The 57,671-nt window shown below is 74.8% G+C and carries 40 protein-coding genes and 1 pseudogene (1 of these 41 running past the window's edge); 15 read left to right on the top strand and 26 right to left on the bottom strand.

Annotated elements, in window-relative coordinates; translation table 11 throughout:
- The 4 genes from ABT092_RS13495 to ABT092_RS13480 form a co-directional block, all read left to right on the top strand.
- Positions 1 to 1,128 carry the 3' portion of a TQXA domain-containing protein gene (locus ABT092_RS13495; RefSeq protein ID WP_351243185.1) on the top strand. 411 nt of this gene lie to the left of the window's left edge, so only the last 1,128 of its 1,539 coding nucleotides appear in the window; its start codon lies off the left edge, out of view; its stop codon occupies positions 1,126 to 1,128.
- Between the two features lie 211 nt (positions 1,129 to 1,339).
- Entirely contained in the window at positions 1,340 to 3,004 is a 1,665-nt protein-coding gene (ettA, locus tag ABT092_RS13490) for an energy-dependent translational throttle protein EttA (RefSeq protein ID WP_351243183.1), read from the top strand.
- A gap of 6 nt (positions 3,005 to 3,010) precedes the next feature.
- Positions 3,011 to 3,457: an acyl-CoA thioesterase gene (locus ABT092_RS13485; protein ID WP_351243181.1), complete on the top strand. Its 447-nt coding sequence runs from the start codon at positions 3,011 to 3,013 to the stop codon at positions 3,455 to 3,457.
- On the top strand, positions 3,454 to 4,140 hold the full coding sequence (locus tag ABT092_RS13480; RefSeq protein WP_351243179.1) for a DUF8185 domain-containing protein: 687 nt from the start codon (positions 3,454 to 3,456) through the stop codon (positions 4,138 to 4,140). Before ABT092_RS13485 ends, ABT092_RS13480 begins: the two co-directional genes overlap by 4 nt.
- Before the next feature lie 28 nt (positions 4,141 to 4,168).
- Here the strand turns inward: ABT092_RS13480 and ABT092_RS13475 are convergent, their stop codons facing one another.
- From ABT092_RS13475 to ABT092_RS13460, 4 genes are all read right to left on the bottom strand, one after another.
- A complete protein-coding gene (locus ABT092_RS13475) occupies positions 4,169 to 5,155 on the bottom strand; it encodes an ABC transporter ATP-binding protein (protein ID WP_351243177.1) in 987 nt (328 codons plus the stop codon).
- A gap of 64 nt (positions 5,156 to 5,219) precedes the next feature.
- Positions 5,220 to 8,324 (bottom strand): FtsX-like permease family protein, encoded by a 3,105-nt coding sequence (locus ABT092_RS13470; RefSeq protein WP_351243175.1) that lies wholly within the window; start codon positions 8,322 to 8,324, stop codon positions 5,220 to 5,222.
- On the bottom strand, positions 8,321 to 11,692 hold the full coding sequence (locus ABT092_RS13465) for an FtsX-like permease family protein (protein WP_351243173.1): 3,372 nt from the start codon (positions 11,690 to 11,692) through the stop codon (positions 8,321 to 8,323). The genes ABT092_RS13470 and ABT092_RS13465 overlap by 4 nt, the downstream gene beginning before the upstream one ends.
- Before the next feature lie 258 nt (positions 11,693 to 11,950).
- The gene (locus tag ABT092_RS13460) at positions 11,951 to 12,364 is read right to left on the bottom strand and encodes a globin (RefSeq protein ID WP_351243171.1); all 414 of its coding nucleotides are present in this window, start codon (positions 12,362 to 12,364) and stop codon (positions 11,951 to 11,953) included.
- Positions 12,365 to 12,524: 160 nt separating this feature from the next.
- On the opposite strand from ABT092_RS13460, the gene ABT092_RS13455 reads away from it, so the two are divergent.
- Positions 12,525 to 13,526: a methyltransferase domain-containing protein gene (locus tag ABT092_RS13455; protein WP_351243169.1), complete on the top strand. Its 1,002-nt coding sequence runs from the start codon at positions 12,525 to 12,527 to the stop codon at positions 13,524 to 13,526.
- 71 nt (positions 13,527 to 13,597) lie between these two features.
- Here ABT092_RS13455 and ABT092_RS13450 read toward each other — a convergent pair whose 3' ends face one another.
- The 14 genes from ABT092_RS13450 to ABT092_RS13385 all read right to left on the bottom strand — a co-directional run bounded on the left by ABT092_RS13450 (position 13,598) and on the right by ABT092_RS13385 (position 33,023).
- A complete protein-coding gene (locus ABT092_RS13450) occupies positions 13,598 to 14,791 on the bottom strand; it encodes an FHA domain-containing protein (RefSeq protein WP_351243167.1) in 1,194 nt (397 codons plus the stop codon).
- Positions 14,792 to 14,911: 120 nt separating this feature from the next.
- A complete protein-coding gene (locus ABT092_RS13445) occupies positions 14,912 to 16,246 on the bottom strand; it encodes a vWA domain-containing protein (RefSeq protein ID WP_351243165.1) in 1,335 nt (444 codons plus the stop codon).
- 160 nt (positions 16,247 to 16,406) lie between these two features.
- A complete protein-coding gene (locus ABT092_RS13440; protein WP_351243163.1) occupies positions 16,407 to 17,945 on the bottom strand; it encodes a protein phosphatase 2C domain-containing protein in 1,539 nt (512 codons plus the stop codon).
- A 3-nt stretch (positions 17,946 to 17,948) separates the two neighbouring features.
- Complete coding sequence (locus tag ABT092_RS13435) at positions 17,949 to 20,495, bottom strand: serine/threonine-protein kinase (RefSeq protein WP_351243161.1); 2,547 nt, start codon at positions 20,493 to 20,495, stop codon at positions 17,949 to 17,951.
- The gene (locus tag ABT092_RS13430) at positions 20,492 to 21,817 is read right to left on the bottom strand and encodes a hypothetical protein (protein ID WP_351243159.1); all 1,326 of its coding nucleotides are present in this window, start codon (positions 21,815 to 21,817) and stop codon (positions 20,492 to 20,494) included. The genes ABT092_RS13435 and ABT092_RS13430 overlap by 4 nt, the downstream gene beginning before the upstream one ends.
- A 104-nt stretch (positions 21,818 to 21,921) precedes the next feature.
- Positions 21,922 to 22,890: a glutamate ABC transporter substrate-binding protein gene (locus ABT092_RS13425; RefSeq protein WP_351243157.1), complete on the bottom strand. Its 969-nt coding sequence runs from the start codon at positions 22,888 to 22,890 to the stop codon at positions 21,922 to 21,924.
- A gap of 14 nt (positions 22,891 to 22,904) precedes the next feature.
- On the bottom strand, positions 22,905 to 24,470 hold the full coding sequence (locus tag ABT092_RS13420) for a GlnX family signal transduction membrane protein (RefSeq protein ID WP_351243155.1): 1,566 nt from the start codon (positions 24,468 to 24,470) through the stop codon (positions 22,905 to 22,907).
- Positions 24,471 to 24,758: 288 nt separating this feature from the next.
- Positions 24,759 to 25,772: an N-acetylglucosamine kinase gene (locus ABT092_RS13415; protein ID WP_351243153.1), complete on the bottom strand. Its 1,014-nt coding sequence runs from the start codon at positions 25,770 to 25,772 to the stop codon at positions 24,759 to 24,761.
- A complete protein-coding gene (locus tag ABT092_RS13410) occupies positions 25,763 to 27,028 on the bottom strand; it encodes a 6-phospho-beta-glucosidase (RefSeq protein ID WP_351243151.1) in 1,266 nt (421 codons plus the stop codon). Before ABT092_RS13410 ends, ABT092_RS13415 begins: the two co-directional genes overlap by 10 nt.
- Before the next feature lie 8 nt (positions 27,029 to 27,036).
- Positions 27,037 to 27,960, bottom strand: a complete 924-nt coding sequence (locus tag ABT092_RS13405; RefSeq protein WP_351243149.1) for a carbohydrate ABC transporter permease — start codon at positions 27,958 to 27,960, stop codon at positions 27,037 to 27,039.
- Between the two features lie 2 nt (positions 27,961 to 27,962).
- Positions 27,963 to 28,907, bottom strand: a complete 945-nt coding sequence (locus tag ABT092_RS13400) for a carbohydrate ABC transporter permease (RefSeq protein WP_351243147.1) — start codon at positions 28,905 to 28,907, stop codon at positions 27,963 to 27,965.
- A gap of 2 nt (positions 28,908 to 28,909) precedes the next feature.
- Positions 28,910 to 30,250 carry an ABC transporter substrate-binding protein gene (locus ABT092_RS13395; RefSeq protein WP_351243298.1) on the bottom strand — a complete coding sequence of 447 codons (1,341 nt, stop codon included), beginning with the start codon at positions 30,248 to 30,250 and terminating at the stop codon, positions 28,910 to 28,912.
- Positions 30,251 to 30,436: 186 nt separating this feature from the next.
- The gene (locus ABT092_RS13390; protein ID WP_351243145.1) at positions 30,437 to 31,741 is read right to left on the bottom strand and encodes an ROK family transcriptional regulator; all 1,305 of its coding nucleotides are present in this window, start codon (positions 31,739 to 31,741) and stop codon (positions 30,437 to 30,439) included.
- Positions 31,742 to 31,955: 214 nt separating this feature from the next.
- Positions 31,956 to 33,023 carry a mechanosensitive ion channel family protein gene (locus ABT092_RS13385; RefSeq protein WP_351243143.1) on the bottom strand — a complete coding sequence of 356 codons (1,068 nt, stop codon included), beginning with the start codon at positions 33,021 to 33,023 and terminating at the stop codon, positions 31,956 to 31,958.
- Positions 33,024 to 33,398: 375 nt separating this feature from the next.
- Between ABT092_RS13385 and ABT092_RS13380 the strand changes: the two genes are divergently transcribed.
- Positions 33,399 to 33,935 carry an HNH endonuclease gene (locus tag ABT092_RS13380; protein WP_351243141.1) on the top strand — a complete coding sequence of 179 codons (537 nt, stop codon included), beginning with the start codon at positions 33,399 to 33,401 and terminating at the stop codon, positions 33,933 to 33,935.
- A 34-nt stretch (positions 33,936 to 33,969) separates the two neighbouring features.
- Here the strand turns inward: ABT092_RS13380 and ABT092_RS13375 are convergent, their stop codons facing one another.
- Positions 33,970 to 37,089, bottom strand: coding sequence for a glycoside hydrolase family 84 protein (locus ABT092_RS13375; RefSeq protein ID WP_351243139.1), 3,120 nt, complete (start codon positions 37,087 to 37,089; stop codon positions 33,970 to 33,972).
- A 352-nt stretch (positions 37,090 to 37,441) separates the two neighbouring features.
- Here ABT092_RS13375 and ABT092_RS13370 point away from each other — a divergent pair, with 352 nt between their 5' ends.
- From ABT092_RS13370 to ABT092_RS13360, 3 genes are all read left to right on the top strand, one after another.
- The gene (locus tag ABT092_RS13370; RefSeq protein WP_351243137.1) at positions 37,442 to 37,732 is read left to right on the top strand and encodes a hypothetical protein; all 291 of its coding nucleotides are present in this window, start codon (positions 37,442 to 37,444) and stop codon (positions 37,730 to 37,732) included.
- Entirely contained in the window at positions 37,733 to 39,838 is a 2,106-nt protein-coding gene (gene malQ / locus ABT092_RS13365) for a 4-alpha-glucanotransferase (RefSeq protein ID WP_351243135.1), read from the top strand.
- Between the two features lie 128 nt (positions 39,839 to 39,966).
- Entirely contained in the window at positions 39,967 to 40,152 is a 186-nt protein-coding gene (locus tag ABT092_RS13360; protein ID WP_351243296.1) for a hypothetical protein, read from the top strand.
- Between the two features lie 72 nt (positions 40,153 to 40,224).
- On the opposite strand, the gene ABT092_RS13355 is transcribed toward ABT092_RS13360, so the two are convergent.
- Positions 40,225 to 40,794, bottom strand: coding sequence for a MarR family winged helix-turn-helix transcriptional regulator (locus ABT092_RS13355; protein WP_351243133.1), 570 nt, complete (start codon positions 40,792 to 40,794; stop codon positions 40,225 to 40,227).
- A gap of 176 nt (positions 40,795 to 40,970) precedes the next feature.
- Here ABT092_RS13355 and ABT092_RS13350 point away from each other — a divergent pair, with 176 nt between their 5' ends.
- Positions 40,971 to 41,888 (top strand): EamA family transporter, encoded by a 918-nt coding sequence (locus ABT092_RS13350; RefSeq protein WP_351243131.1) that lies wholly within the window; start codon positions 40,971 to 40,973, stop codon positions 41,886 to 41,888.
- Positions 41,889 to 41,945: 57 nt separating this feature from the next.
- On the opposite strand, the gene pepN (ABT092_RS13345) is transcribed toward ABT092_RS13350, so the two are convergent.
- A complete protein-coding gene (gene pepN, locus ABT092_RS13345; protein ID WP_351243129.1) occupies positions 41,946 to 44,516 on the bottom strand; it encodes an aminopeptidase N in 2,571 nt (856 codons plus the stop codon).
- 227 nt (positions 44,517 to 44,743) lie between these two features.
- Between pepN (ABT092_RS13345) and ABT092_RS13340 the strand changes: the two genes are divergently transcribed.
- Both ABT092_RS13340 and ABT092_RS13335 read left to right on the top strand, forming a co-directional pair.
- The gene (locus ABT092_RS13340; protein WP_351243127.1) at positions 44,744 to 45,958 is read left to right on the top strand and encodes an MFS transporter; all 1,215 of its coding nucleotides are present in this window, start codon (positions 44,744 to 44,746) and stop codon (positions 45,956 to 45,958) included.
- 89 nt (positions 45,959 to 46,047) lie between these two features.
- Complete coding sequence (locus ABT092_RS13335; RefSeq protein WP_351243125.1) at positions 46,048 to 46,380, top strand: SCO4225 family membrane protein; 333 nt, start codon at positions 46,048 to 46,050, stop codon at positions 46,378 to 46,380.
- 57 nt (positions 46,381 to 46,437) lie between these two features.
- Here the strand turns inward: ABT092_RS13335 and ABT092_RS13330 are convergent, their stop codons facing one another.
- A complete protein-coding gene (locus tag ABT092_RS13330) occupies positions 46,438 to 47,475 on the bottom strand; it encodes an aspartate-semialdehyde dehydrogenase (RefSeq protein ID WP_351243122.1) in 1,038 nt (345 codons plus the stop codon).
- Between the two features lie 516 nt (positions 47,476 to 47,991).
- Here ABT092_RS13330 and ABT092_RS13325 point away from each other — a divergent pair.
- Entirely contained in the window at positions 47,992 to 48,498 is a 507-nt protein-coding gene (locus ABT092_RS13325) for an RNA polymerase sigma factor (RefSeq protein ID WP_351243120.1), read from the top strand.
- Positions 48,499 to 49,287 carry a hypothetical protein gene (locus tag ABT092_RS13320; protein ID WP_351243118.1) on the top strand — a complete coding sequence of 263 codons (789 nt, stop codon included), beginning with the start codon at positions 48,499 to 48,501 and terminating at the stop codon, positions 49,285 to 49,287.
- Between the two features lie 67 nt (positions 49,288 to 49,354).
- Here the strand turns inward: ABT092_RS13320 and ABT092_RS13315 are convergent, their stop codons facing one another.
- A complete protein-coding gene (locus ABT092_RS13315) occupies positions 49,355 to 52,684 on the bottom strand; it encodes a S8 family serine peptidase (protein WP_351243116.1) in 3,330 nt (1,109 codons plus the stop codon).
- 352 nt (positions 52,685 to 53,036) lie between these two features.
- Between ABT092_RS13315 and ABT092_RS13310 the strand changes: the two genes are divergently transcribed.
- Positions 53,037 to 53,480 (top strand): NUDIX hydrolase, encoded by a 444-nt coding sequence (locus ABT092_RS13310; RefSeq protein WP_351243114.1) that lies wholly within the window; start codon positions 53,037 to 53,039, stop codon positions 53,478 to 53,480.
- Positions 53,481 to 53,506: 26 nt separating this feature from the next.
- Here the strand turns inward: ABT092_RS13310 and ABT092_RS13305 are convergent, their stop codons facing one another.
- From ABT092_RS13305 to ABT092_RS13295, 3 genes and pseudogenes are all read right to left on the bottom strand, one after another.
- Positions 53,507 to 54,679: a hypothetical protein gene (locus tag ABT092_RS13305; RefSeq protein WP_351243112.1), complete on the bottom strand. Its 1,173-nt coding sequence runs from the start codon at positions 54,677 to 54,679 to the stop codon at positions 53,507 to 53,509.
- A 265-nt stretch (positions 54,680 to 54,944) separates the two neighbouring features.
- A complete protein-coding gene (pepN, locus tag ABT092_RS13300) occupies positions 54,945 to 57,536 on the bottom strand; it encodes an aminopeptidase N (RefSeq protein ID WP_351243110.1) in 2,592 nt (863 codons plus the stop codon).
- A 41-nt stretch (positions 57,537 to 57,577) separates the two neighbouring features.
- Positions 57,578 to 57,671 (bottom strand): annotated as a pseudogene (locus ABT092_RS13295) (lipoyl(octanoyl) transferase LipB); the annotation flags it as partial.

The following is a 57,671-nucleotide window of genomic DNA, read 5'->3' as shown; positions in this document are numbered from 1 at the left end:
GCGATCTGGCGCTACTCGGACGGCCCCGGCGCGCGGGTCCGTCCCCGGGACGGCGCGGATCGGGGGGACGCGGCAGCCGTCCCGCGGATCACCGCGACCGATCCGCAGGCCGAGCGGCTCGCGGACTACCTGGAGCGCACGGCACGGAGCCTGCCCGAACCCGTCGCGTCCCTGGCCCTCGACCGGACGACCTGGGCCACGCTGCTGACCGGGCCCGGGACGGAAGCCCCGCAGGGCCCGGCCGAGGAGTCCGGCACCGGACCGGCCGCGGAGGACCGCGCCACCGGGGCCAAGGAGCGCCCGGACGGGCCCGCCCGGGCGGCCGGGAGCGGAACGGAGCGCAAGGACGGCGGCCGGGTCGGCCCGGTCACGGTGCGCTCCGGCGGCGAGCGGGTGACGGTGACCCTCGATCCGGCCGCCCTCGCGAGCGGGGTGCGGATCGTCGACGCGCGGGGGGACCGGGTCACCGTCGCGGACGACGGCGACCGGCTCTACTTCGACCTGCCAGAAGGGGTGACGGCGGGAGCGGCGACCCTGGTGGTGCAGACCTCGACCACCGTGCCGGTCGGCCGGGCGTTCTCCTCGGGCAGCCGCAGCCAGACCCAGGTGCTCGCCGGCTCCAGCGAGTCGACGGTCTCCGCGACGGCCGAGGTGAACTGGGCGGGGAACGGCCCGATACCCGCCGTCTCCACCGAGAAGGACTGTGCGGACGGTTCCCTGTCGGTGACGGTGCGCAACGCCGGTGACGAGGAGTTCACCACGGAGCTGATGGGGAAGCGCACCGTGGTCGCCCCCGGACGCACCCGCACCGTGCCCATACCGCTCACCGAGGACCAGAGCTACGCCTTCTCCATCGCGGGCCCGGACGGCCACCAGCAGCGGATCAGCGGCATCCTCGACTGCCGCACCCGCAGCGGCGAAGTCACCGGGACCCGGGTCATGACGGCACCGAGCCCCGCCACCGCGGTGGATGCACCCGAGACGCGCACCCCCCGTTCCACGGACCTCGCCGCCACCGGCGGGTCGGCCGCCACCCCGGTGATCGCCGGGACGGCGATCACGCTCGTGGTCGGCGGCGGCGCCGTCATCCTCTTCCTGCGGACCCGGGACTCCCGGCCGCGGAGCTGACCCGGCACGGTCGGTGCCGGGTCGGCCCCGCCGGCTCGTCCCGCCCCGCCGGCTCGTCCCGCCGTGCCGGCGGACGGCGAGCGGGGATTTCGGTTGGTGCGGGCAGGTGCGGCAAGATGGGTACGTCTGCCCTCATGCGGCGGAGTCACATGCCGAGTCACATCGAGTCACATGTTGACACTTCAGGTATCAAGCTGTCGGACGGTTTCTCTTGGCTGAGTACATTTACACCATGCGCAAGGCGCGCAAGGCGCACGGCGACAAGGTGATCCTCGACGACGTCACCTTGAACTTCCTCCCCGGCGCCAAGATCGGTGTCGTCGGCCCCAACGGCGCCGGCAAGTCGACCGTGCTGAAGATCATGGCCGGCCTGGAGCAGCCGTCGAACGGCGACGCGTTCCTGTCCCCCGGCTACACGGTGGGCATCCTGCTCCAGGAGCCCCCGCTGGACGAGTCCAAGACGGTCCTGGAGAACGTGCAGGACGGCGTCGCCGGGATCAAGGGCAAGCTCGACCGCTTCAACGAGATCGCCGAGCAGATGGCGACCGACTACTCCGACGCGTTGCTGGAGGAGATGGGCAAGCTCCAGGAGGAGCTCGACCACGCCAACGCCTGGGACCTGGACGCCCAGCTGGAGCAGGCCATGGACGCCCTGGGCTGCCCGCCCGGCGACCTGCCGGTCACCAACCTCTCCGGTGGCGAGAAGCGCCGCGTGGCGCTCTGCAAGCTGCTGCTGGAGGCCCCCGACCTGCTGCTCCTCGACGAGCCCACCAACCACCTCGACGCCGAGTCGGTGAACTGGTTGGAGCAGCACCTCGCCAAGTACGCGGGCACCGTCGTCGCGATCACCCACGACCGGTACTTCCTCGACAACGTCGCCGAGTGGATCCTCGAACTCGACCGGGGTCGTGCCTACCCGTACGAGGGCAACTACTCCACCTACCTGGAGGCCAAGCAGAGCCGCCTCAAGGTCGAGGGCCAGAAGGACGCCAAGCGCGCCAAGCGGCTCAAGGAGGAGTTGGAGTGGGTCCGCTCCAACGCCAAGGGCCGCCAGGCCAAGTCCAAGGCGCGCCTCGCCCGCTACGAGGAGATGGCCGCCGAGGCCGAGAAGATGCGGAAGCTGGACTTCGAGGAGATCCAGATCCCGCCGGGCCCCCGCCTGGGCAGCATCGTGGTGGAGGTCAACAACCTCTCCAAGGCGTTCGGCGAGAAGGTGCTGATCGACGACCTGTCGTTCACCCTGCCGCGCAACGGCATCGTCGGCGTCATCGGCCCGAACGGCGCCGGCAAGACCACCCTGTTCAAGATGATCCAGGGCTTCGAGCAGCCGGACAGCGGCTCGATCAAGGTCGGCGAGACCGTCAAGATCTCCTACGTCGACCAGAGCCGGGAGAACATCGACCCCAAGAAGACGCTGTGGGCGGTCGTCTCCGACGAACTCGACTACATCAACGTCGGCCAGGTCGAGATGCCCTCGCGCGCCTACGTCAGCGCCTTCGGCTTCAAGGGGCCGGACCAGCAGAAGCCGGCCGGGGTCCTCTCCGGCGGTGAGCGCAACCGCCTCAACCTCGCGCTCACCCTCAAGCAGGGCGGCAACCTGCTGCTCCTCGACGAGCCGACCAACGACCTCGACGTCGAGACCCTGTCCTCGCTGGAGAACGCCCTGCTCGACTTCCCGGGCTGCGCCGTGGTCGTCTCCCACGACCGCTGGTTCCTGGACCGGGTCGCCACGCACATCCTGGCGTACGAGGGCGAGTCCAAGTGGTTCTGGTTCGAGGGCAACTTCGAGTCCTACGAGAAGAACAAGATCGAGCGCCTGGGCGCGGACGCGGCCCGTCCGCACCGGGCCACCTACAAGAAGCTCACCCGGGGCTGAGCGGCCGTGGCCCGTCACATCTACCGCTGTCCGCTGCGCTGGTCGGACATGGACGCCTTCGGGCACGTCAACAACGTGGTCTTCCTGCGGTACCTGGAGGAGGCCCGGATCGACTTCATGTTCCGGCTGGCGCCCGGTGACGGGTCCCCGTCGTTCTCCGGCGGCTCCGTCGTCGCCCGGCACGAGATCGACTACGTCCGCCCGCTGGTCCACCGGCACGAGCCGGTCGTCGTCGAGTCGTGGGTCACCGGCGTGCGCAACGCGTCGCTGACCATCGCCTACGAGGTCAAGGACCACGAGGGCGCCGAGGAGGTCTACGTCCGGGCGTCGACGGTGGTGGTCCCGTTCAACCTGGACACCCAGCGGCCCCGGCGGATCACCGAGGAGGAGCGGTCGTTCCTCCGGAAGTACCTGGCGCCCGGCGCCGACCAGAAGGAGGCCGTGCAGGCATGAGCCGGACGGTGGACTTCGCCGACGGCGGGGAGGCGGCCGACCTGGCCGCCTTCCTGGTCAGGCTGCTCCACTACGACCGCGGTGCGGCGGTCCGCCTCCAGGCGGCGGGCACCGCACTCGCGGTCTTCGGGCGCCCGCCCTCCTTCGAGGTGCTGGCCATCCGCACGGCTCGGCTCGCCACGCCGTACGCCCACGGCACCGAGGACGCGCTCGACATCACGGTGTCGGCGGGCGAACTGCTGGAGTCGATCGACGAGGCGGCGGGCACGGCCCGGATACCGGAGGCGGTGACCGGGCCGCCGTGGGCCGGTGTGCTGCCCCCGCGCGGTGGCTGGCAGCCGGAGCCCGGACTGCCGTCCGCCGCGGCGGTGCGCACCATGGTGGCGCAGGCGGTGGCCGACTTCCGGGCCCGTACCGAGGGGCTGGCCACCGGCGACCGCAGCCGGGCGGTGCTGGACCGCATCGGGCGGGAGGTGTGGTCCCGGCCGCTGGGCGACAGCGACCTGCCGGTACGGGCCGCGCACGCCGCCCAGGCCCTGGGGTTCCTGCCCGGCGCCCCCGCCACGGCCGAGGTGCCGCTGGCCCTGTTGGCCAGCGGCACCTGGCTGCGGTTGCGCACCCCGTTCGGTTCGGTGGCCGTCCGCCGCGTCGGTGCCGGCAGCCTGACCGTCACCCCGGCCTAGCGTCCGGCCCCTGTGGCGGAGGGCGTGATCAGGCGTCGGGCCAGACCCCGATGTGGTCCTCCTCGCGCTTGAGGAGGACCCGGTCGCGCATGCTCAGGCTCTCCGTGTACTCGGCGGGGAGCTGGAGCCGACCCGCCCGGTCGAGCATCGCGTACTCCCGGGCCACCAGGGACTCCTCGCCGGTGGCCGCGTCGACCTCGGTGCGACGCAGCACCTCCGTGGAGGTGCGGCCGTCCCGGATGGCGACCGTGCGGCGGACCTCGGAGGCGACGGCCTGGTCATGGGTGACGATCACGACGGTGGTGCCGAGCTGTTCGTTGGCCGTGCGGAAGGCCGCGAAGATCTGCTCGGCGGTGTGGGAGTCGAGTTCCCCGGTCGGTTCGTCGGCGAGCAGCACCGAGGGGCCGTTGGCCAGGGCGACCGCGATCGCCGTCCGCTGCTGCTGACCGCCGGACATCTGGTGCGGGTGTCGGTCGCGGCAGTCGGCGACCCGTAGCAGCCGCAGCAGGTCCACGGCCCGCTCGGCCCGGGCGCGCCGCCCCCGCGGCCCGCCGCGCCCGCCGTGCAACTGCATCGGCAGCGCCACGTTCTGAGCCGCCGTCAGATAGGGCAGGAGGTTGCGGGAGGTCTGCTGCCAGACGAAGCCCACCACGTCGCGGCGGTAGGCCAGCCGCTCCTTGGCGCCCATGGTCAGCAGGTCCCGGCCGGCGACGCTCGCGGCGCCCGCGGTGGGTTCGTCGAGTCCGGCGAGGATGTTCATCAGGGTCGACTTGCCGCTGCCGGAGGCTCCGACGAGGGCCATGAGTTCGCCCTCGCGCACCAGCAGGTCCAGCCCCTGGAGGGCCTGCACCTCGACGCCGTCGGTGGAGAAGATGCGCACCAGCCGGTCACAGCTGATCAGCGCGTCGTGCCCGTAGGCGGGGCGCTCGCGGCGGTCGGCGGCCCGTCGCTCCAACTCCGCGAGCGAGGTGCCCGGTCGCGGGGCGTCGGGGCCCTCCGGTCGGGTGGTGGTCATGGGGTGTGCTCCCGGAGGTGGCCTGTCGGGTGGGGTGCTGGGGGCCGGACGGAGCCGGGCGGGGTCATCGGTCGTCTCCCCACCGCAGTTCCCGGACCGCCTCGCGGCGCCCGGTCCACCACGCCTGCCCGGCGGCGACGCCCACGGTCAGGGCGACGACGGCGAGCGCGGGCACCACCAGCGACCACGGGTCCGGGCGCAGCCCGGGGATGCCGGCGGGCAGTCGGCCGCCGTGCGCGGCGAGCGCCACGGCTGTCAGATCGGTGCCCGGTGCCAGCAGCCGGACGGCCGCCCAGCCGGCGGCGATCCCGCCGGCGGCGGCCAGCAGCGCGGGCGGGAGCGACTCCAGCACGAGGAGGCGGCGTCCGTCCCGCCGGGGCAGGCCCATGGTGCGCAGCCGGGCCAGGAGCGCGGCCCGCTCCGGGGCGGTGCGGGCCAGGGAGAGCAGCAGGGCGAGCGCGGCGAAGCCGGCGCCCGCGGCCACGGCGGCCGTGTAGACGCGTTCGGCACCGAGTTGGAGGGGCGAGTCGGTGTACCGGGCGCGCTCCGCCTCCCGCAGGTGGACCACGGCGTCCGGCCCGCCGGCGGTGCGGAGCGCGGCGGGGTCGAGGTTCCGGCCGGTGAGGAACAGGGCGTTCGGCCGCAGCGGACGCCCCAGCGCGTCGGCGTCCACGACCAGGAAGTGTTCGGTGGACATCGCCGGGGTCACCGGGCGGACCACGGCGATCCGCACGGTCAGACGCCGGTCGTCGACGCGCACGGTGACCGGGCCGCGGCCGAGGCGGGCGGCGGTGGCGGGCGAGGCGAGCACGGGGACGGCCCGGCCGTCGTCGTGCGCGGCCGGGCCCCGGACGAGGGCCCGGGCCGGGAACGCTCCCACGCCCATCCGGCGGGACAGATCGGCGTATGGACGCGCGTTGACCACGGCCAGCGGCATCCGGGTGTCGGTGTCCCCGCCGCCCGCGGCCTCCGCCGCCTCCAGGGACCGCAGCGGATCGTCCTGCCCGGCCCCGTCCGCCGGATCGGCGCCGACCACCTGGGCGTCGTAGTCGACGGCGACGGCCGTCATCGTCTCCACCCCCGGGGCCTGACGGACCCGCTGCGGCAGGTGGCACGGGAAGGGGTACCGGCTGTCGACGCGGGCGTCGGCACCGGTCGCCAACAGGGCCGCCCGGTCCCGGGTGTCGGCCACCCCGGCCAGGACGCTGCCGCCGAAGGCGGCCGTGGTCAGCGCGGTCAGCAGCGCCAGCAACGGCAGGGCCGTCGAGGAGGCCCCGCGGGCCGCACGCGCCAGCGCCAGGTGCCCCAGCAGACCGCGCAACCGGCGGGCGGGGGCCGTGAGCAGCCGCAGCGGCAGCGGATACAGCCGGACCAGCAACAGCGCGGCGATCACCCCGATCAGCACCGGGGCCAGCGCCACCAGTGCGCCGCCGTCCTCGGCGCCCCGTCCGCGCAGCGTGGCGACGGCGCCCACCGCGAGGACGAGCAGGGTGAGTTCGGCGACGGCGCGCCGCCGCGAGGGGCGCGCGGCGGTCAGGTCGTCGCGGTCCGTGCCGATGCGCACCGACCGGTGATCGGCCAGGGCGCGCAGCGGCAGCGCCAGACAGGCCACCAGGGTCACGGCCGCGGCGGCCAGCGCCGCCGGCCACCACCGCCCCCCGGGCAGGGCCAGCAGCGCGACCGTCAGGCCGGTCGCGCCGGCGGGCACCGCGACCACCGCGGTCTCCGCGAGCAGCCTGCCGGCCAGTCCCGGGAGGGAGGCGCCGCGGGCCCGCAGCACGGTCAGTTCGGCGCGACGACGCCCCGCGGCGAGGCCGCCGGCCATCAGGAGCACCACCAGCGCCACGGCGGCCGTGCCCGCCACCGCCACGGTCACCAGGGGCATGACACCGTCACGGAGTGCGCCGTACCGGGTGAGGACGTCGTCCAGCTCCGTGTCGGCCACGGTGTTGGCGTCGACCGCGCGGCGCACCTCCAACAGGGCCGTCCCGTTGACGGCGGAGGCCAGGGCGGACTGGGCGCTCCCGAGGTCCGCGCCGGTCATTCCGTCGCTGCCGGGCGCGATCTGCCAGTACCGCTCGGGGGTGCCCGCGGTGCCCAGGAGGGCCGGGGCGGCATCGGGGTGCAGCAACAGCGCGCCGAGCCAGTACACCGGCGGATCGGGTTCCCGGGAGGGGACGCGGACCAGGGAGGGGGTGCGCAGCACCTGCTGCGTGGACCAGTAGGGACCCCGCGGGTCCCGGGGAGTGACGATGCCGGTGATCCGCACGGTCAGCGGGGAGCGGGCCACGCCCGGGACGCGGAGCACGGAGCCCGTCGCGATGTTCAGCCGGGCCGCGGTCTCCACGGTGACGGCCGCTTCCACCGCGGGGGTGCCCAGGGTGACGGCGTCCTGGACGCGGGGCAGCCGTCCGGTGCGGACCCGGGCGTGCGCGTCCAGGCCGTGCTGGGCGGCCAGCACGAACCGCGGGGACAGCCCGCGCGGACGGGGCAGCCACCGCTCGGACACCTCCGGCGGGTCGGCGGTGCGCACCCCGTACGAGGAGCGGGCGCGGTCCGCGGTGAGCGGGGCGGGCAGCGCGTCGACCACCGCGTCGTACCCCCGGCGCAGGGCGGCCCCGCGCAGCGCCGCCTCCCGCTCGGCGGCGGAGGCGCTGAGGCTGTGCTGCGGTGCGGTGAACCGGAGCGCGGCCTGCGCCGGGGAGGCGTCGGCCAGGGCGTGCCGCAGCCCGTCGTCGCGGAGGGAGTCCAGGGCGAGCGGGAACCCGGCGGCGAGCGCCGCGGTGACCGCGGCGAGGAGGGCCAGTGCCAGGGCGGCGCCCCGGGCGGTGCGTAGTCGGGTGCGGACCCACGGGGCGGGGAGTGGGCGCCGGCCGGCCGCCCCGGCCGGCGGACCGTCCGCTGCCGTGGGGGCGCCCGGTCCGGTGGGGTCGGCTGCCGGGTCGTGCACCGTTCGCTCGTTCACAGTCCGCCTGTTCGCCGCCCGCCGCTCCGCCGGCAGGTCGCTCGTCGTGGGCTCCGGGGCGTTGCCGGGGTCCCGGTGGGTGGGGTGTTGGCCGTGGTGGGGGACCGGCGCCGCCTGGGGGTCGCGGGCCGGGGGCCGGTGGTGTGCGGAGTCGTCGGGGTCGTCGGGTCCGGTGCCTTCCGGGAGGCGGCCGTGCGCGGTCATCGCTCCACCGCCGCCGTGAGGGCGGTCGCCAGGTGGGCGGGCCGGCGGAGGGTGAGGGCCGCGGTGATGAGCAGCGGACCCGCGGCGACCAGTGCGAGCAGCAGCGCCACCCGGCCGGCGGGCAGTTCGACGAGGACCGGTGGCACGGGGCGGGTGGCGTCCGGCGTCAACAGGATCAACGGGACCACCGCCCGGGTCAGCACGGTGCCCAGTGCCGCCCCCACCAGGAGCGCCAGCCCCACCAGTACGCCCTGTTCCACCGCGACCAGTCGGGCCAGCTGGCGCCGGGGAGCGCCGAGGGCGCGCAACACGGCGAACTCGGCGGCGCGTTCGCGCAGCGCGCCCGCCGTGCTGACCCCGAAGCCCACGGCCGCGAGCGCCGCCGCCGCGATGGCCACCGCGGTCAGCGCCGCGCCGGGCCCGGCACCCAGCGGGTCGTCCCGCAGCCCGTGGGCGATCTCGTCCCGCACCTGCACGGTGGCCGGGTCGGTGTCGGACCGGGCGCGCAGCGCCGCGGCGGCGTCCGCCGCCCGGCCCGGCTCGGTGTGCAGCCACCACTCGGTGGGCGACACCCCCGTGCCGTCCCGTTGGGTCAGGATGCGGTTGACCGCCGTGAGGTCCAGCAGCAGCGCCCCGCCGTCCCGGTCGCTCGCGGCGGCGGACGCGACGGGCCCGCCCCCCGTGCCCGGGGCGCTCGCGGGGCCCCGCTCCTCCGGTCCGGTGGTGGGCAGCGCACGCACGCTGCGGTCGATCCGCACCGGCACGTTGGTGCCGCCGATCGCCACCTCCACCCGGTCGCCGGTGCGGGCCCCCAGGACCTTCAGGTACTGGTCGGTGGCGACGGCCGAGACCTCCTCCGGCACCGGCCGTTCGGCCATCAACCGCACGGTCACGGTGTTCCCCCCGCCGGGCAGCCACAGCTCCTCGTCGGTGTACCCGGTGCGGTAGCCGGCGGTCAGCGAGGTTCCGGCGTCCTCCCGGACGGTGATCCTCGGCGGGGTGGGGCGGGCCGCCCCGGTCGCGGCGTCCTCCGCCCCGGTGGCCGAGGACTGCCCCTGCCAGCGGGTGCCGAGCCGCACCGCGCGGGCCGGCTCCCCGACCGAGGCCGAGGCGCGCAGGGCCTCCCACCCGAGCACGTGGTGCCGGGCGCGCCCCACCGGTTGGGGGGCGTCCAACTCCAGGCCGATGAGGGTCAACGGCCCGGCGGGCCCGCCGGCGTCGCCCGCACCCACCAGGTCCACGGGGAGCGTGCGGGTCCGTCCGTCGGCCGGCAGCGTCCCGGCGGACAGCCGGTACGAGAGCCCGTGGACGTCCTCCAGCAGGGCGGAGACCTGCGGCGGCTCCGGCCGCTCGGTGCCCTCCGGAGCCTTTGCATCCGCCCGGTCGGTCGGGTCGGCACCGAGCCGGAGGTCGAGTTCGAGGCGGGTGGTGCCGGGCGGGAGCGGGGTGCCGGTGGGCCCGGTGGCGCTCGGCGGCGCGGGGCGTCCGTCGGCGGGGTCACCGAGGTCCTCGCGGGTCAGCAGGTGCCGGGCGCCGCGGGCGGTGTCCAGGGCGAGGATCGTCGCCTCGCGACCGCCCGACAACGGGGTCGTGGCCCGCAGCGCGGGCACCGCCTCCCGGACTCCGGGCAGCCGTGCGTACCGGCCGGCCTCCCCCAGCTCCGCCGCGCCGGCGGTCTCCACCCGCACCTGGGCGCCCGCCCGGAAGTCGGCCTGGTCCTCCTGGGAGCGGTCCCACGACGAGCCCTGGCCGATCGCCAGGATGCCCATCGCCACCGCGAGGACCAGCAGCAGCACCGGCCCGGCCCCGCGCAGCGGCCGGCGGCTGAGCTGCCAGCCGGCGAGCGCGGCGATCAGTCCGCGGCCCCCGGCCGCCCGGCGTTCGGCGAGCCGGGCGGCGGGCGGCAGCAGCCGCAGGACCAGGACCGTGCCGGCGAGCAGGGCGAGTGCCGGCGCCACCACCAGCAGCGGGTCGATGCCCACCCCGGGCTGCCCGGTCCGCCGGTCGAGCTGCCAGTAGGCCACGCCCGCGACCGCCACCAGCGCCAGGTCCGCACCGGCCCGCAGCGGCCCGGGCAGCGTCCGGGCCCGGCCCCGCTCGGCTCCTTCGCGGGTGAGCGCGGGCAGGGTCACGGCGAGCGCGCAGCCCAGCGCGACGGCCCCGGAGACCAGCCACACCCCGCCGGAGGCCACGCCGTCCACCCGGAGGCCGATCCGGGCCAGCGCGCCCTGCCCGGCGAGCCGTTCGGTCAGCGGTCCCGCCAGCAGCGGGGCGAGGAGGGCGGCGGGCAGCGCCAACATCAGCGCCTCCACCGCGGCGAGCGCGCCCACCCGGCCGCGGGAGGCGCCGCGGGCCCGCAGCAGCCCGGTCTCCCCGGCCCGTTCGGTGCTCAGCAGCCGGGCCACCAGCAGCAGGGTGTAGCCGGCGAGCAGCCCGAGTTGCAGGGCCACCAGGAGCAAGGTGGAACGGGACACCAGGGTGGCGCGTTCGGCCCGGTCCAGGACCCCGGGCAGACCGGTGGTGACCTCCTTGCTGCCGCGGAGCGCGGGGGAGCCCCGCAGGCCGTCGGTGCCCTCCCGGGCCGCCTCGCGCAGCGCGTCGATCCGGTCGGTGGTCATCCGGGAGAAGTCGGCGACCGCGAGCCAGGCGGTCTCCCCTGAGCTGACCCGCCCCGCGTCGGCGAGCACCGCCGGGTCGGTCAGCAGCGGGCCGTAGGTGGCGAAGGACACCTTCTGGGCGCCCCGGCCGCGCAGGGCGTCCAGCTGCCAGTAGGGGGATTCGGCGGTGACCGGGCGGTAGACGCCCACGACCCGGACCCGGACCGGGGGGCCGTCCAGCCGGTCGGTCAGGGTCAGGGCGGAGTCCGGCCCCCCGGGGCGCAGCCCCAGCTCCGCCGCGGCCGTCTCCGGCAGCGCCACCTCGACCTCGCCCCGGCGGGAGGCGTCGGGGTGGCGGCCCCCGATGATCCGGACCTGACTGGCGTCGAGGGCGCCGAAGTGCGTGAGGTACGGGTTGCCCTCGCGGGCGGCGGGCGGCTGGAGGGAGCGGGGGAGCGCGTAGGGGCCGGAACGCGCCATGGTCCGGGTGGTGAACGGCAGCCCGTCGAAGGCGGTGCGGGCCGCGTCCCAGACGGCTTGGCCCGCGGTCTCGGTGGCCCGCCGTTCGGAGGGCATCAGGGGCGCCCTGGCGATCAGCGCGGTGGCGGCGGTGTCCCGGGTCCGCAGCGAGTGGCGCAGTGCGGCGTCCCCGATGCCGCCGGAGAAGGCGGCGAGGGTCGCCAGGACCGTGGTCGTCAGGACCACGGCGATCAGTGCGGCGCCCAGCAACAGCCGGTGCGCCCGGACGCGCGCCAGTACGAACCCTGTCACTGCTTGTTCCCGCCCCCGCGTTCCGCTGCTCGCCCTGCGCCGTTCCCACGTGCTCCCGCCCCCGCGGGCGCTCCCCGTGCTCCGGCGCGTGCACGGGCCGGGCGTACGGGGGGCTCCTGGATGTTTTCAGAGTGTGCGGGGGAGCGGAAGGGGCTGCGGGGGCGGGGAACGGAAAACGGGACGCCCGGTCCGCTCAGCGGACCGGGCGGGGCGGAACGCCCCGGGACGGCCGTCAGGGGGCGGGGGCCGGGACCCCGCTCAGCCCGGCGTGTTGATCATCGAGGCGGCGGCGTACGTCATGTACCGCCACAGCTCCTCCTCGTGCTCCGGCGCGAGCCCCAGCTCGTCCACCGCGTCCCGCATGTGCCGCAGCCAGGCGTCGTGCGCGGCCCGGTCCACGACGAACGGGGCGTGCCGCATCCGGAGCCGGGGGTGGCCCCGCTGTTCGCTGTAGGTGCGGGGGCCGCCCCAGTACTGCATCAGGAACAGGGCGAACCGCTCCTCGGCGGGGCCCAGGTCCTCCTCCGGGTACATGGGGCGGAGCAGGGGGTCCTCGGCGACGCCCTGGTAGAACCGGTGGACCAGCCGGCGGAAGGTCTCCTCGCCGCCGACCTGCTCGTAGAAGGTCTGCTCCTGAAGGGTGCCGCGCCGAATCTCGTTCACGCCCTCCATGGTCTCAGACGGCTCGGCCCAGGACCCGGGTCCTAGGTCCCGGCGGAGTGCGGGGCACGGGGCCGGGGCGGCAGCCGGGCTCGGCGCGACCGGGCCGCCGTCCGCGGACGGCGGTGGCGCCTCGTTCGCCCCCGGCGCGCCGACGCAGCACAGTGGAGGCATGGGCGCGCACCACCCCGGTCGTCCCCCGGACCCGTACGCCGACCTGGCCGACGTCGCGGCCGAGGCCCGGGCGGGCATGCTGCGGACGATCGAGGCCAGCGGGGGCTGGGACGCCGATCCGAGCTGGCGCACCGCCTTCGCCGAGGTGCCCCGGCACCTCTTCGTCCCCTCGTACTGGATCGGCGGGGGCAACGGTCACGACCGGCTGCGGGGCGGTGACCCGGACCCGGCACGCCGGGTCCGCTGGATGCGCGGGGCCTACGTGGACGCCCCGCTGGCCACCCGGCTGCGGGACGGGGAGCTGCTCTCCTCCTCCAGCCAGCCCTCGCTGATGGCCCGGATGCTCGCCGAACTGCGGGTCGGCGAGGAGGACCGGGTGCTGGAGATCGGGGCGGGCACCGGCTACAACGCCGCCCTGCTCGCACACCGGGTCGGCGAGGAACGGGTGACGACCGTCGACCTGGACCCGGAGATCACCGAGTCCGCGCGGGCCCATCTGCACAGTGCCGGGTACGCGCCGACGGTGGTCACCGGGGACGGTGCGCTGGGCTGTCCCGAGCGGGCGCCCTTCGACCGGATCGTGGCGACCTGCACCCTGCCGTCGGTGCCGCGGGCCTGGCTCGCCCAGTGCGCCCCGGGCGCCCTGGTCCTCGCCCCGCTGGCCACGGGACTGATCCGGCTCGTGGTCGACGGCCCCGAGCAGGCCGAGGGCCGCTTCCTGCACACCTCGGCGTACTTCGTTCCGCTGCGGGGCGCCGCCCGGCGGACCGAGGCCATCCCGCCGGGGAGCCTGCCCCGCCGGGCGCTGCACAGCGAACTGTTCCAGTTCCTGCTGGCGCTGACGGCCGGCGTCCTGGACCCGCGCGATGCGCTCGGCCTGTGGCTGCGCGAGGGGCGACCGGCCCGCGAACGGTACGGCGTCACCGTGCGGGGGCCGTACGTCTGGAGCTGGTTGGACGACCCGGAGGGGCCCTACGCCTGGCCGCTGCCGGAGGCGTGACGGGCCCGGCAGCGGCGGACCGCGGTGGTGGTCCGACCGTCGGTGGACGGTCGGACCGCGACGACGGGCGTTCAGCCCCGGTGGATGGTGATGGTCGTCCAGGCGCCCACGTGGACCCGGTCCCCGTCCTGGAGCGGCACCGGGATGTACGACTGGATCGGCTCGTCGGAACCGTTGACCGTGGTGCCGTTGGTGGACCCCTGATCGACGATCGCCCAACTCCCGCCCGTCTGCTGCACCAGCACCGCGTGCTGGTGCGAGACGCCCGGGTCCTCCGGGGGCACCGCCAGGTCGATGTCCGGCACCTCGCCGGTGGCGTGCCGGCGGCGGCCGATGGTGATCTGGTTGCCGATGAGCTGGTGCTGCTTCTGCGGTGCGAACGCCGGCAGGTTCAACCCGGCGGCCTCCGGTCCGGACCGCTGCATCATGGACATGAAGTACTCGCGGTCCGGGCCGATGGTGACCGACCAGGTGTCCGAGGGCGCGAAGCCGACCGGTCCGGCCTGGGCGTGCGGCGGGTGGCCGCCGCCCGGACCCGCCCCGGGGCCCGCGGGCCCGTTCGGGGCCGGCCCGGAGCCGGTCGCTGCCGAGGGCGGGGAGATGACCCAGTCGTCGTCACCGCCGAAGCCCTGACCGGGCGGCGAGGGCGGCGGGCCGGGCTGTCCGGCCTCCGGGAACCCCGGGTACGGCGGCGGGGCCGGGGGGCCGCCCTGCCGGAAGGCGGCGGGGGCGCCCGGAGCGCCGGGCCCCGGGGGCGGCGGACCGGCCGGGTTCTCGCCGAAGGGCGGGAACGGCTCGGCGGGGCGGTTCACCGGGGCGGACCGGGCGCCCTGGTGCCCGAACGCGTCCTGCCCCGAGCCCATGCCGGGAGGTCCGGGCGGGCCACCGGGGTGGTGCGATGCGCTCGGCGGGCCGCCGGGGCCGCCGGGGCCCGGACCGCCCGGGCCGGGGAAGCGGCCGGGCGGCGGGCCGCTCTGACCGGCCGCCGGACGCGGGGCCACCGGGGTGTAGGAGGTCGCCTTGTTGGTGATGAAGTTCCACCGGCACTCCTCGCAGAACGGCGCACCGCCCTCGCGGGGGGTCCGGCACTGCGGGCAGTACTCGGGCTGAGCGGGAGGGTGCCCACCGCCGGGTGCGCCGCCCGGCGCGGGCGGCGGGAAGCCGTAACCGGGCGGGGGCGGGGGCACGGCACCGTCGATGCGATGACCGCACACCTCGCACCAGTCGTCGGAACCCGAGTGGTGTCCGTTCGGGCAGGTCGGCATGTCGGCGCCTCCCCCTCTCCTCTTCCGGCACCCGGGCCGGAGCTCGGTCCGCCCGGCCGGGGCCGGGGCGGGGCACGGCGGTCAGGCCGTTGCTCCCTGCTGTCTTCGCTGTCTGCTGGCTTACTTCTTGACGCGGACGGTCTTGGTGGACCGGGTTTCGAGAGTCATCTCGTCCGCCTCCGCAACCTTCGCCTTCAGTCGCACAGTACCCGCAGCGGCATCGACCACGTCCACCACCTTCGCCAGCAACTTGGAGGTGTCCTCGTTTCCGGATGCGCTGGCGAGTTGCACCGCGCGCCCCAACTTGGCCGTGGCACCGCCCAGGTCGCCGGCCTTGCGGGCGTCCAGCCCCTGCTGGATGACGTCCGCCAGTTCGGCCTGCCCGGTGTAGTGCGCGACCTGCGGATTGATGGAGGTGGAGGCGGCCATGTCGTCCGTCCACACCGCGCGGACCAGGCCCTGCGCGAGGGTCTCGACGGCGCCGTCCGGCAGCGGGGCCACCAACGAGACCCGGGCCGCCAGCATCTCCTGACCGACCCCGGCCGACGGCACCCGGACGCACAGGTGGAAGTCGCGGGACTCGTCGCCCCAGGAACCGGTCGGATAGTCCCCGACCCGGGTCCCGGCCTCGGTGCGTCGGGCCGTCAGTTCCTCGACGTTCGGGGCGACCTGCTTGACGAACGCCACCTCGGCGCCCACCGGCGTCCACAGCCGCAGGGCGACGTCCGCGACGCCCTTGCCCATCGCCGCCCCCATCATCCGGGTGAAGTCGGCGGAGAGCCCCGCCGGGTCGGCGACGATGTCCGCCGAGCCGAGCAGTGCGGAGGCGATGCCTGTGACTTCTTTCACTTCCCAGTCGGTGCCCACCCCGCGGGCGTCACAGGTGAAGCGCCCCGCGCACGCGTCGAGCGCCTCGCGCAGCGCCTCGGGCGCCTCGTGTTCGTTGCGTCCGTCGGTCAGCAGGATGCCGTGCCGGATCGGGACGTCGGCCGTGGCGAGCAGCGCATCGGCGAGGCGCAGCCAGGTGCCGATGGCGGTGCCGCCGCCCGCGGTCAGGCTCCGCAACGCCTCCGTGGCGTCCGCCCGGGTCCGCTCGTCCGCCACGGCCAGGCCCCCGCCCCGGGGATAGACCTCCCGGGCGAGGTGCGTTCCGGCGACGACCGCGAACCGGACCCCGTCCCGCAGCGCCGCGATCGCCGCCGCCGTCGCCTCGCGGGCGCCCCGCAGCTTGGTCGCCGGGTAGTCCATCGAGCCCGAGCAGTCGACCATGATCACCACGGCGGCGCCGGGTCCGTGCCCCGGGTCGTGCGGGCCGGCGGAACCGGGGCCGGCGGTGCCGCCGGTGCGGGTCACCGTGACGACCGCGTTGACCTCGCGCCCGCCCTCCGGCAGGAACTCGTTCTGGTAGACGTCCACCGAGAACCGCGGGACGGACGGCTTCGAGAAGTTGGCCATGGATGCACTCCCCCTTGCTTCCCACGGCGCGTGGGCGTGTTGCGTGTCCACCGGGGACGTCCGATCGACGCCCCCGCGGAGACCGGCCCGGGCGACGGGCCGGCGTGTTCCGCCGGCCCGCGGTCGGGCCCGTCCGACCGGCGGTCGGACGGTGCGTGCGTCAGGCCGATCCTGCCCCCCGCCCGGGGGAGGGGAACGGCACCAGCGCCACTGTTACGTTGTCGTGGCCCCCGCCCTCCAGGGCGTGGGAGACCAGCGCCCGGGCGGCTGCCAACGGCTGCCGCCCGGCGTCCGGGGCCAGGACCGCGGCCATGTCCTGCGCCGACTCGGCGTAGTTCCACAGCCCGTCCGTGCACACCACCACCACACCGGCCCGGTCCGGCTTGAACGACACGGTGTGCGGCTCCAGTTCGTAGGCGTCGGCGCCCAACCAGCCGGTGATGGCGTGGGCGCGTTCGTCGGCGTACGCCTCCGCCTCGCTCATCAGACCCGCCGCCACCATCTGCGCGGCCCACGAGTCGTCCTCGGTGAGCCGGGCCGAAGGCGCCGCCCGGTCCGCCGGCACCCAGTAGGCCCGGCTGTCGCCGACCCATCCGATCACCAGCAACTCGCCCACCACGATCGCCCCGACCACGGTGCACGCCGGCGCGTTCTGATGGGCGGAGCCACCGTCCCCGGCGGTCGGGTCCTCCTCGGCGAGCGCGTTCACCGCCTCGGAGGCGGCCACGATCGCCCGGTGCATGGCCTGCTGGGGGTGGACGCCGCGCGGCAACAGGTCGAGCGCGCACTCGCTGGCGGCCCGGGACGCGGCGAGGGACGCCTCGTCGGGGCGGCTCGCCGAGGACACCCCGTCGCAGACGATCGCGACCACCGCCGGCGAGCCGTCCGGCAGTGCAGCCGCGGCCACCGCGTACGCGTCCTCGTTGCGGTGGTGGCGCAGCCCGCGGTCGCTCACCGCGGCCACCGCGTCCAAGGCCGTCTCCATGTGGTCCCGTTCCCGGGGCTGGGCCTTCCCGCAGGTCTCGCAGTACGCGTCCCGGGAGACCGGGCCCACCGCGCAGAACACGCACCGCCTCACGGGCGCGCCCGCCGGCGGGGCGGCGGCCCGCGGGTCGGCCGAAGCCGGTGCCGTGGCCGCGGTGTCGCCCGACGACCCCGCCGGACCGCCCGCCCCGGAGGGCGCCGACTGCTCGGACGGCGCCGACGAGGCGGAGGACGCCCCGGCCGGGGCGGGCAGCGGGTAGCCCTCGGCGTCGAGGGCGCCGCGCCCGGCCGCCCGGTCGGCTGCCGCCGCGGGGGAGTGGCCCGGGTGCTCGTAGGCGTGGTCGGTCCGGTACTCCGGTGCCCGTGTCACCGGGTGCCCGCCCGGGTGGGAGGGGAGCTGCCCGCCGCCCGAGGTGCGCCCGGAGATGTCGCTCGGCAGGTGGACCGGCGCCGAGACGCCCCCGTTCACCCCCGAGGGCTCGGGCCAGCGCACCGGGCCCGGCACCGCGCCCGCCCGGCCCGGAGGCGAGGAGAGCGGCGACGGGACGTCCATCACGAGGGTCGGACGGTCCTGCTCGGCGCCCGGTCCCGCGCCGGCAGTCACTGACGACACGTCATGACCGCAGACGCCGCAGAACCGGTCGCCCGGCTCCAGAGGCTCCGTACACCTGGGGCACCGCGGTCCGGCGGCCGAGCGGGGTTGCTGCGACGACATCACTCACACCCATGTCCGGGGGCGGAAACGGTTTGCACGTTCCACCAGTTCGATCCTCTCCGCGCCGCCGCGTGCGAGCCGCGCCAGCGTGCGGTACGAACGCTCCAGGCCGAGCCGCAGCCCGCGTTCGTCCACTTCGCTGCCGAGCAGCACCGATCGGCCACCGGGGCCGCCCGTTGCGGCCGGGCCCCGGCTACCGGAGAGTACCCAGTCCAGCGCCGTACCCAGCACCTCGGTCGACAGCCGTTCCCTGCGGACCGCGTCGAGGCCGAACGCGTCCAGCGCCTCCACCTGACCGGCGGCGGCGGTCAGGTCCTCCAGCAACTCCGGGTCCCCGCCGGAGACGATCCGTCCGCGCAGCCGGGCGCGGACCGCCGCCACCCGCGCCGCCGTGTAGTGGATCGACGACTCCGGCACCGACTCCAGGGCCCGCACCGCCCCCGACCGGTCGCCGGCGGCGAGCCGCACCCGCGCCAGCCCGAACGCCGCCGACACGTAGCTCGGGTCCGTCGTCCACACCAGGCGGTAGTACTCGGCGGCGTTGTCGAGCTGGCCCAACACCTCCGCGCACACCCCGAGCGCCAGCTTCGGCGCCGGCTCGCCCGGAAACGCGTCGTACACCGCGTCGAACGACAGGGCCGCCGTCTCGTGATCGCCGGTCGAGAGCGCGGCCACGCCCTGGTGCCAGATGACCCGCCAGTCCTCGCCGTCCCCCTCCAGCAGGGCCGCGAGCGTCCGCCCGGCGGCCCGGGGATCGCCCGCCGCCAGCAGGGCCCGCAGCTCCCGCAGCCGCAACTCCAACGAGTCGACGGGCGCCGCGCGCAGGGCGGCGAGCAGTTCGGCGGGCGCCGAGGACACCACCAGGCCCGCCAACAGCCCGGCGTTGGGGTCCCCCGGATCGACGTGCGGCACCGGCAGCGCCAGCGCCGCCGCCGTGACGTCCAGTGCGTGCACCGGGCCGTGCGGGGCCGTCGGGGCCGGCGGCCCCGCGGCGAGGGCGGCGGCGGGACCGCCGGTCAGGGCCGCCGCACCGCCCGCGGCGCGCCGTCCGGCCCGCCCGCGGGAGACCGGACGGGCCCCGAGCCTCGATCCCCCGGCGTCGGACCGGTCGAACAGCTCGGTGTCCGTGACCTTGAGTTCGGCCCCGAACAGCGTCGACAGGGCCGGCCGGGGACGCCCCGTCTGGAGGGCCACGACCTCCCGCAGCACCCCCGTCAACTGCTCCGCCATCTCCTGGGCCGAGGCGAACCGGCGTGCCGGGTCGGGGTCGGTGGCCCGTATCAACAGCCGGTAGAACGACTCGTAGGTGCGGAACACCTCGATGTGCTCGGGGTCGGGCAGCGAGTCCACGAACACCGTGGTGTAGCCCTGGAAGTCGAAGGTGAGCACCGCGAGGGTCCGGGCCACCGTGTACAGGTCCGAGGCGACGGACGGCCCCACCTCGGCGACCTCCGGGGCCTGGTAGCCCACGGTGCCGAAGATCGCCGCGTCCTCGTCGTCGATCCGGCGCACCGCGCCCATGTCGATCAGCTTCAACTCGTCCTGGGTCTGGATCGCGTTGTCGACCTTGAAGTCGCAGTACACCAGCTTGCGGCCGTGCAGGTGTCCCAGGGCCTCCAGGGCCTCGATGCCGTAGGCGCACGCCTGCTCCACCGGCAGCGGGTCCCGCCTGCCGCCGGGGGTGCGCCGCTCGTTGGCGATCTCCTTCAGCGACTTGCCGCCGACGTACTCCATCACGATGTAGCCGTCGAGGGAGCCCGTGCGCCGGTCGAGGTGCTCCACGAAGTTGTAGATCCGCACGATGTTGGCGTGCTCGATCTCGGCGAGGAAGCGGCGCTCCGCGATCGCCGCCTCCATGGCGTCCTGGTCACCGGCGTCCAGCAGGCCCTTCAGCACCACCCAGCGGTCGGCGACCGCATGGTCGATCGCCAGGTAGATCCAGCCCAGTCCGCCGTGCGCCAGGCACCCCATCACCTCGTACTGTCCGTGCACGACGTCGCCCCGGTCCAGCTTCGGGACGAACGAGTAGGGGTGGCCGCAGGCGGTGCAGAAGCCCTCCTTGCGCCCGATCTGCTCGCCGCGGGAACGCCCCACCGGGGAACCGCAGTCGGACCGCGAGCAGAACCGCTTGCGCTCGGGGACCTCCGGGTCCTCCAGCACCATCTCCGCCGGGTTGGGCCGGGGGATCTTGGGCACCTCGACCAGCCCGGCACCCAGTCGGCCCCGGGTGGACGGCCCGCCGACGCGTCCCGAGGGGTTCGCCCGCACCGACACCGAACGCTCGGTCACCCGCCCCGACACCGAGCCGGCCCGCGACAGCCGTCCGGACACCGAACGGTGCGAGGCCGCCGAGCCGGAGGAACGGGAGGACCGCGCGGAGCCGCCGGACGCCGGCGCGCCCGTGGGCGCGGAGCCGCCCGAGGGCCGCGGCTCCGGCACCCGGAGGGCCACCACCGGGGCCAGCCCGCAGGTGTCGCAGTACACCTGCCCCTCGCCCACGTCCTCGTAGCGGCCCGCGCACTCCGGCCGCTGGCACTCCGTCCCGTTCACCGGTTCCCCCTCCCGTCCGCGGACCCGCCCGGCCCGGCCGCCGGCGGGGCCAGTGCCTCGGCCGCGGCCTGCTGGTAGCGCAGCACCGCGCCCTCCGCCACCCGGAGGTCGCAGGGCGCGCTCCACAGCATGCGGCGGGCGAGGTCGTACCGTTCGATCAGCAGCGGATCCTCGGCCAGACCGTGCCGGGCCACCTTCGCCTTGTACGCGTCCAGCCGCCCCCGCAGTTCCGCACGGACCGCGAGCGGCGCCGTCACCGCCGTCAGCGACTCCCGGGCCCGCAACAACTCCTCCTCCGCACGCTCCTCCAACGCCTCCAACAGCGGCGACAACCGGTGCCACTGACCGTGCCTGCGGTACTCGGAGGCCGCCGCCCACTGCTCCTGGAGCGCGGTGGGCAGGCCGGAGACGGCCGGGACCTCGGTCGCCGCGATCTTCGCCAGCACCTCGCCGCGCGCGGTGCGGGCCTCCGCGAGGGTGCGGTCCGCCCGGGACAGCACGTCCCGCAGGTTCCGCAACCGGGACTCCGCGTCCTGGCGCACCGTCAGCACCGCGTCGATCTCGCGGCGCACCTCCTCCAGGGCCCGGGCCTCCCGGTCGTAGCGCTCGGTGTCCGCACGCCCGCCGCCCGGTGCCGCGCTCCCGCCGGCGGGGCGCCAGAACACCAGGGGGTCCGACACCGCCTGCCGACGCAGCTCGGCCAGGGTGCGGGTGATGCGCTCCAGGTCGTCGCCCGCGGGGTGCTCGCCGGGCCGCACGCCCACGGAGTGGGCCAGCCCGCGGGTGCGTTGCAACTCGGCGGAGAGCAGGTCGATCCGGGCCGGCAGCGTCGACCACACCGTGTCCGCGGCGACCACCAGGTCGAGTGCGCCCGCGTACAGGTCGTTCATGGCGGAGACCAGCTCCTCCAGGGTGAAGCTGCGGCTCAGCCGGGCGGGACCGGTGAGCGAGGGCGCCATCCGCGCGCCGTCGCCCCGCGGTTCCGGCACCGCCACGCAGGGGCCCCGCAACAGCTCCGTGAGCCGTACCAGGTCCTCCTGGCTGGACCAGCGCCTGCGGGCCCGCAGCTCCCGTGCCGTCCGCAGCGCCTCGGTGTACCGGTCGAAGTAGGACCACAGCAGGGTGACGGCGGCGTCGGTCTCGGCCCAACGGTCACGGGTGGTGCCGGTCAGCTCGGCGCCTTCGAGCAGCCTGCGGCCCGCGTGGTCCTGGAGCGCGAGGAGCGAACTCTCGATCGCCTCGTGCTCCACCCCGAGCCGTGCCAGCGCACGGTCCACCTCGTCCCGGTCCCACACCTGCTCGGCGGGTCCCGCGCCGCCCATCGATCACCTCGCTGTTCTCGGTGCTGCCCCGGCGGCCGGATCGCGTCCGCTCCCGTGCCGCCCTGCTCGTTCCACTCGCCCCGTTGGTGCCGCTCCGGACGGCCTCAGTCCCGGTACCCGGGAGGCTGGGGGGGACCCGTCCCCGGGCCCAGGTCCTCGGCCAGCCACTCCTTGTACGACTTCTGCCACTGCCCCTGGCGGAACTCCACCAGCACCTGGTTGACCCGGCGCACCAGGTCGTCGGAGCCCTTCTTCATCGCGATGCCGTAGTACTCGACGGTGAAGGGTTCGCCCTTGAGCTCCACCATCGGGTCCTGGGCCGCCTGCACCGCCGCCAGCACGCCGTCCGTGACCACCGCGTCCACCTCGCCGAGTTGGAGCCGCACCAGGCAGTCCAACTGGTTGGGGACCGTGACCGAGAGGTCCGCGCCGTGGCTCTTGGCCGTGAGCGCGTCCTTGGCGGTGGAGCCGTGCGCCGAGCAGACCCGCTTGCCCTTCAGCGAAGGGTCGTAGCCGGTGATCGAGGAGTTGCGGGCGGCCAGCACCTGCTGTCCGGTCTTGAAGTACGGGCTGGAGAAGTCGACGTCCTCCAGCCGTTCGCAGTTGATCGTCATGGTCTGCACGACCATGTCGACCTCGCCGTTCTTGAGGGCGGGGATGCGCCGGTTGGTGGGGATCGTCTTGAACTGGACCGTGCCGCCCGGCAGGATCTCCCGGGCCAGCGCCTTCGCCAGGTCGATGTCGAAGCCCTCCAGACCGCCGTTCTCCTTGTTCGGGTTGCGGTAGCCCCAGCGGAAGCTGTTTTGGTCCACCCCGATCACGAGCCGTCCCCGCTCGCGGATCCCGGAGAGCGCGGGACCGGTGGTCGAGGGCGAGGGCCGCAGGCTGGACGCCTCCGGCACGCAGTCGCTCGCCCTCGTGTGGAGCCCCTCCGCCGTCCCGGGGCCGCGCAGGGCGGGGTTGACGTCCCCGCTGGTGTGCGTCACGGGGAGCAGGACGAACAGGGCGGTGAGGACGCAGGCCACCGCCATCGCGGCGACACCGCCCCAACCCCGTAGGCTCACGCGTCGCATGGTCGCGTCCCCTCTCACCGGTACTCCGAAAGCCTGCGGCCGATCCCGAAGAGGGCGAAGGCCGCTGCGAGGGCCGCGAGACCAGCGGCCCCGAGAGCCAGGACGGTCATACTGCCCGGGGCGTTCCCGACCGCCTTCTTGAACTCGCCCTGTTCGTGGTCGAGCGCCTCCTCCAGAGCGGCGTCGACGACGTCGAAGCACTCGCCCGTGGGCTCGTCCGCCGCCGTGTCGAGGCACTCGCCCGCGGACGGCTCCCCCGGCTTGCCGATGATCCTGTCCAACGCGCCCTGGTAGTCGCCCGCTTCGTCCCGCTCCCGGGCCACCGCGTGCCGCTCCTGCCACGTCTTCAGGGCGTCCGCCGCCCTGGTGACCGGTGTCCGGCCGCTGTCGTCGTCGGCGAACCGCGCGGCGGTGGCGAGCAGACCGGTGCGGTTCTCCGTCCCGGAGAGCAGCGCCATCTGCTCCTTGAACGCCGCGTCGAACTTGTCGACCTGGTGCTTCTCCACGGTGATCGTCTCGGCGCCCCGACTGACCAGCGTCAGGTTCTCGTTGCCGCGCGCCTTCAGGGAGGCGAGACGGGCGTCGTTGAGGACGTTCAACGAGCGCACCCCGTCCTCGTACGAGGTGTTCAGCCCGGACCGGGCGACCGTGTGCCCGACGGCCAGCCAGAGCACCACCACCGTCGAGGCGGCGGTGGCGGCCAGCAGGCCGTGGTTGAACACCCGGTTGGTCCGCCGGTAGTTGCGGCGCTGCGCCCAGGCCAGCGCGGTGAGCGCGAGCACGCCCAGGCCGAGGGCCACCCAGGGGTAGGGCGTGGCGCCGTCGTAGTCGGCGCGCAACCGGGCGTTCTCGTGCTGGTACAGCTTCTCCGCGGCCGGGAGCATCTCGGTCTGCATGGTGTCGTTGGCGTAGCGCAGGTACGCGCCGCCCAGCGGCATGCCGTGGCGGTTGTTGGCGCGGGCCCGTTCCACCAGGCCGGTGTACCGCGGCAGGAGCTTGTTCAACTCGGTGATCGCGGTGGCGGACGCGGAGCCCGGTTCCGCGCCGGCGGCGGCCTTGGCCAGCTTCTCGGCTGCGGTGTCGACGTGCTGCCGGTAGCGCTCGGTGACCTCGACGGGTTCCTGACCGCGGGCCAGGAACCCGCTGGAGGCCGTGGTGTTGGCGTCGGCGAGGGAGCGGTAGATGGCCGCCGCGTCCGCGGCCAGGGGTTGGCTGCGGTGCAGCACGTCCTCGGCGGCGGCGGCACGGTCGGTCATCTGCCAACTGGTCGCGGCGCCGAAACCGACGACCAGCAGGGCGAGGACGGCCCCGATGATCCGCAGCCGACCGGGCTCGGTGCCCGCGGCGGCACGCAGCCGGCCCCACCCCTCCGCCCAGGCGCTGCCGCGGGGTCCGGGCGGCCCGGAGCCGGGGGGAGTCCCGGCGCCCTGCACCGGGGGCGCGGGCGCGAACGGAACCGGGGGAGCGGCGGGGACCACGGGGAGCCCGCCGTCCGGGGGTGCCGGTGGGACGGTGGAGGCGCCGGTGGGCTTGGCGCTGCCGGACGGCCCCGGAACGCCCCGGCTCGGCGGCTGCGTCATGCGGCTTCCCCCGTGCTCATCCCTCTCGTCCCCCCTGTGCTGCCCGTTCCGTGCGGTCAGTATTGCCGCCGGTGCCCCCTCGCGCACCGCCCTTGTCCGGATCGTCTGCCCCTACGGTGAATACGCCCCCCGGGGGTGTTCGGTTCCCGCTCGCACGGACCGTACACACGATCGAGTGAAGCGGTGTTGCCGCACCGCGCACCGACCGCCACGGTGGCCCCGCGCACGACGGAGCCCCCGCGCACACCCAGCCGGAGGGCGGGTTGGCGCGGGGGCTCCGGAGCCGCGCTAGGAGAGCTGCTCCCGCAGCCTCGCCTGGGCCCGCGGGCCCGCCCCGAGACGGTCCAGTCCCAGCAGCGCGGAGCCCAACACCGGGCGCTCCGCCACCACCTGGGGCACCGCCTTCGGGGCCCGGGCGGCGAGCCGGGCGCGCACCCCCTCGTCCAACCGCGGGTGGCGGGCTGCCAGTACGCCGCCGCCGAGCACCACGGGGGCCGCCTCGTCCAGCAGTTCCAGCCGGGTCAGCGCCACCACCGCCATGCCGACCACCTCGTCGGCGAGCCGGTCCACCAGGGAGCGGGCCACCTCGTCGCCGTCCTGCGCGCAGTCGAACAGCACCGGCGTCAACTCGTGGACACGGCCGGACGGCACGTGCCCGAAGTGCAGCGCCTCGATCAGCCCGTACATCGAGTCCAGCCCGAAGTGGGCGGGCAGCGCCCGCGCCAGGGCGGTGGCCACGCCGCGGCCGTCCTCGGCCCGGGCCGCGTGCCACAGGGCCTCCTCGGCGAGCCCGAGGCCGCCGCCCCAGTCCCCGGAGATCTTCCCGATGGCGGGGAACCGGGCGGTGCGGCCGTCTGGGCGCATGCCCACGCAGTTGATGCCCGCGCCGCAGACCACGGCCACCCCGCGCGGTTCGGCGACCCCGGTCCGCAGCAGGGCGAAGGTGTCGTTGCGCACGTCGACGCTGCCGGTGCCGCTCCAGCCGCGGCGCCGCAGGGCCTCGGCGAGCTGTCGCTCCTCGGCCGGCAGGTCGGCGTTGGCCAGGCACGCTGACACGTGCCCGACCTCGGTGAGCCCCGCCTCGGCGAACGCCGCGGACACCGCCTCGGCCAGGGTGTCCACGGCCGTCTCCACGCCCACCCGGGGCGGTTGGAACCCTCCGCTGCGGCCGGTTCCCACCACCCGGCCGTCGGCCAGGACCACGGCGGCGTCGGTCTTGCTGTTGCCCGCGTCGATGGCGAGCACCGGGCCCGTGACGGGGCCCCGGTGCTCGCCGTCGGGGGCGAGGTCGTTCAGGCCCACGCGAGGTGCTCCCGGTTGTGCGCGACCAGTTCGTCGGTGAGCTTCTCGGCGTACTCGACCTGTCCGACCAGGGGGTGGGCCAGCAGGGCGGTGAACACCCGCTCGCGCCCGCCCCGCAGGGCTGCGTCCAGCGCCAACTGCTCGTAGGCGGTGACGTTGGCGATCAGCCCGGCGTACAGCGGGTCGAGCTTCGGGACCGCGAGCGGGCGGGGCCCCTCGGCGTCCACCGCGGCCTGCACCTCGATCACCGCGTCGTCCGGCAGGAACGGCAGGGTCCCCCGGTTGAGGGTGTTGACCACCTGGTACGGGCTGCCGCCGCCGCCCAGCAGGGCCGCGGCGAGGTCGACCGCGGCCTCGGAGTAGAAGGCGCCGCCGCGCTTGGCGAGCAGCGCGGGCTTCTCGTCGAGCGCCGGGTCCCCGTACATCTCCAGGAGCTCGCGCTCCATCGCGGCGACCTCGGCGGCCCGCGAGGGCTTGGTCCGCAGTTCGCGGACCACCTCGTCGTGGGCGTAGAAGTAGCGCAGGTAGTACGAGGGGACCGTGCCGAGGCGGTCCAGCAGGGCGCGCGGCAGGCTCAGCGTGCCGGCGATGGCCTCGCCGTGCTCGGCGAGCAGCTTCGGCAGCACGTCCTCGCCCTCCGGCCCGCCGATCCGCACCCCGGTCTCCCAGGTGAGGTGGTTGAGCCCGACGTGGTCGAGGTGGATCCGGCCCGGCTCGACGCCCAGGTGCTCGGCGAAGCGGCGCTGGAAGCCGATGGCGACGTTGCAGAGCCCGACCGCCTTGTGCCCGGCGTCCAACAGGGCCCGGGTGACGATGCCGACCGGGTTGGTGAAGTCGATGATCCACGCGTTCGGGTTGGTGCGCCGGACCCGTTCGGCGATGTCGAGGACCACCGGCACGGTGCGCAGCGCCTTGGCGAGGCCGCCCGCGCCGGTGGTCTCCTGGCCGACGCAGCCGCAGGTCAGCGGCCAGGTCTCGTCCTGGTTGCGGGCGGCCTGACCGCCCACGCGCAGTTGCAGCAGCACCGCGTCGGCGTCCGCGACGCCGGCGTCCAGGTCCCCGGTGGTGGTGATGGTGCCGGGGTGGCCCTGCTTGGCGAAGATCCGCCGGGCGAGCCCGCCGACCAGTTCCAGCCGGTCGGCCGCCGGGTCCACGAGGACGAGTTCGCTGATCGGCAGGGTGTCCCGCAGACGGGCGAATCCGTCGATGAGTTCGGGGGTGTAGGTCGAACCTCCGCCGACCACGGTCAGTTTCATCAGTAGTACTAGCCCTTCACTCCGGTGAGCGTGACACCCTCGACGAACGCCTTCTGGGCGAAGAAGAAGACGAGGATGACCGGCGCCATGACCAGCACGGTGGCCGCCATGGTCAGGTTCCAGTTGGTGTGGTGCGCGCCCTTGAACGATTCGAGTCCGTAACTGAGCGTCCAGGCCGCCGGGTTGTCGGACGCGTAGATCTGGGGGCCGAAGTAGTCGTTCCAGGCGTAGAAGAACTGGAACAGGGCCACCGCGGCGATGCCGGGCTTGGCCATCGGCAGGACGACCCGGATCAGCGTGCGGACCTCCCCGCAGCCGTCGATCCGGGCCGCGTCGAGGTACTCGTCCGGGATGGTCAGCAGGAACTGCCGCAGCAGGAAGATCGAGAAGGCGTCGCCGAAGGCCATCGGGATGATCAGCGGCCAGAGCGTGCCCGACATGTCCATCTGCTTCGCCCAGAACAGGTACATGGGGATGATCACGACCTGCGGCGGCAGCATCATCATCGAGATGACGAGCATGAGGGAGAGCCGGCGCCCCCGGAAGCGGAACTTGGCGAGCGCGTAGGCCACCGGGATCGAGGACACCACCGACAGCACCGTCCCCAGCCCCGCGTACAGCAGGGTGTTGCGCCACCAGGTGAGGAAGCCGGGCGTGTCCCACACGGTCAGGTAGTTGCCGAACGCCCACTCCCGCGGCCACAGGTCCCGGGTGAGGGCCTGTTGGTCGTTCATCAGCGAGGTCAGCACGACGAAGACGAACGGCAGCAGGAAGAACAGCGCCGCCGCCACGCCGAGCGAGTGGACCGCGATCCAGTGCAGCACCGCCCGGCGCCGGGCGGTGCGGGCGGCCGGGGTGAGCGGTCCGTCGGCCGCGGGACGGGGGGCGACCGGGTTCGGGCGGGCGTCCTCGGTGGTGGTCGTCTGGGCCATGATCAGTCACCGGTCCCGATGAGGCCGCCGCGGCGCCGCATCAACAGTGCGGTGCACGCCATGGCGAGGACGAACAGGACGAGCGCCCCGGCGCAGGCCGTGCCGTAGTCGAAGCGCTGGAAGCCGACGTTGTAGACGAGCTGGGGCAGGGTCAGGGTGGACGCCTCCGGATAGCCCGGCTCGAACGGCTGTCCGGATCCGCCCATCTTCCCCGAGGCGACCTTGGCGGCCACGATCGGTTGGGTGTAGTACTGCATCGCCGAGATGACCCCGGTGACCACGGCGAAGAGGACGACCGGGGAGATGTTCGGCAGGGTGACGAAGCGGAACCGCTGGAAGCGGGAGGCCCCGTCCAACTCGGCGGCCTCGTACTGCTCCTTCGGCACGTCCAGCAGCGCGGCCATGAAGATCACCATCAGGTCGCCGACGCCCCACACCGCGAGGACGGTGAGCGCGGGCTTGGACCAGTCGGCGTCGTTGAACCAGCTCGGGGCCGAGATCCCCACCGTCTCCAGCAGGGAGTTGACCGGCCCGGTGCCCGGGTTCAGCAGGAACACGAAGGCCAGCGTCGCGGCGACCGGCGGCGCCAGGTAGGGCAGGTAGAACAGGGTCCGGAAGACCCCGGTGGCCGTCTTGATCTTGGTGATCAGCAGCCCGACGCCGAGCCCGAAGGCGACCCGGCAGGTGACCATCACCAGGACCAGCCAGAGGGTGTTCTGCATCGCCGGCCAGAACTTCGGGAAGTCGTTGAAGAGGTACGACCAGTTCGCCAACCCGTTCCAGGTGGGCGGTTCGAAGCCGTCGTACGCCATGAACGAGAAGTAGACGGTCGACACGAGCGGGTAGGCGAAGAAGAAGCCGAACCCGATCAACCAGGGCGAGAGGAAGGCCAGCGTGCGAAGCGCCGAGCGGCGGCGCTTCGCACGCAGCGGGTGCGCGGTGGACACGGTTACCGGGAGACCTTCGCGAGGTCCGTGTCGATCTGCTTCGCGGTCTCCTCCAGGCCGGCCTGGAGGTCCTTCACCTTGCCGGACTCGTAGCGGTAGCCGAGGTCCTGGAGGGTGTTCTGGTAGCCGATGCCGTCGACCGCCCCGGGCGAGGTGTTCGACTTGGGGTGCTTGGCGATGTCCAGGAAGGTCTTGAAGCGCGGGTCCAGCTTCAGGTCGGGCGAGTCCAGGGCGGCGAGGGTGGACGGGACGTTCTTGATCCCGTTCGCGAACTGCACCACCGCCTCCGTGTCCGTGGTCATGTACTTCACCAGCTCCCAGGCGGCGTTCTTCTTCCCGCTGTGCGGGGAGATGCCCATGATGGTCCCGGAGAGGTAGCCCTTGCCGTACTCGTCGACCTCGTCGTCCGCCACCGGCAGCGGTGCCACCCCGATCTCGAACCCGGGGTCGGTCGCCTCCGCCATGCCGAGCCGCCACTCCCCGTCGAGCTGCATGGAGACCTGGCCCTCGTGGAAGGGGTGCTCGGCGGCCCACTCGTCGCCGAAGGTGGTGCGGTACTTCTCCAGCTTCTCGAAGCCGCCGAGCTCGTCGACCATCTTCTTCTGGAAGGTGTACATCTCCTTGAAGGCGGGGTCCTTGGCCACGTTGGACTTGCCGTCCGCGTCGAAGTAGGCGTGGTTCCACTGGGAGATGTAGTGCGAGACGACCGTCTCGTAGCCGTGGTAGTTCGGCATGAAGCCCAGGGTCTCGTAACCGTCACCCTTGGCCTTGGTCAGCTTCTTGGCGACCTTCAGGAACTCGCTCCAGGTCTTGGGCGGCGCCTCGATCCCGTGCTTCTCGAACTCGTCCTTGTTGTAGTAGAGCCCGTACGCGTCCGACAGCAGCGGCATCGCACAGCGGGTGCCCTCGAACTCGGTGTACTCCCGCAGCACCTTGGAGAAGGTCTTCTCCAGGTCGATCCCGTCCTTCTCGATGAACCGGCCCAGGTCGGCGAAGGCGCCCGAGGAACAGAACTTGCCGACGTTCGCGGTGGTGAACGAGGAGATGACGTCGGGGCCCTTGGAACCGCCCGCCCGCAGGGCCTGGTTGAGCTTGTCGTCGTTGATCCCGCCGATGACCTTCACCGTGATGTTCGGGTGCTTCTTCTCGAAGCGGGCGATGTTGTCCTCGATCGCCTTCACTTCCGAGGGGGCGGTCCAGCCGTGCCAGAAGGTGATCGTCGTGTTCGCGGACGCGTCGTCGTCGGCACCCGTCGAGGACTGGCCGGTGCAGGCCGTCGCGAAGAGGGCTATCGAGGTGGTGGCGGCGAAGGCGGCCGCCGCCTTCCGACGGAACGCGGGCATTCTGAGCATGACGAGGTCTCCCTTGAGCGGTTCGGCAAACGGGTGGGGGATGGTGCGCCGTACATGTGCTGTGCAGAGAGGTGCGTGTGGTGCTGTCGGTGCGGGGCGGGTCCAGTGGGGTAGGGGACGGGTGGACAGTGGGGGGAGTGGGGGGGAATCCGGGGGACCGGATCCCGTGGGGGGGGGTCAGGGGGCGCGCGAGGTGTCGAACACCTCGTCGCGGGTGGCCGCGAGCGCGCTCTCCAAGGCGCCGCGCAGCACCGGGTGGCCGCGGACCTCGCCGACGACCAGCCGGGGACGGGGGGCGGCCAGGTCCCGCAACTCGGCCTCGACCAGCGACCGCAACACCTCGCCGCCGGCGGCGAGCACCGAACCGCTGAGCACGATCAGCTCGGGGTCCAGCACCGAGACCAGGGAGGCCAGGCCGGTCGCCAAGCCGGTGGCGTAGGTGCGCAGCAGGTCCTCGTGGGCGTCGTCGGAGTGTCCCCGGTGGCGGGAGGGCGCGGGGGCGTCCCGGGCGTCGAAGCGGGCCGCGGCCCGCCCGATCAAGGCGGCGGCGACCTCCGGGTGGGAGCCCTCGGGCACCGGGGCGATGCCGAACGAGCGGGCCAGCCGGGCCACCACCTGGGCGCCCGCCAACTCCTGGTAGCCACCGCTGTTGGTCCGGGTCACCTGACGCATCAGCGGGGCGCCCGGCACCGGGAGGAAGCCCACCTCGCCGGCGCCGCCGGTCCAGCCGCGGTGCAGCCGGCCGCCGAGCACCAGGGCGGCGCCCAGGCCGTCCTCGTTCCACAGCAGGACGAAGTCCTCGTGGCCGCGGCCCGCGCCCAGCCGCTGTTCGGCGAGGGCCACGAGGTTCACGTCGTTCTCGTACTCGACGGGCATCGGCAGCGCCGCGGCCAGCTCGTCGAGGAGTGAGGGGGCGTGCCAGCCCGGCAGGTGCGAGGCGTAGCGCAGTCGACCGGTGGTGGGGTCGAACGCGCCCGGGGTGCCGATGACCAGGCGGTGCACCTCGGACCGGGTCAGTCCGGCGTCCGCGGTCGCACCGTCCAGGGCCTCGGTCACCAGGTCGACCACCGGCCGGGCGGTGCGGCGCCCGGGGGTGCGCAGGGCGAACTCGCCGACCGTGCGGCCGGTGATGTCGGCGACGGCGGCGCGGATGCCCTCGGGGCGGACGTCCAGCCCGGCGGCGTGGGCCGCGGCCGGATTGACCGCGTACAGCTGGGCGTTGGGACCGGGGCCGCCCTCGGTGGTGCCGGTGGCCACCACCAGGCCCGCCGCCTCCAGCCGGGCCAGCAGCTGGGACGCGGTGGGCTTGGAGAGCCCGGTGAGCGTGCCGATCCGGGTGCGGGACAGCGGCCCGCGGGCGAGCAGCAGGTCCAGTGCCGCCCGGTCGTTCATGGTGCGCAGCACCCGGGGGGTGCCCGGGGTGCCGCCCTGGCCCGTGGTGCCGGCGGGGTGGGGGCGCCCGGTGGGGCCCTGGGCGTTCATCGCGGAACCACCCGCCCTCCTCTCCGGCCACCGTCCGGCACTGTTAGGAAACTTTCCTATCTGATGCACGGGACGGTAGGGGGCGGGCCGTGCACACGTCAATGCCGGGGGCGCGCGGCTACCAAGTCGTTATCCGTCCCCCCTCCGGAGGGTCCGGACACGACCGTGCCCCCGGCCGGGGACCGGGGGCACGGGACGGCGCGGGGCCGGTGGATCACTTGGTGAGGTTGGGGCCCGGCGGTATCGGGGCGGTGGCCATCGACTGCGGCGACGCCGCGTTGCCGTACGCGGAGGGCGCCGCCATCCCCGCCGTCGGGTCGCCCGCCCCGTCCTCGCCGTCCTGCTGGAGCGGGAGCCCGCCGACGAGCTGGATGCCCGCCTCGTCGAAGGTCCGCTTGATCCGCCACCGCAACTCGCGCTCGATGCCGAGGGACTTGCCGGGCATCGTCTTCGCGGAGACCCGGATCACCATCTGGTCGATCAGCACGCTGTCCAGGCCCAGGATCTCGATGGGGCCCCACAGCTGCTCGTTCCACGGCTCGTCCTTGGCCATCCGTTCGGTGACCTGGGCGAGCGTGGCGCGTACCCGGTCCAGGTCCTCGCTGGGGCGCACGATCACGTCGACCCCGGCCGTGGACCAGCCCTGCGAGAGGTTGCCGACCCGCTTGACCTCGCCGTTGCGGACGTACCAGATCTCGCCGTTGTCCCCGCGCAGCTTGGTCACCCGCAGGCCCACCTCGATGACCTCGCCGGAGGCCACGCCCGCGTCGATGGTGTCGCCGACGCCGTACTGGTCCTCCAGGATCATGAACACCCCGGACAGGAAGTCCGTGACGAGGTTGCGCGCGCCGAAGCCGATCGCGACGCCCGCGACACCGGCCGAGGCCAGCAGCGGGGCCAGGTCGATCTGGAACGTCGACAGGATCATCAGGGCGGCCGTGCCCATGATGAGGAACGAGGTCACCGAGCGCAGCACCGAACCGATCGCCTGCGAGCGCTGGCGCCGCCGCTCCACGTTCACCAGCAGCCCGCCCAGTGCGGTGCCGTCGACGGCCTGCGCGGTCCGGTTCATCCGGTCGATCAGCTTGGTGATCGTCCGCCGGATCACCGCCCGCAGCACCAGGGCGATCACCAGCACCAGCAGCACCCGCAGACCGATGCTCAGCCAGGTCGACCAGTTCTGCTCGACCCAGCTCGCGGCGTTCGTCGCCTTCTCGTGAGCGTCCTCCAGGGTGCCGGGCCCCTGCTCGGAGCCCTCGGCCGACAGGACGGACAAGAACACGGCACGTACCTCCAGGCGTAGCGGCCTGCCCGGCCGGGGGAGAGGTGGGCGCGGGCCCGCCTGGATCGGGCAGACACACCACACTAACGGGGCAGTGCGGCCCGAACAGTGGTCTGCGCCACGCCCGCCGGGACGGCCGCGGCCCGCGCCGCCCGCCGCCCGCGGCCCTCACCACCTGCGCCGCGACCCCCTCGCGCGCCCCGCCGTGCGGCCCCCGCCGGCCGGCGGGCGGAGCGGGGACGCGGGGGGAACGTGAGAAAAAACTCCCCCACCCCGTTACCCGGAGGTGGTGGCGCGTCCACCAGGCAAGAGGGGAGACTGAACGAGATCGTCCCGGCGCGAGCCACGCGCCGCCGGCGTACAAGGAGGCAGTCCGTGCCGCACGTCCTGGTCCTCAACGCGTCGTACGAGCCCCTCGGTGTCGTACCGCTCCGCCGCGCGCTCGTCCTCGTCCTGGAGAACAAGGCCGTCTGCCTGGAGGAGTCCGGCGCCTTCATGCACAGCGCGACCGTCACCGTCCCAGCACCCAGCGTCGTGCGCCTCAAACGCTTCGTACGGGTCCCCTACCGGGGGCCCGTTCCGCTGACCCGCCGCGCCCTGTTCGCCCGCGACGGCGGACGCTGCATGTACTGCGGGGCGGTCGCCACCAGCGTCGACCACGTCATCCCGCGCAGCCGGGGCGGCCAGCACGTCTGGGACAACGTCGTGGCCTCCTGCCGGCGCTGCAACCACGTCAAGGCGGACCGGCACCTGGTGGAGATCGGCTGGCGGCTGCGCCACCAGCCCGCCCCGCCGACCGGACTGGCCTGGCGCATCATCGGCACCGGTCACCGGGACCCGCGGTGGCTGCCCTACCTCCAGCCCTACGGGGCGGAGGACGCCCTGGCCCGGATCGACGGGGTCTCCGCCTGAAGTCGGCGGCGACCCCGACCGCGCCCGGAACCGGTCAGCGCCCGCCGATCGCGTACGCCTCCACCGACCACAGCGAGTACCCGTAGCGGGTGCCGCGCCGGTCTCCCTGGACGCGCACGAACCGCACGTCCCGCGCGTCCATCCGGACCGTCTCGCGGCCCCCGCGCCCGTCGGCGACCGTCGCCGCGGTGCGCCAGGTGCGGCCGTCCGAGGAGACCTGCACCCGGTAGCGCTTCGCGTGTGCCTCCCACCGCAGCACCACCTGCCCCAGCCGCACCGGGCGGTCCAGCTCCACCGACCACCAGGAGTCGTCCTCGGCGGGGGAGGACCAGCGGGTGGCGGGGTCGCCGTCCACCGCCGACGCCGCCGGGAAGTCCGGGGTCTCGTCGGCGGACGAGCCGGCCCGCGCCCCGCGCGCCAGATCGGGCCCCCCGGTCTCGGGGAAGGCCCGCACGGTCAGCACCTCGGTCCGGCCGCCGAAGGCCACCGCGACCCGGTAGTTCCCTGCGGGGGCGTCCTTCGGCACGCTCAGCACGAGCGGCACCTCCAGCCGGGTGCCCCGGGGCACCAGCACCTGCTTGGGCACCCGCACCTCGACGCCCTCCGGCGCCCGGACGGTCACCTTGCCGCGCACCGCGCCCGGGCGCTGTGCGGTGAGCCGGACGGACACCTTCCGCGGCTCGCCGCCGAGAGCCACGTCCACCTCCGTCCGGGCCAGTGCGAAGGCGGCGGGATCGGTGTCCGCGTACCAGGGGACCAGGTGGCGCACCCGGGAGGGCTCGGGACCGCTCACCCGCAGGCCCCGCACCTCCACGTCCTCGGTCGACAGTTCGGTCCAGCCGTCCGCGGACAGGTCGCCCAGCCGCCGCCAGCCCTCGCCCTCGACCAGCGCCTCCACCGCGCCCACGGTGCCCGGCTCGGTCAACGCGGTCACCGCCGACAGCGGCCGGGGCCGGTCGAAGGCGAGGGTCCGGCCGTCGCCGGCGCCGGTCGGCTCCGGCTCCGAAGCCGCCCCCGACCAGGTGGCGAACGCGGTCCGGGCCCGCTTCAGGAACGGCTCCAGCACCCCGTCGCCCACCGTCACCCCGGCGGCCCGCACCTCCGCCAACTGCCGGTCCAGGTCCCGGGCCCGCTCCCAGGCCGCCGCCCCGTCACCGCGGTCCATCGCCGCCAGCAGGTCCAGGGCGCCCACCCCGGCCGTGCCGTACCGGGCCAACTGGTCCGCCCACGGCCGGACCTCGTCGTACAGTTCGGTGCCGGTCAGGTCCCGCGGCACCCAGGTGAGCTGCTCGAAGGCCGACCGCAGCCGCCGTTCGTCCGCGGCCCGGTCCTTCGCCCCCGGCTGCCGCGAGCCCCAGAACCCGTCCACCAACGGACGCAGATAGGCCGACTCCTCCGCGCCGAGCACCGAGGACGCGTCGTGCGCGGCCAGCGCGGTCACCGCCGCCCGGGTCCGCTCCGACTCGCCCGCGGAGACCGCGTCGATCGCCGCCCGCCAGGAGGCGCCGGGCTGGTAGGCGCGCGGGTTCCAGGTGAAGTCCGCGGCCGTGAAGAGCGGGATGCGGGACACCACCGGCTGCTGCATGGCGTTGCTCAGCAGCGCCGCGGAACGCCCCGCCACCGCGGGCGCCCGCCCCAGGTAGGGGCCGAGGAAGACCCGGTCCCGGGCGAAGTCGTTGACCGGGTAGTTGTCCATGGTGACCACCGGGCGGCCGAACGCCGATTGGACGCGGGCGAGTTCCGCGCCGGTGATGGTGCGCGGCACCACCCCGACCCCGGTCCACGCCACCTCCACGGGCGCCCCCGCCGACGCGGAACCGTCCAGGCCGGCCGCGAGCGCCCGGCGGTAGGGGGTCTCGCCGTCCTGGTAGTACTCGGTCGGCATCACCGACAGCGGGGCGGCGCCCGGGTACCGCTCCGCCAGGTGCCGGGCCACCGCGCTCGCCACCCGGGCGTGCGCCCGCGCGGCGGCCTGCGGGCCCGAGCCGAACGCCTCCGCGTCCTGCCGGCAGTGCCACTCGCTGTAGCTGACGTCCTGGAACTGGAGCTGGAAGGCCCGGAACCCGAGCGCCCACATCGCGTCCAGCTTCCGGTTCAGCGCCTTGACGTCCGCCTCCGAGGAGAGGCACATGCCCTGCCCGGGCGCCACCGCCCAGGCCAGCGTGACGTGCTGGCGCCCGGCCCGCTCCGCCAACTCCCGGAACTCGGCGCGCTGCGCCGCCGGGTAGGGCTCGCGCCAGCGGGCCTGCCGGTACAGGTCGTCGCCCGGCGCGTACAGGTAGCGGTTCTGCTTGGTGCGGCCCAGGAACTCGACCTGGGCGAGCCGCTGCTGGTGCGTCCACGGGGTGCCGTAGAAGCCCTCGGTCATGCCCCGCACGGCCGTGCCGGGCCAGTCCCGGACCGCCACCGGGGCGATCCGGGACCCCTTGACGAGCTGACGCAGGGTCTGCACCGCGTGGAACAGTCCGTCGGGGCCGGCGCCCGCGAGGGCGACGGTGGCCCGGCCGCCGTGCTTGCCCACCGCCAGCCGGTAGCCCCCGGTCGGCAGGTCGCCCCGGGCCGGCGCGCCCAGCGCCCGCAGGACCGCGTCCAGCCGGGCGCCCGCGGCGGTGCCCAGGGGGCCGCCGTCCCCGGTGTCCGGGCCGACCCGGATCACCAGCGCGGACCCGTCGGGCACCCGGTCCCGGTCGGACAGCCGGATCACCCGCCGGGCGCCCGCCTCCTGCACCAGCGCCGTCAGCTCCGCCACCGCGTGCTCGTCGACGCCGCCCGGGGCGACCAGGAGCACCTCCTCGGTGACCCGTACCGAGGTCTTGCCGGCGCGCACCTGCTGGGGGCGCGGCCACACCGCGGGCACCGGGCCCTCCTTCGCCGCCCGGACGCCCGGGGTCGGCGCCGAGTCGCCGGACACCCCGGGGACCGGCGCGCCGGTGCCCCCGCCGGGGCCCGGGGCGTTGCCGGGCTGGTTCGGGACGGCGGAACCGGGGGTGACCGCCCCGGGGGCGGCGCCCGGCGGGGTGGACTGCTCGGCCGGGCCCGCCGCGGTGGGCGCGCCCACCCCCGAGGTCGCCCCGAGCGTCGAGGGCCCGCCGCCCAGGGCACCCGCCATGAGGGCCGCGGCGACCGCTCCCGCCTTCGTCCTGCGCTTTATCACGGCGCCCGCCCTTTCCGCCCGTGCTGGGCCGCCGTTGGCCCAAAACGTTACGGAGCCCACCACTCGGTGGGGGAGCATGTCAACGTCAGTGGCCGTTGTGCCGGTTTTGCCCGGACGGACGCGCTTCTGCGGCGCCCTGACGCGCCGTCGGTCACAGTGCCTCCATGGCGACCACCGCGCCGGCCCCGCCGCCTCCGCGACCGGGGCGGGTGACCCCGACCACGATCGCGGGCGGATCGCGTCTGCCCCCGGCCGACCCGGGTAGGGGCCCGGGGAGCACGCCCCCCGTACTGCGGCGATCGGCGCGGCACCGGGTGGGTCCCGACCACGACCCCAGCCGAAGGAGACCCCGATGACCGGGTCCGCACGCCTCCTGCTCGACGCCCTCACCCCGCAGGTCGAGGACGCCGGGCACCCCCCGGCGCTCGTCGCCCCCGCCCTCCCCGCCCCGGCCGGGCCGCCCGACGACCGCCGGCCGGTCCGCGGGGGTCCCCCGTCCCAGCCGACCGCCGTCCCCCTGACCAGCGAACCCCCGCTCGCCGCCACCGCCCCGCTGACCAGCGAGTCCCCGTACACCGCGGGTCTGCCGCTGACCAGCGAACCCACCGCCCCGGCCGCCGGCCGGGACCCCTCGGTGGCCTGAATGCCGCTGGCCCGGCTGGCCGCCCTGCACGGGGTCGCCACCTCCTACTCCCCGGCGCCCGGCCGTACCGTCGAGGCGTCCCCGCGCGCCGTGCGCGCCGCCCTGGCCGCGCTCGGGGTGGACGCCGGCGACGCGGAGCGGACCGCCGCCGCCCTGGCCGCCCGCGAGGCGGAACTGCGCACCCGACTGCTGCCGCCCACCCTCGTGTGGTGGCCGAACCGGCCCCCGCGGGACCTGCTCGACCTGCCGACCGGCACCCGCGTCCGCATCGCGCCGGACCCGGACGGGCACCCGGTGCCGGTCGCGCCCGTCGGGGACGGCGGGTGGACGGCCGGTCCGGGGGTGGTCCCGGTGCTCCCCGAGGGCTTCCCGCACGGCGTGCACGCCCTGACCGCCGCCGCCCCGGACGGACGGGCCGTCCGCACCCACCTGGTGGTCGCCCCCGAACGCGCCCCCGCCCCGGCCGGCCGGTCCCACGGCCTCCTGGTGCAACTCCACTCGCTGCTGTCCCGCCGCTCCTGGGGCATGGGCGACCTCGGCGACCTGGCCGACCTCGCCGACTGGGCGGGCACCGAACTCGGCGCGGGCTTCGTCCAGCTGAACCCGCTGCACGCGGCCGTGCCCGGCGAACCCGGCGACCCGTCCCCGTACCGACCCTCCTCCCGCCGCTTCCCCGACCCCGTCCACCTGCGGATCGAGGACGTCCCCGAGCACGCCCGGCTCCCCGCCGCCGCCCGGGCCGAGTTCGACGCCCTCACCGCCCGGGCGGCCGAACTGCGGCAGGGCGTCCTGGACGGCACCGCCCTGATCGACCGGGACGCCGTCCGCGCGTTGAAGCGGCAGGCCCTCGACCTGCTGGCCGCGGTGCCGCCCGACCCCGGGCGGCGCGCCGCCTACCGGGAGTTCACCGCCCGGGAGGGCGCCGCCCTGGACGACTACGCCACCTGGTGCGCCCTGGCCGAACGCCACGGTCCCGACTGGCGCACCTGGCCCGGGGGCCTCACCGACCCCCGTTCGCCGGAGACCGACCGGGCACGGGCGGAACTCGCCGCACGGATCGACCACCACCGCTGGCTGGTCTGGCTCACCGCCGGTCAACTGGACGCCGCCGGGCGCGCCGCGCGCGCGGCGGGCATGCCGATCGGCCTGGTCCACGACCTCGCGGTCGGCGTCCATCCGCACGGCGCCGACACCTGGGCCGGGCAGGACCTCTACGCCGCGGACGCCTCGATCGGGGCGCCCCCGGACGACTTCGCCCCGCAGGGCCAGGACTGGGGGCTGCCGCCCTGGCGTCCCGACCGGCTCGCGGCCACCGGGTACGCGCCCTACCGGGCGCTGCTGCGCGCCCTGTTCCGGCACGCCGGTGCGCTGCGCATCGACCACGTCATGGGCCTGTTCCGGCTCTGGTGGGTGCCCGCCGGCGGGTCGGCCGCCGAGGGCGCCTACGTGCACTACGACGCGGAGGCGATGCTCGCGGTGCTGGTCCTGGAGGCCGACCGGGCGGGCGCCGCGGTCATCGGCGAGGACCTCGGCACGGTGGCGGACGGGGTGCGCGAGGCGCTGCGCGCCCGGGGCGTCCTCGGCACCTCGGTGCTGTGGTTCGAACGCGGCGGCACCGGTGAGCCGCTGCCCCCGGACGCCTGGCGCCCGGACTGCCTCGCCACCGCCACCACCCACGACCTGCCGCCCACCGCCGCCCGGCTGGCCGGCACCGACGTCGACCTGCGGGACTCGCTGGGCCTGTTGGGGGGACCGCCGGACGAGGCCCGGGCCGAGGCCGCCCGCGCCACCGGCGCCTGGCTGGACCTGTTCGCCCGGTGCGGGCTGCTCGCCCCGGGGTCGGCGGAGGACGAGGTGGAGCGGATCGGGGCGGTCCACCGCTTCCTGGTGCGCACCCCGGCCCGGCTGGTGGGGGTCTGGTTGCCGGACGCGGTCGGCGACCGGCGCCCGCAGAACGTGCCCGGCACCCGGGACGAGTACCCCAACTGGAGGCTCCCCGTGGCCGGTGCCGACGGCCGCCCGCTGGCCCTGGAGGACCTGGTGGCCGCGCCGCGGGTGCGGGCGCTGGTCGAGGCGCTGCGGTGGCCCGTCGCGCCGGACGGCTGACCTCCGGGGTCGGTGCCGCCCGCGGTTTCCGGGACCCCGGGCGCGCGGCCCGGGCGGGCGTTCGCTACGTTGGCACCGTGAAGAAGAACGCCCTGCGCGCCGGCGCCCTGGCCTCCGGCACGACGCTGATGATGCTGCTCATGTCGTCCCCTGCGCTCGCGCTGACCCGCGACGACGGTGACGACCCGGCTCCCAAGCTGAGCGTGGTCGAGACCGTCGGTCTCTTCGTGGTCGCTCCGGTGGTGCTGTTCCTGGTCATCGCCGGTCTGGTGATCGTGGCCGACCGCTCCGGCAAGCAGCCCAAGCAGGGCTGACCCCCGACGCTCCGCCACGAGGGCGGCGACCGCCGATGCGCGGTCGCCGCCCTCGTGCTGCTCGGGCGGGCGTCAGTCGGTGGCCGCCGGGCCCTCGACCCCCGTCAGCAGCACGCGCAGCAGCCCGGCCAACTCCGAGGCCCGCTCCTCGTCCAGCGCGGCCAGCGCCTCCTGCTGCACCTCCAGACCGGTCACGACGGCCCGGTCCACCAGCGCGAGCCCTTCCTCCGTCAGGGTGACGCGCAGCGCCCGCCGGTCGTGCGGGTCGGGCGCCCGGCGTAGGAACTCGGCGCGCTCCAGCTTGTCCAGCCGGCCGGTCATGCCCCCGCTGGTCAGCATCAGCGTCGCGGCGAGCTGCCGGGGCGAGAGGGTGTACGGCTCGCCCGATCTGCGCAGGGTGGCGAGCACGTCGAACTCGCCGCGCGAGATGCCGTGCCGGCCGTAGCTCCGCTCGGCCCGGTCGGCCATGGCGCGGGCCAGTCTGGTGATCCTGCCGAACACCTCCATCGCCCGGGTGTCCAGTTCGGGGCGCACCCGGGCCCACTGGTCGATGATCGCGTCCACGGCGTCGGGCACGGGGGCGGAGGGCGGTTCGACGACGGGACGGCCAGCGGGGCCGGGGGCCGGGGCATGTGTGGTCATGGGCCGCATTATCCGTATCTCTCAGTCGCTGGCGAACAAGCCACTGTCTCATCAGTCATCCGGAAGCAAGAAGGTTGGCAGGAATAAACTTACCGCTAAGCTGCTTCCTAGCGAGTGATCTCCGGTCGTGCCGCGTACGACGGCCGGAACCCGCCCAGACCTCCGGGGGACCGCAAGTGAACCGTGCCGCCACCATCGCCCTGACCGCCCTCGCGCCCGTCTCCTGGGGCTCCACCTACGCCGTGACCACGGAGTTCCTCCCACCCGACCGGCCCCTGTTCACCGGGGTGGTGCGGGCCCTGCCCGCCGGACTCGTCCTGCTGGCGGCGGTCCGGCTGCTGCCCACCGGGGCCTGGTGGTGGAAGTCCGTGGTGCTGGGCGCGCTGAACATCGGCGCCTTCTTCCCCCTGCTGTTCCTCTCCGCGTACCGGCTGCCCGGCGGGATGGCGGCGGTCGTCGGCTCGCTCGGCCCGCTCTTCGTCGCCGGACTCGCCGCCCCGCTGCTCTCCGAACGGCCCAGCGCGCGCACCCTGCTCACCGGCATCGCCGCCGCGCTCGGGGTGAGCCTGGTGGTGCTCAAGGCCACCGGCGCCTTCGACGCGCTCGGCGTCGCCGCGGCCGTGGGGTCCAGCCTCTCGATGGCGACGGGCACCGTGCTGACCAAGCGGTGGGGCCGCCCCGCCGGGGTCGGCCCGCTGACGCTCACCGCCTGGCAGTTGACCACCGGCGGTCTGCTGATGGTCCCGCTCGCCCTCGTCGTCGAGGGGGCGCCGCCCGCCCTGGACGCCCCCGCGGTCGGCGGCTTCCTGTACCTCGCCGTCGCCAACACGGCCCTCGCCTACTGGCTCTGGTTCCGCGGCATCGGCCTGCTCTCCGCCACCCAGGTGACCTTCCTCGGCCCGCTCTCCCCGCTCACCGCGGCGGTCATCGGCTGGGCCGCCCTGGGCGAGGCCCTCACCCCGCTCCAGGTGGCCGGCATGGCCCTGGCCCTCACCGCGACGCTCGCCGGCCAACTCCTGCCGGCACGGCGTCCCGGACCCGCAGTGGTTCTCCCGCCGGCCCCGGCCCGGTCCGCGCGGCGGGCCTCCCGCTGACACCCGGAAGGGGGCGCGCGGACCTCAGTCCGCACGCCCCCTCCTGGTCACCGGGGATCAGCCCGCCGCGGCGTCCGCGGCCCGGGCCCGCAGCGCCCGCTCCACCCCGGACCTGGCCTCCGAGACCAGCCGCGCCAGCGCCGGCCCGGGCGCGGCCGAGGCCACCCAGGCGTCCGTGGCCGCCACGGTCTCCGCCGACACCTGCAACGCCGGGTAGAGCCCCACCACGACCTGCTGGGCCATCTCGTGGGACCGCGACTCCCACACCCCGGCGATCGCGTCGAAGTACTTCGCCGTGTACGGCTCCAGCAGTTCCCGCTGGTCCGTCTGGACGAAGCCGCCGATCACGGCCTCCTGCACCGCGTTCGGCAGGGCGTCGGACTCCACCACGGACGCCCACGCCTCCGCCTTGGCCTCCGCGGTGGGCCGCGCGGCCCGGGCGGTCGCCGCGTGCCGCTCGCCCGCCGCGGTCCGGTCCCGCTCGTACTCGCCGGCGATCTCCGCCTCGTCGAAGCGCCCGACCGCGGCCAGCCGCTGCACCAGCGCCCAGCGCAGCTCGGTGTCGACGGCGAGGCCCTCGACGGTCTGGGTGCCGTCCAGCAGCCCCTCCAGCAGGTCGAGCTGCTCGGGGGTGCGCGCGGTCGCCGCGAACGCCCGGGCCCACGCCAACTGGTGGTCGCCGCCCGGCTCCGCCGCCCGCAGGTGCGCCAGCGTCGCCTCGGTCCACCGGGTCAGCCCGGACTCCTGCCACGCCGGTGCGGCGTACAGGTCCAGCGCCAGCTTGGCCTGCCGCTGGAGCGACTGGACGACCCCGATGTCGGACTCCTTGGCGATGCCGGACAGCACCAGCTCCAGGTAGTCCCGGGCCGGCAGTTCGGCGTCCCGGGTCATGTCCCAGGCGGAGGCCCAGCACAGCGCCCGCGGCAGCGACTCGGCGAAGTCGCCCAGGTGCCCGGTGACGTACCCGAGGGACTCCTCGTCCAGCCGGACCTTGGCGTACGACAGGTCGTCGTCGTTGAGCAGCACGACCGCCGGACGCCGGACGCCGACGAGCTGGTCCACGGCGGTCAGCTCGCCGTCCACGTCCAGTTCGACCCGCTCCACGCGCACCAGCTTGCCGTCCGCGTCGGGGGAGTAGAGGCCGACCGCGATGCGGTGCGGGCGCAGCGTCGGCTCGCCCTTGGCGCCGACGGGCAGCGCGGGCGCCTCCTGGCGCACCGCGAAGGAGGTGATCACCCCGTCCCCGTCGGTCTCGATCTCGGGCCGCAGCACGTTGATGCCGGCCGTCTCCAGCCACTGCCGGGACCAGTTCTTCAGATCCCGCCCGGAGGTCTCCTCCAAGGCGCCCAGCAGGTCGGACAGCCGGGTGTTGCCGTAGGCGTGCCGCTTGAAGTACTGCTGCACCCCGGCGAAGAAGGCGTCCTGGCCCACGTACGCGACCAGCTGCTTCAGGACGGAGGCGCCCTTGGCGTAGGTGATGCCGTCGAAGTTGACCAGGACGTCGTCCAGGTCACGGATCTCGGCCATGATCGGATGCGTCGACGGCAGCTGGTCCTGCCGGTACGCCCAGGTCTTCATGGAGTTCGCGAAGGTGGTCCAGGCGTGCGGCCAGCGCGAGCCGGGGGCGTACGCCTGGCAGGCGATGGAGGTGTACGTGGCGAACGACTCGTTCAGCCACAGGTCGTTCCACCACTCCATGGTGACCAGGTCGCCGAACCACATGTGGGCCAGCTCGTGGAGGATCGTCTCCGCGCGGACCTCGTACGCCGCGTCCGTCACCTTGGAGCGGAACACGTACTGGTCGCGGATGGTCACCGCGCCCGCGTTCTCCATCGCGCCCGCGTTGAACTCCGGCACGAAGAGCTGGTCGTACTTGGCGAACGGGTAGGCGTAGTCGAACTTCTCCTGGAACCAGTCGAAGCCCTGCCGGGTGACCTCGAAGATCGCGTCCGCGTCGAGGAACTCGGCGAGCGAGGGACGGCAGTAGATGCCCAGCGGCACGGACTGCCCGTCCTTCTCGTACGTGCTGTGCACCGCGTGGTACGGACCCACGATCAGGGCCGTGATGTACGTGGAGATCCGCGGCGTCGGCTCGAAGGTCCAGAGGTCGTCCTTCGGCTCCGGGGTCGGCGAGTTGGAGACCACCGTCCACCCGGCCGGCGCCTTCACGGTGAACTGGAACGTCGCCTTCAGGTCCGGCTGCTCGAACGCGGCGAACACCCGGCGCGCGTCCGGCACCTCGAACTGCGTGTACAGGTACGCCTGCTGGTCCACCGGGTCGACGAAGCGGTGCAGGCCCTCGCCCGAATTGGTGTACGCGCAGTCGGCGACGACCCGCAGTTCGTTCCGCCCGGCCAGCAGCCCCGGCAGGGCGATCCGGGAGTCGGCGAACACCTCCGCCGGGTCGAGCACGGTGCCGTTGAGGACCACCTCGTGGACCGCGGGGGCGACCAGGTCGATGAAGGACTCGGCACCCGCCTCGGCGCTGTCGAAGCGGACCGTGGTCACCGAGCGGTAGGTGCCGCCCTCCTGCGCGCCGCTGAGATCGAGGTCGATCCCGTACGAGTCCACGGTGAGCAGCGAGGCGCGGCGCTGCGCCTCCTCGCGGGTCAGGTTCGTGCCAGGCACGCGTTCATCTCCTAGGTCGCACGACGATTCATGACGTTTCTCGCCATCTTTCCACGGGCCCCGACCGGGTCGCCCCGGGATATCCGGCCGTCCGTCCCCACCGTCGCTGACCACCCGGTTCCCCGGACCGTGCCCGGGCCGGCGGCGCGGGGACACCGCGGCCGGGTCCCGTCCGGGGGCCGTCCCGCGCCGTTGTTCGAAGGGGTGGCCGCGCGGAGCCTCGGGGCATGACCACTGACCTCGGCGGGCCGCCGTCCGCCGCGCATCCGTCGTCCCCGGCGCGGGGCCGCGCCGCCGTGGCCGCCACCGCCGCCGCCACCTTCACCGTCGTCACCACGGAGATGCTGCCGGTCGGCCTGCTCAGCCCGCTCGGTGCGGGACTCGGCGTCTCGGAGGGCGCCGCCGGGCTCGCCGTCACCCTGCCGGGCCTCGTCGCCGCGCTGGTCGCGCCGGCGTTCCCCGCCCTCGCGGGCCGCCACGACCGCCGGGTCCTGCTCTGCGGACTGATGGCACTGCTGGCGCTGGCCAACGCCGCGAGCGCGCTCGCCCCCTCCTACGGGGTGCTGCTGACGGCCCGGGTCGCGGTGGGCGTCTGCATCGCCGGGGTGTGGACCATCGCCGCCGCCCTCGCCCACCGCCTGGTGCCCGCGGACGCGGCCGGCCGGGCCACCGCCGTCGTCTTCAGCGGGATCGCGCTCGCCTCGGTGCTGGGGGTCCCGGCCGGCGCGCTGGTCGGCGAGGTCGCCCACTGGCGCTGGGCGTTCGCGGCGGTCGGGGTGCTCGCCGCACTGGTCGCCGTGGTGCACGCGGTGCTGCTGCCGCCGCTGCCCACCGAGGCCGCGGTCCGCCCCCGGGAGATGGCGGCGCTGCTGCGGCTGCCCGCGCTGCGGACCGGGATGGCCCTCGTCGCCCTGCTGGTGACCGGGCACTTCGCGGCCTACACCTACGTGAGACCCCTGCTGGAACGGGTGGACGGGATCACGCCCGGGGCGGTCGGCGCCCTGCTGTTCTGCTACGGGGCGGCCGGAGTGGCGGGCAACTTCGCCGGCGGCGCGGTCGCCGGGCGCTCGGCGCGCCGGGCGCTGCTCGGGGTGGCGGCGGTGCTCCTGGTCACGGTGCCGCCGCTGGCCGTGGCCTCCGGCGGGGCGGCGCTGCCGGTGGCGCTGCTGGTGGTGTGGGGGTTCGGCTACGGGGGCCTGTCGGTCTCGGCGCAGGGCTGGGTCGCGGACTCGGTGACCGGCGCGCGGGCCAGGGAGGCGGCGTCCGGGCTCTGCGCGGGCGTGTTCAACGCGGCGATCGCACTGGGCGCGGCGGCGGGCGGCGTCTGCGCGGACCTCGCCGGGGTGTCCGTCGTGCCGCTGCTCACCGGGGCGACGGCGGGGGCGGCGCTGGCCGTGCTCCTCCTCGCCGCCGCGGGCCGGCACCCCGCGGAACCGGGATGAACCACGGGGGCGATCTGGGTACGGGTACTCAGGACCGGGGCGCTCGGGCGTTCGATGCTGGAGGCAGCAGCCGCTTCCAAGGAGTGCCCGTGAACGCACGCACCTTCGTCCGCCTGGCCGTCACCAACCCCGTCTCGGCCGCGTACCTCGCGGTCTTCGGCGGCAGCGTCCTGTTCGCCACCGGTGTGACCCTGTTCGCCTCCGACCCGGGGTTCGTCTGGGTGTGGCCGGCCTTCGTCACCGCCCCCGCCTCCCTGGTCGCGGCCGGGATCGGCATGACGGTGTGGCACGAGGCACCGTTCTGGGCGCTGCTCCTCGGGCTGGGGGTCTGCGCCCTGGTCCAGTCGTTCGCGCTCGGCCTCCTCGGGCGCGCGGTGGGGCGCCCGTACCGCAGGAACACCGCCCGGCCGCAGCACGGCTGACGCGCGCCGCGCCCGCCGGGACCCGGAACGGTCCCGGCGGGCGCGGACGGCGCGGGGTCAGCCGCGGGCGGCGCGCAGCTCGGCGGCGACGAGCTCCGCGATCTGCACCGCGTTCAGCGCGGCGCCCTTGCGGAGGTTGTCCCCGGAGAGGAAGAGCGACAGCCCGTGCTCGACGGTCTCGTCGGCGCGGATGCGGCCCACGTACGAGACGTCGCCGCCGGCGGCCTGGAGGGGCGTCGGGATCTCCGAGAGAGCCACCCCGGGCGCCCCGCCCAGCACCTCGCGGGCCCGCTCGACGCCCAGCGGCCGGGCGAAGCGCGCGTTGACCTGGAGCGAGTGGCCCGTGAACACGGGCACCCGCACGCAGGTGCCGGCGACCTTCAGCTCGGGGAGCTCGAGGATCTTCCGCGACTCGTGGCGCAGCTTCTGCTCCTCGTCGGTCTCCTGGGAGCCGTCGTCCACGATGCTGCCGGCGAGCGGGACCACGTTGAACGCGATGGGCCGCTGGTACACCCCGGGCTCGGGGAAGTCGACGGCCTCGCCGTCGTGGGTGAGCCGGTCCGCCTCGGCGACGACCTTCTGCACCTGTCCGTGCAGTTCGGCGACGCCGGCCAGCCCGGACCCGGACACCGCCTGGTAGGTGGAGACGACGAGGGCCTCCAGCCCGGCCTCCTCGTGCAGCGGACGCAGCACGGGCATGGCGGCCATGGTGGTGCAGTTGGGGTTGGCGATGATCCCCTTGGGGCGGTCGGCGATGGCGTGCGGGTTGACCTCGGAGACCACCAGCGGCACCTCCGGGTCGCGCCGCCACGCGGAGGAGTTGTCGATCACCACGGCGCCCTGGCCGGCGACCTTCTCGGCGAGCGCGCGGGAGGTGGCGCCGCCGGCGGAGAACAGCACGATGTCCAGACCGCTGTAGTCGGCGGTGGACGCGTCCTCGACGGTGATCGGGGCGCCCTTCCAGTCGACCGTGGAGCCGGCGGAGCGCGCCGAGGCGAACAGCCGCAGCTCGCTGACCGGGAAGTCCCGCTCGGCGAGCACCTTGCGCATGACCGTGCCCACCTGACCGGTGGCTCCGACGATTCCGATCCTCACGGTGACTCCTTCTGGTGCTCTGTCCGGGCGGGAGTGCTGCCCGGACGTACTTCGACGTCCGTACTGCGCTGTACGGGTGATATGGGGTGTTTCAACCCTGTACGTACACGTCTGGCGACGTACGAGGACGGTTCACGGTTCCATGATGCGTCCCTTCCCGTCCCGCGTGTCCAATCCACGGGCCGACGTTCCGAGGGCCGGGACGCCGGGCGCGCACCGGGGACCGTTCCCGGGCCCGGGGAATCCACACCGAACGTTTCGGGCCGCTCCGGCGTCGTAGGGGGGACACGGGCCGCCCCCGCCGGGGGCGGCCCGGTGCCTGGGGAGGGAGCGGTGTCCTTGCTGCGGCGACGGGACCGGAAGGAGAACGGGGGCCCGGGGGGAACGGTCCGTGCCGCGGCCCCCGAGGACCCGTCGACGGGGGAGCGGAGGCGGTCCGCGGCGGCCGGTGCGCGCGGGGACGCGGTCGCGCTCCGCGGGGGAGGCGGCGCGGCCGGTCCTGCCCGGCCCCGGGCGGTGACCGCCCGGTCCGCCGCGGACCCGCTCGATGCGCCCCTGGAGCGTCGGGTGCGCGCGATCCTGGCGCTCGGCGGAGTGCCGCAGTCCGACCTGCCGGACGGGGTGCAGCAGGTCAGGCTGCGGCTGCTCGAACGCACGGCGAAGGGCCAGGAGGCCCCTCGGGACCCGGCGGCCTGGGCGGCCGTCGTCGCCTCCAACCTCGCGGTGGACTGGCACCGCTCCCGCCGTCGCCAGGAGCGCGTCGGCGAGCGCCTGGCCGCCCTGCGGACCGAGGAAGAGGGGACCGGCGGCGAGGAGGTCCGGGTGCTCTCGGTGGCCCTGGCCACGGGACTGGACGCGCTGCCCGCCCCGCAGCGCCAGGTGGTGGTGCTGCGGTTCTACGCCGACCTGCCGGTGCGGGAGATCGCCGACCGGCTCGGCATCGCGGAGGGCACCGTGAAGAGCCGGCTGTACACGGCGGTACGGGCGCTGCGGGCGCTCCTGCACGAGGACGGGGTGGTCTGAATGGTGGCCGGGGCACAACTGCCTCCCGAGGACGCCGAGGACCCGGGCGGCGAGGCGTGGGACGAGGCGCTGATGGCCGCGCTGCTGGACGAACCGCTCCCCCCCGGGGCCGCGGCCGACCCGGAGCGGGTCGCCGCGCACCGTGCCGCCCTCGCCGACCTCTCGGCGCTCCGCACCCGGATGCACCTGCTGGGCGACGCCCTCGGCGAGGCACCGGACCGCCCGGCCGACCGCCCGGCGCGGGCCGCCGGGGGCGCCCCCGGCGGCCGGCCCCGCACCCGCGGCGGCAGCCGCCGCCCGCCCGGTCGCCGGGCGGTCCGGGTCGGTCGCGGCCCGGCCCTCGCGGTCACCGCCTGCGTGGCGGCCCTGGTGCTGGGCGCCGGCTGGCTGACGGGCGGCGGGCTCACCGGCGGCTCGGTGCACGACAAGAGCGCCGTGCCGGAGGCGGTGGAGGCACCGGCCGCCCGCGAACAGCGCTCGGCGGGCGACCTCCTGGCCTGCGCCCGACGGGTCGCCGAGGGCACGGTCACCCGCTCGGTCCCCCGCCCGGACGGCACCGGGGCGCGGGTCACCCTGGAGGTGTCGCACAGCTACAAGCCCCGGCGCGGCCCGGCGCGGCTGGCCTTCGAGGCGGAGCGCGAGCGGGGCGCCGTGCCTCAGGTGGGCCAGCGGGTGCTGGTCTTCCTCCCCGAGGACGGGGCGGGGGACCCCGCCCACTGGGTCACCGGCGTCGAACTGGTCCGGGCGCGCGCCGCCCTGACCGGGGCGGCGGACGGCGGGTGCGGGTGACCCTCCGCACGACGACGGGGCCGGTACGCGCGTGCGTACCGGCCCCGCGGGCACCTGCCGTCGAGCGTTACGGGGTGACCTTGCCCACCTGCACGCTGCCGATGCCGGTGACGGTGCCGCGCTCGTTCAGCAGCCGGACGTCACCGCGGAGCTCACGGCCTTCGGCCGTGGGCGCGTTGGCCACGAACTCGGCCGCCACCGGGGCGCTGTCGCCCGGGCCGAGCGGGATCGTCCGGGTCTCGTCGACCGTGACCGAGCCCAGCGCGGGCGCCACGAACAGGTCGAGGTAGTCGTACGCGGTGGTGCCGTCGCCGCCCGGGACGGAGTAGCCCTCCACCTCGACGCGGTAGGTGCCGGCGGCCGGGTTGCGCAGCGAGACGGCCTCCTCCGAGTCGCCGTCCGCCTTCTGCGCGACGGGGGTGGTGCCCTCACCGCGGTAGACGAACAGGTCCAGGTCGGCACGGGGGTTGGAGGGGTTGCCGATGGAGGCGTCCAGTCGGCTCGCGCCCTCCGGCACGGTGACGTAGAAGGTGCTGACCCCGTGGTGCCCGATCGTCGGCCGGTCGGACGCGACGGAGCTCAGCGGACCGCCCGCCAGCTTGCCGCGGAGGGCGGCGAACCCGTTGGTGACCGTCCAGTCCACCGGGGTCTTCACGCCGGCCTTGGCCTCCGGCAGCGTCTTCACGGCCGGGTCGAAGGAGGCGCCGAGCACCGTCACGTCCAGCCGGTACGGGTTGTCCAGCAGCGGCGAGGTGCGCCGCGACTCGACCTCGATCTCCCACACGCCCGGCGTCGGGTTGGCGTAGGAGCGCAGGTCCGAACGGCACTGGTTGAGCGGGTGCTCGTAGTTGGCGTAGCAGAAGATCGTGCTGGAGTCCTCCATCTGCACGCCGTACGGGTGCAGCGAGATGAACCGGGTCTGGCTCTTGTCGGCCAGCCCGCTCAGCTTGACCTCCAGGCTCTTGGCGCCCTCGGGCACCGTCAGGAAGTACGACCGGTGGCCGTTGCGGGTCGAGACGCCGGAGGCCGAGAAGGTCGAGGAGGGCTCGGCGATCGGGGTGGAGACCACCACCGTCGACATCACCTGGTGGTCGGTGCCCTCGGTGCGCGGGTCGTCGACCTCCAGGATCGCGCTGTGCACGCCGTCCGAGGTGGGGCGGGCCTGCACCTGCACCGTGACGGGCTGGTTCAGGGGCAGTCGCACCTCGTCGTCGCCGACGATGCGGAAGGTGCCCCGGTGGTTGTTCTCCAGCTCCAGCTCGTGCCGGACCGGACGGTCGGGGCCGGTGGTGCGGGTGACGACCACGTCGTAGGTCTTGCGCTGGCCCTTCTTCAGGCCGCCCTCGCGGTCGTAGAGCCCGGTGCCGAAGCCCGGGGTCTTGAGCCCCTGGTCCAGGGCGGTGTCGACCGGGGCCTGCACCGCGTACTGGTGCGCGGTGGCGCCGCGCCGGATGGACTTCCAGGCGTCGACCACGTCGATCAGACCGGTGCCCTGGGCGTGCGCCTGCTCGCCGCGGATCTGCTGGGCGGTGGAGGTCAGCGCGGTGCGCAGGGTGGCCGGGGGCAGCGCGATGCCCCGCTGCTTGGCCGCGGAGAGCAGCAGCGCCGAGGCGCCGGCGGCCTGCGGGGAGGCCATCGAGGTGCCCTGGAGCATCGAGTAGCCGGGCGGCAGCTGGTAGCCGGCCTCGGCGACCGGGCCGCCGGGGGTCCAGGTCTGGGTGGTGTTGATGGCCGCGCCGGGCGCCGAGATGATCGGCGCGAAGCCGCCGTCCTCGCGCGGGCCGCGGGAGGAGAACGGGATCATCCCGTACGCCTTGCGGACCCCGGAGCCGTAGTTGGCGGCCCAGGTCTCCTTGGAGATCGTCGCGCCGACCGAGATGACCTTGTCGACCAGGCCGGGGTCGCCGATGGTGTTGACGCCGGGACCGTCGTTGCCCGCTGCGATGACGAGCTGCACGCCGTAGGTGTCGATCAGCCGGGCGTAGAGCTCGGCGCGCGCGTTGTTGCCGTCGTTCATCGGGGGCAGTCCGCCGATGGACATGTTGACGATGTCCACCCCGCGGTTGACGACGAGGTCGATCATGCCCTCGGTCAGCGCGATGTTGGTGCAGCCGCCGCCCCAGGAACAGGCGCGCGAGGAGACCAGCTTGGCGCCGGGCGCCGCCCCGTTCATCCGGCCGCCGAACAGGCTGTTGGCGGCGGCGATGCCGGCCACGTGGGTCCCGTGGTCGCCCTCGATGATGCCGATGTTGACGAAGTCGGCCTTCTTGCCGATCCAGTCGCCGCCGTAGGGGTCGGTCGGCACGTCCTTGCGGATCTCGACGACGAACGGCACCCGCTCGGCGATCTCGGTCGCCGGGTCGTCGGTGCCGAAGTACCCGATCTGGAAGCCGTCCTTGTACGGCTTCAGCGCCTCGTCGTCGGTGAAGTCCCGGTTGCCGTTGAGGTCGATGCGGACGGTGCCGGCGGCCGGGTCGTAGAGCACGCCCCAGGCGTCGGTGGTGTCGCCGTCGCGGTTCAGGTCCCCCTTGGCGTCGCCGGTGAGGGTGACGTCCTCCCGGAACAGGCTGACCTTGTGGTCGCCCGCGGGCGCGGTCCAGGTGGTGTTCAGGTAGGAGAACGACGGCCCGGTGGCGGTCGTGTTCATCCGCCGCCAGGTGCCGTCGCCGTCCAGGATCGGGTCGGTCCCGGTGACCCAGTCGACGATCTTGCGCTCGCCGGTGGTGGTCTTCTGGAGCGCCGGGTGGCCCAGGTCGACCCCGGAGTCGATGACGCCGATGGTGATGCCGCGCCCGTCCGCCTTCGGGTTCTGGCGCACGAAGTCCACGGCGCCGGTCTCGAAGGACGGGTTGTACGGGTTCTTGGCGGGGGTGGTGGCGTCCGGCGCGGGGTGGCTGCCCGGGGCCCGACCACCCGTCGTCCCCTTGGCGCCGCCGTTGGGGGAGGGGTCGTCCAGCTGGATCTCGTGACGCAGGTCGATGCCCTGCACCGAGGGCAGCTTCGCCGCCGCCGCGATCGCGGACTCGGCCCGGGCGGTCGGCACGGTGGCCCGGACGTAGCCGAGCTTGTCGTGCGCACGGGCCACCGAGCCGCCCTTGACGGCGTCGAGCTGGTCCCTGACCTGCTCCGTCGCCCCGGGCTTGGTCGCGATCATCATGGTGACGTTCTTCTCGCCCTCGGCCTTGGCCTCGGCGAGCAGCTCCACGTCGGCGGAACCGAGCTTGGCGTCCGCCGGCTTGACGGGCGCGTCCACCGGAGCGGGGTCGCCGCCGGGGGCCGCGAAGCTCGACGGCAGGGGACCGGCCGCGGACAGCGCTGCCACGAGGCCCGCGGCCACGGCTATGCGCGCGGCGCGTCTGGCACCGGAGCCGGGCGCCGCGTTGGGGGTGGGGGTCATCTCATCCCTGTGGGTGTCGGAGTGGATGGGGGTGCCCGTTCCGGGCGTCGTACGGTCCCGTGCCCGCGGGGCCCTGGGGGCGCGCGGACGGGACGGTGCACCCGGAACGATCGTCTTGGTGACCGACCGGTTCCGGAGGTGTTCCGGATGTCGAAGTCGGATGACCGCTCAGCTTTACGTACCGGGCCGTCGTTTGGGGAGGGGCGCCCGAACTGTGTCGTGCCCATGGCGTACTTCCGCCATACGCCATGGCGTGCATAGCAGGTGATAGCCGCATTTGTTGGGGCTGTTCGTGCTGGTCGGAGCGTGCGGACCGGTCGGGCCCGGGGGTCTGGTCCGTACCGTGGGACGGATGCAGAACATCCTGAGAGTCGCCGCCTATGCCGTCTGCGTCCACGACGACCGCCTCCTGCTGGCCCGTTGGGTGGCCCGGGACGGCACCCGCAGCTGGATGCTCCCCGGCGGCGGCATGGAGCACGGCGAGGACCCCTACGACACGGTGGTCCGCGAGGTGACCGAGGAGACGGGCTACACGGTCGCGCCGCGCGCCCTGCTGGGCGTCGACTCGTACCGCAACCCCCGTGACCCCAGGCCGCTCGGGCGGCACGCCGACTTCCACGCCCTGCGCGTCCTCTACACCGCCGAGGTGACCGGGGGCGAACTCCGCGACGAGGTGGGCGGTTCGACCGACCGCGCCGCCTGGTACCCGTTGGCGGAGGTGCCCGAACTGACCCGGGCGCCCCTGGTGGACCACGCGCTCCGACTGTGGCGCGAACGGCCCCCGGTCGGTCGCTGACCGCGCGGCCGCCCTTGCCCGGGGCGTCAGCGGGGCAGCACGACCACCCGGGCGGCCGGCTCCCGCCCGGCCGCGTTCAACAGCGCGCTCCGCACCACCGTGGCCTGCTGCTCCGCGCCGTCCCGCAACTTGCGCGGGGTGATGTGGACGACGGTGATCCCGCACTCCTCCAACCGCTCCCGCTTGCGGGCGCAGCGGGCCCACTCCGCGCGCTCGGCCGGGTCCTGGGGGCGCGCCCCGGGGCGCGGCGGACGGGTGTCCAACTCCACCGCCACGGCGTGTTCCGGCCAGTACGCGTCGACCCCGCCCAACGGGGGCCCGTCCGACAGCCGGAGGTCGACGTTCCAGATCGGCGCGGGCAGCCCGTGCGCGCTCACCATCCGGTAGAGCCGGTCCTCCGCGATCGCCCGCCCCTCGGCGAGCAGCGAGTCCACCGCGTCCACCACGTGCGGTCGGCTCAACAGCCGGGCGTGGTTCAACTCGCTGACCACCGCGCCCGGTTCGCAGTGCCGGGTGCGCACCGCCTCGGTGAGCAGCAGCCGGACCGAGGGCGAATCGCCGAGCGCGGCCACCGCATCGGTCAGGGCCCGGGGCACCGGCGCCACCGGCACCCCGGTGATCTGCTGGGCCCGGGGCAGCGCCGCGCTGCGCACCAGCCGCACCCCGGGGACGGAGCGCAGTCGGCGGGTGCGGGGCACCAGGACGTCGAGCCGGTCGAGGGCGAGCAGGGAGGGGGCCGCGGCGAAGCCGTGCAGGGCGAGCGCGGCCAAGCCGGTGATCATCGCGTCGCGGTAGGGGGAGGGCGCCTCGCCCGTCCCCTCTCCGGAGCCGCCCCCGGGGTCCGTCGGGCCGAGCCGACCGGAGGGGGCGCCGTACCCCCGGGCCGCCGGCTGGGCGGGCAGGACGGTGCCGGAGGCGGTGGGGCGCCCGGCGTACAGCAGTGCCCCGTGCAGGCGTTCCTCGCCGGTGGGCGGCCCCTGGTGCAGGAGGTACACGCCGGGCAGGTGCTGCTGCCAGGCGCCCCCCGGGCGGCAGCGCGCGCTGGTCTCGGCGGCGGAGACGCCGTGCGCCCGGAGTTGGGGCAGGCTCATGACGCGCAGCCGCACGTCACGGAGGTCCCGGAGGTCGGGAGGGAGCGAGGGGCGCGGGATGCTGCGGGGGCGGCCGGGGCGACCGAAGAGCGGGGCATTGTGGTTCATGTCCCGCAATCTGCCCACCTCGGACGGGGTCACTCGTCCGCCGTGCCGCTTCATCGACATTCCAGGACAACTTCGCCCGAAAGAGTGGGCGTTCACCTGCTGAAACCTTCACCCCCCGTCCAGCCGGCGCGAGTTCGCAGCGGCGAGGGCACTGCGCCGGGGCGCGGGAGACGGCGCACTCGGCACCGGACGCACCGAGCCCCGCGCCCCCGGCGCGTACGGCCGGGGGCGCGGGGCTCGGCGGCGGGGCGGCCCCCGCCGGTCGTCAGCCGGCGGCGATCCGGTCGCACTCCTGCCCGCGCAGGGCGCGCGCGAGGTCGTCGCGGGACTCGGAGACCAGGCGCCGCAGCGCCGGCGGCGCCCCCTCGTGGGCGGTCAGCCAGGCGTCCGCCGCGTCCAGGGTCGCCCGGTCGCCCTGGAGGGCCGGGAACAGCCCGCGCACCAGGTCCATCCCGATCTGGATGGAACGCTCGGCCCACAGCCCCTCGATCGCGGCGAAGTACCGCTCGGCGTACGGGGCGAGCAGCTCCCGCTGCGAGGGCTGGTTGAAGCCGGCGACGGTCGCCTCCACCAGCGCGTTCGACAACCGGTCCGACTCCACCAGGTCCGCCCACGCCCGGGCCTTGACCTCGGTCAGCGGTCGGGCCGCCAGACAGCGCACCTGGTGCCGCTTGCCCGAGGCCGTGTCGTCCCGGGCCAGTTCGGCGGCGATCACGCCCTCGCCGGCCACCCCGTGCGCGGCCAGCGGCTCCAGGAACGTCCACCGCAGCTCCTGGTCGACCTCCAGCCCGTCGATCCGCGCGGTGCCGTCCAACAACCCGGTCAGCAGGCCCAGGTCGTTCTCGCTCCCGGCCGTCGCGGCCAGGAAGCGCGCCCAGGACAGCTGGTGTTCGCTGCCCGGCTCGGCGATCCGCAGCTCCCGCAGGGCGCCTTCGGCGAGCAGCCGCGCGCCCTCCTCGCGCCACTCGGGCGCCGCGTAGTGCGTGACCGCCGACAGCGCCCAGGCGTGCAGCATCTGGAGGACGCCGATGTCGGTCTCCCGCCCGGCGAACCGCAGCACCAGGTCCACGAAGTCCCGTGCCGGTGCCACCGCGTCCCGGGTGAGGTTCCACATCGCCGACCAGCACAACGCCCGCGCCAGCGGATCGGTCAGCGAACCGAGCCGTTCCCGCAGCGTCACCAGCGAGTTCTCGTCGAACCGGATCTTGCAGTACGTCAGGTCGTCGTCGTTGACCAGTACCAGTTCCGGCGCGCGCTCGCCCACCAGCGAGCCCACCAGGGTGCGCGGCCCGTCCACGTCGACCTCCGCGCGGGCGTAGCGCACCAGGTCCCCGCTGGCGTCCTCGCGCGCGTACAGCCCGAGCGCGACCCGGTGCGGTCTGAGCGTCGGGTACGCCTCCGGGGCCTCCTGGAGGACCGCCAGCTCGGTGATCCGCCCGTGCGCGTCCAACAGCACCTGCGGGGTGAGCGTGTTGACGCCGGCGGTCTGGAGCCAGGCCCGCGACCAGGCGGTCATGTCCCGGCCCGAGGTCTCCTCCAGCACGGCCAGCAGGTCGCCGAGCCCGGTGTTGCCGTACGCGTGCCGCTTGAAGTAGCGCCGGGCGCCCTCCAGGAACGCGTTCTGCCCCGCGTAGGCCACCAACTGCTTGAGCACGGCGGCGCCCTTGGCGTAGGTGATGCCGTCGAAGTTGAGCTTGGCGTCCTCCAGGTCCCGGATGTCCGCCGTGACCGGGTGGGTGGAGGGGAGCTGGTCGGCGCGGTACGCCCACGCCTTGCGGTTGTTGGCGAAGGTCACCCAGCCGTTGGTGAAGCGGGTGGCCCCGACCATCGAGAAGGTGCCCATGAAGTCGGCGAACGACTCCTTCAGCCACAGGTCGTCCCACCAGCGCATGGTGACCAGGTCGCCGAACCACATGTGCGCCATCTCGTGCAGGATGACGTTGGCCCGCCGCTCGTAGGCGGCCCGGGTGACCCTCCCGCGGAAGATGTACTCCTCGCGGAACGTCACCAGGCCCGGGTTCTCCATCGCCCCCAGGTTGTACTCGGGGACGAACGCCTGGTCGTACTTCCCGAACGGGTACGGGTAGTCGAAGTGGTCGTGGAAGAAGTCCAGGCCCTGCTTGGTCACCAGGAACACGTCGTCGGCGTCGAAGTGCTTGGCGAGGCCCTTGCGGCACATCGCGCCGAGCGGGATCTCCAGCGTGCTGCCGTCCGGGAGGGCGCGCGTGTAGTGGTCGGTGACGTGGTGGTACGGGCCGGCGACGACCGCCGTGATGTAGGTGGAGATCGCCTTGGTCTCCGCGAAGCGCCAGACGCCGTCCGCCTTCTCCCCGACCCCGTTGCCCCACACCGTCCAGTCGTCGGGGGCGACCACCTCGAAGCGGTACGGGGCCTTCAGGTCCGGCTGCTCGAAGTTGGCGAACACCCGGCGCGCGTCCGCCGGCTCGTACTGGGTGTAGAGGTAGACCTCGCCGTCCTCCGGGTCGACGAAGCGGTGCATGCCCTCGCCGGTGCGGCTGTAGGCGCACCGGGCGTCGACGACCAGTTCGTTCTCCGCGGCCAGGTCCTCCAGGACGATCCGGGCGCCGTCGAAGACCGCACCCGGATCGAGGTCCCGGCCGTTCAGCGAGACCGCGCTGACTCGCGGGGCGACCAGGTCGGCGAAGCTGGTGGCGCCCGGCTCCGCGCAGCGGAACCGGATCGTGGTGACCGAGCGGAAGGTCCGCGGACCGTCCCCGTCGTCGGCGCTGCCGGCTCCGATCGCGGAGCGCAGGTCGAGCGCGACCTCGTAGCCGTCGACGGACAACAGCGCGGCCCGCTCGCGGGCCTCGTCGCGGGACAGGTTCTCACCGGGCACTGCGGCACTCCCTTGTGACTCGCGGAACCCGGCGTCCGTCGGCGCTCGCTGTCCTCGGTGCGCCGCCCTGCGGTGTAGACGGGCGGGTGTTCCAGCAGCAGGCAGGTGTCCGGGACCTCGTCGGCGAAGCGGGCG

Origin of the sequence: Streptomyces sp. NPDC002490 (assembly GCF_040296045.1) — a bacterium.
Taxonomy (GTDB): domain Bacteria; phylum Actinomycetota; class Actinomycetes; order Streptomycetales; family Streptomycetaceae; genus Streptomyces.
The sequence above is the reverse complement of the archived record's forward strand: the minus strand, read 5'-3'. Positions and strand labels throughout refer to the sequence as shown.

Bases quoted from the DNA above. Each gene is read 5' to 3' on its own strand.
- ABT092_RS13305 (WP_351243112.1), bottom strand. From the start codon at position 54,679: ATGAACCACAATGCCCCGCTCTTCGGTCGCCCCGGCCGCCCCCGCAGC.
- malQ (WP_351243135.1), top strand. From the start codon at position 37,733: ATGCCGCTGGCCCGGCTGGCCGCCCTGCACGGGGTCGCCACCTCCTAC.
- ABT092_RS13395 (WP_351243298.1), bottom strand. From the start codon at position 30,250: ATGCCCGCGTTCCGTCGGAAGGCGGCGGCCGCCTTCGCCGCCACCACC.
- ABT092_RS13445 (WP_351243165.1), bottom strand. From the start codon at position 16,246: ATGGCCAACTTCTCGAAGCCGTCCGTCCCGCGGTTCTCGGTGGACGTC.
- ABT092_RS13450 (WP_351243167.1), bottom strand. From the start codon at position 14,791: ATGCCGACCTGCCCGAACGGACACCACTCGGGTTCCGACGACTGGTGC.
- ABT092_RS13360 (WP_351243296.1), top strand. From the start codon at position 39,967: ATGATGCTGCTCATGTCGTCCCCTGCGCTCGCGCTGACCCGCGACGAC.
- ABT092_RS13405 (WP_351243149.1), bottom strand. From the start codon at position 27,960: ATGGCCCAGACGACCACCACCGAGGACGCCCGCCCGAACCCGGTCGCC.
- ABT092_RS13470 (WP_351243175.1), bottom strand. From the start codon at position 8,324: ATGACCGCGCACGGCCGCCTCCCGGAAGGCACCGGACCCGACGACCCC.
- ABT092_RS13455 (WP_351243169.1), top strand. From the start codon at position 12,525: ATGGGCGCGCACCACCCCGGTCGTCCCCCGGACCCGTACGCCGACCTG.
- ABT092_RS13370 (WP_351243137.1), top strand. From the start codon at position 37,442: ATGACCGGGTCCGCACGCCTCCTGCTCGACGCCCTCACCCCGCAGGTC.
- ABT092_RS13440 (WP_351243163.1), bottom strand. From the start codon at position 17,945: ATGTCGTCGCAGCAACCCCGCTCGGCCGCCGGACCGCGGTGCCCCAGG.
- ABT092_RS13310 (WP_351243114.1), top strand. From the start codon at position 53,037: ATGCAGAACATCCTGAGAGTCGCCGCCTATGCCGTCTGCGTCCACGAC.
- ABT092_RS13315 (WP_351243116.1), bottom strand. From the start codon at position 52,684: ATGACCCCCACCCCCAACGCGGCGCCCGGCTCCGGTGCCAGACGCGCC.
- ABT092_RS13340 (WP_351243127.1), top strand. From the start codon at position 44,744: ATGACCACTGACCTCGGCGGGCCGCCGTCCGCCGCGCATCCGTCGTCC.
- ABT092_RS13320 (WP_351243118.1), top strand. From the start codon at position 48,499: ATGGTGGCCGGGGCACAACTGCCTCCCGAGGACGCCGAGGACCCGGGC.
- ABT092_RS13410 (WP_351243151.1), bottom strand. From the start codon at position 27,028: ATGAAACTGACCGTGGTCGGCGGAGGTTCGACCTACACCCCCGAACTC.
- ABT092_RS13430 (WP_351243159.1), bottom strand. From the start codon at position 21,817: ATGGGCGGCGCGGGACCCGCCGAGCAGGTGTGGGACCGGGACGAGGTG.
- ABT092_RS13480 (WP_351243179.1), top strand. From the start codon at position 3,454: ATGAGCCGGACGGTGGACTTCGCCGACGGCGGGGAGGCGGCCGACCTG.
- ABT092_RS13390 (WP_351243145.1), bottom strand. From the start codon at position 31,741: ATGAACGCCCAGGGCCCCACCGGGCGCCCCCACCCCGCCGGCACCACG.
- ABT092_RS13425 (WP_351243157.1), bottom strand. From the start codon at position 22,890: ATGCGACGCGTGAGCCTACGGGGTTGGGGCGGTGTCGCCGCGATGGCG.
- ABT092_RS13420 (WP_351243155.1), bottom strand. From the start codon at position 24,470: ATGACGCAGCCGCCGAGCCGGGGCGTTCCGGGGCCGTCCGGCAGCGCC.
- ABT092_RS13355 (WP_351243133.1), bottom strand. From the start codon at position 40,794: ATGACCACACATGCCCCGGCCCCCGGCCCCGCTGGCCGTCCCGTCGTC.
- ABT092_RS13475 (WP_351243177.1), bottom strand. From the start codon at position 5,155: ATGACCACCACCCGACCGGAGGGCCCCGACGCCCCGCGACCGGGCACC.
- ABT092_RS13460 (WP_351243171.1), bottom strand. From the start codon at position 12,364: ATGGAGGGCGTGAACGAGATTCGGCGCGGCACCCTTCAGGAGCAGACC.